The sequence below is a fragment of the Amycolatopsis sp. lyj-84 genome (assembly GCF_046549075.1).
Classification (GTDB): Bacteria; Actinomycetota; Actinomycetes; order Mycobacteriales; family Pseudonocardiaceae; genus Amycolatopsis.
Map to the genome: position 1 here is coordinate 342,842 of NZ_JAJPWO010000006.1, position 57,671 is coordinate 400,512.

The following is a 57,671-nucleotide window of genomic DNA, read 5'->3' on the forward strand; positions in this document are numbered from 1 at the left end:
AGCAGCGGTTGCTGCTGGAGGTGGTGTGGGAGGCGTTGGAGCGCTCCGGGATCGACCCGGCCTCGCTGCGGGGATCCGCGACGGGTGTGTTCGCCGGCGCGTCCGGTTCGGGCTACGGCTGGCTTTCGGGCAAGCAGGGCGAGCACGACGGACAAGTGATGACCGGCAATGCCACGAGCATTCTGTCCGGCCGGATCTCCTACACGCTGGGACTGGAGGGGCCCGCGATCACGGTGGACACGGCGTGCTCCTCGTCGCTGGTTTCGCTGCACCTGGCCTGCCAGGCGTTGCGCTCGCGAGAGTGCTCGATGGCGTTGGTCGGCGGTGCCTTTGTCGCGGCCACTCCGGTGCTGTTCACCGACTTCAGCACGTCGCTCGGGCTTTCCCCGGACGGCCGGTGCAAGACGTTCGGCGCGGGCGCGGACGGCATGGGCGTCGCCGAGGGCGCGGGTGTCGTGGTGGTCGAGCGGCTGTCGGACGCGCGGCGGAACGGGCACCGGATTTTGGCGGTGGTGCGGGGTTCGGCGGTGAACCAGGACGGCGCTTCGAACGGGTTGACCGCGCCGAATGGTCCTTCGCAGCAGCGGGTGATCCGGGCGGCGTTGGCGAGTGCGCGTTTGTCCACTGAGGACGTTGACGTGGTGGAGGCGCACGGGACCGGTACGCCGCTGGGCGACCCCATTGAGGCGCAGGCGTTGCTGGCGACTTATGGTCAGGGCCGGCCGGAGGGGCGGCCGTTGTGGCTGGGTTCGGTGAAGTCGAACATCGGGCACACCCAGCAGGCCGCGGGCATGGCCGGGATCATCAAAACCGTGCTGTCGCTGCGCAATCAGGAACTGCCGCGCACCTTGCACGTGGAAGAACCGACCACGCACGTGGACTGGTCGGCCGGGGAGGTCCGGCTGCTGGCCGAGCCGGTGCCGTGGCCGGAGGGGGAGCGGGTGCGCCGGGCCGGGGTGTCGGCGTTCGGCATGAGCGGCACCAACGTGCACATCATCGTCGAGGAGGCTCCGGCCGCCGAAGAGACCGCGCCCGAGCCGGACGCTCCGGAAGAGGAAGTGCCGGAGGGCGCGGACGAGCGGGTTCCGGTACTGGAGTCGGGCGGGTTGACCGCGTGGCCGGTGTCGGGGCGTTCGGCGAGCGGGCTGGCGGCGCAGTGGGATCGGCTGGCGGCGTGGGTCGGGGCTCGTCCGGAGCTGGACCCGGCGGACGTGGGCTGGTCGCTGGCGGCGACGCGGTCTTCGTTCGAGCATCGTTCCGTGACGGTCGGCGGGGATTTGGGTTCTCTGTTGTCGGGTGCGGCGGTGCGTGGGGTGGCGCGTTCTGGCGCGCGTGCGGTGTTCGTGTTCGGTGGGCAGGGTGCGCAGTGGGTGGGGATGGGTCGCGCGTTGCTGGACGAGAGCCCGGTGTTCGCGGCGCGGTTCGCCGAGTGCGAGCGGGCGTTGGTGTCCTGTGTGGATTGGTCGCCGCGTGAAGTGTTGACCGAGGCTGCGGAGTTGGGGTCGGCGGCGGTGGTGCAACCGTTGTTGTGGGCGGTGATGGTGTCGTTGGCGGCGGTGTGGGAGGCCGCGGGGGTGGCGCCGGAGGCTGTGGTGGGGCATTCGCAGGGTGAGGTCGCAGCGGCGACGGTGGCGGGGATGTTGTCGTTGGAGGATGCGGCCCGGGTCGTGGTGGCCCGGTCCCGCGGCTTGTCCGGGCTGTCGGCGGAAGGGTCGATGGTGTCGGTGGTTGCGCCGGTTGGTTCGGTGCGCGAGTTGGTGGTGCGGTGGGGTGATCGGTTGTCGGTGGCGGCGGTGAACGGTCCTGCCGCGACGGTGGTGTCCGGCCATCCGGAGGCGCTGGCGGAGTTCGAGCGGGAGCTGGCTTCGCGGAAGATGCTTCGTTGGCGTGTCCCGGAGACGGACTTCGTGGCGCACTCCTCGGCGGTCGAACCGCTGGAAGGTGTGCTGGCCGACGAACTCGGCGGGATCGAGCCGCAGGCCGGTCGGGTGCCGATGATGTCGACCGTCACGGGCGGTTGGGTGTCCGGTCAGGAGCTGGATGCCGGTTACTGGTACCGGAATCTGCGGCAGACGGTGCAGTTCGAGAGTGCGGCTCGGGCGTTGCTGGCGGACGGCTTCGATTCCTTTGTGGAGGTTTCCCCGCATCCGGTGTTGACGGCCTCGGTCACCGAGACCGCGGAAGACGCCGGGGTCGCGGGTGTGGTGACGGTCGGGACCGTCGAGCGGGACAACGCGGGCGCCGCGCGGTTGCTGACCGCGTTCGCGGAAGGCTTCGTGCACGGTCTGCCGGTGGACTGGTCCGCCGTGCTGCCGGTGGGCGAGCCGGTGGAGCTGCCCACTTACGCGTTCCAGCACCAGCGCTACTGGATGGAGGCCGCTTCGGGCGGTGACGGCGCGGGAACGGTCGCGGAGACGCGGTTCTGGGCGGCGGTCGAGGGCGGCGATCTCGCGCACCTGACCGAGGTGCTGGAGCTGGAGGACGAGCGTCCGGTCGGCCAGGTGCTGGAGGCGCTGACCTCGTGGCGGCACCGGGAACTGGGCCGGGCAGCGACCGAGAACTGGCGCTACCGCACCATCTGGACCCCGGTGGCCGATCCGGCCCCGGTTTCCCTCGACGGCATTTGGACGGTGCTCACCGCAGACGCGGCCGACGATCTCACCGCGAGCTGTGTGCGGGCGCTCGAGGCCCGCGGCGCGGAGGTGCTGGTCGCCGAGCTGCCCGATGGGGTCGTCACGCGCGAAGAAGTCACCGAGTTCCTCGACGAGGCGCTGCCGGTGACGCAGCCCGCCGGGGTGCTGTCGCTGCTCGCGATCGACGAGACGCCGATGCCCGAACACCCCGTCCTGACACGAGGACTGGCGCGGACGCTTTCCGTGGCGCAGGTGCTGGTGGACCTGGAGGTCGAGGCGCAGCTGTGGGTGGCCACGCAGGGCGCGCTCGCCGCCGCGGCCGGCGACACCGTGCCGAATCCGGTGCAGGTGCAGGCGTGGGGGCTCGGCCGGGTGGTCGGCCTGGAGCATCCCGAAGCCTGGGGCGGTCTGCTCGATCTGCCCGCAGAACTCGACGATGCGGCCGGCGACCGGCTCGCCGCGGTGCTCGCCGGCTGCGGCGAGGACCAGGTCGCGATCCGCGCCTGCGGCCTCCTCGGGCGGCGGCTGGCCAGGGCGGACCGGCCGAAGACGACGGACCGGACGTGGACCCCGCGCGGGACGGCGCTGGTCACCGGCGGCACCGGCGCGATCGGCGGGCACGCGGCCCGCTGGCTGACCCGCCGCGACGCCGAACGCGTTGTGCTGACCAGCCGTTCCGGACCGGCCGCCGGGCACATGCCCGCCCTCGCCGCGGAGTTGGCCGCGGCGGGCACCCGGGTGGACGTCGTCGCCTGCGACGCGGGCAACCGGGCGGAGCTGGCCGGGCTGCTGGACTGGACCGCGCGGACCGGACCCGCGGTGTCCTCGGTGCTGCACACCGCGGGCATCGGGCAGGCCACCACGGTCGCGGAGACCGATCTCGCCGAGACGGCCGCCGTGCTCGCGGCGAAGGTCGCGGGCGCGGTGCATCTCGACGCGCTGACCCGGGATTTCGACCTGGACGCGTTCGTGCTGTTCTCCTCGATCTCCGCGACCTGGGGCAGCGGCCTGCAACCCGCATACGGCGCCGCGAACACCTTCCTGGACTCCCTCGCCGAACAGCGCCGGGCCGCGGGCCTGCCCGCCACCTCCGTGGCGTGGGGTTCGTGGGGCGGCGGTGGCATGACCGACTCCGACGGTGCCGCGCAAGGCATCCGACGCGGTCTGCTGGTGATGGACCAGAACCGCGCCATCGAAGCTCTCGGCCAGATCCTCGACGGCGACGATGGCCGGCTGACCGTCGCCGACATCGACTGGGCGCGGTTCGCTCCGCCCTTCACACTGCGCCGCCCGAGCCCGCTGATCGAGAGCCTCCCGGAGGTCCGCGAGGCGCTTGACGGGCCGGAGGGCGCCGCCGCTGCGGACGACGCGACGCTGCGGCAGGAACTCGCCGGGCTGTCGAAGTCCGAGCGGAACCGGCTGCTGGTCGGGCTCGTCCAGGCGAAGGCCGCCGACGTGCTCGGCTACGCCTCGCCCGACGAGGTGGAGGCCGCCCGTGCGTTCAGCGACCTCGGTTTCGACTCGCTGACCTCGGTGGAACTGCGCAACCGGCTCAGCGCCGCCACCGGGCTCGCTCTCCCGGCGACGCTGCTGTTCGACGCGCCCACCCCGAACGCCGCCGCCGCGTTCCTGCTGGCGAAGGTGTCCGGCGCGGACGAGACCGCCGCGCAGGCGCCGGTCGCGGCGGCGGTCACCGACGAACCGCTGGCGATCGTCGGGATGAGCTGCCGGTACCCGGGCGGCGTCACCGGCCCCGAGGACCTGTGGAACCTGGTGGCCGCCGGGACCGACGCCATTTCGGTACTGCCCGGCGACCGCAACTGGGTGGTCGAGGACCTGCCGACCAGCGGCGACGGCTACTCCGGGAAACCGGTCCGGTCCGGCGGATTCGTGTACGACGCCACCGGTTTCGACGCCGGGTTCTTCGGGATCAGCCCGCGCGAGGCGGTCTCGATGGACCCGCAGCAGCGGTTGCTGCTGGAGGTGGCGTGGGAATCGCTGGAGCGCGCCGGGATCGACCCGGCGTCGCTACGGGGTTCCGCGACCGGCGTGTTCGCCGGTGCGTCCGCCTCTGGCTACGGCTGGAGCTCCGGGCTGCAGGGAGAACTGGACGGGCACCTGGTCACCGGCATCTCCACCAGCGTGGTGTCCGGCCGGGTCGCCTACGTGATGGGGCTGGAAGGCCCCGCGGTCACCGTGGACACCGCGTGCTCGTCGTCGTTGGTGGCGCTGCACCTGGCCTGCCAGGCGGTGCGCTCCGGGGAATGCTCCCTGGCGCTGGCCGGCGGTGTGATGGTGGCGGCGAGCCCGCTGCTGTTCAACCAGTTCAGCCGGCAGATGGGGCTCGCGCCGGACGGACGGTGCAAGCCGTTCGGCTCCGGCGCGGACGGCATGGGCCTCAGCGAGGGCGCGGGCATGCTGGTGGTGGAACGGCTTTCCGACGCCGAACGCAACGGGCACCGGATTCTGGCCGTGGTGCGGGGTTCGGCGGTGAACCAGGACGGCGCTTCGAACGGGTTGACCGCGCCGAATGGTCCTTCGCAGCAGCGGGTGATCCGGGCGGCGTTGGCGAGCGCTCGTTTGACCACTGAGGACGTTGACGTCGTGGAGGCGCACGGAACCGGTACGCCGCTGGGCGACCCGATCGAGGCGCAGGCGTTGCTCGCCACCTATGGCCAGGGCCGGCCGGAGGGGCGGCCGTTGTGGCTGGGTTCGGTGAAGTCGAACATCGGGCACTCGCAGGCCGCGGCTGGCGTGGCGGGCGTGATCAAGATGGTGCAGGCGTTGCAGAACCGGGAGCTGCCGCGCACCCTCCACGCCGACGAGCGTTCGCCGCATGTGGACTGGGCGTCCGGCGAGGTGCGGCTGCTGACCGAGAACAAGCCGTGGGCCGCGGAGGACCGGCCGCGCCGGGCGGGGGTGTCCTCGTTCGGGATGAGCGGGACCAACGCGCACCTCATTCTCGAGGAGGCGCCGGAGCCGGTCGCGGCGGAGATCGTCGACGAGCGGGTTCCCGTCGTCACGGGCGGGCTGACCGCGTGGCCGGTGTCGGGCCGTTCGGCGAACGGCCTGGCAGCACAGGGGAATCGGCTCGCGGCGTGGATCGATGCCCGCGCGGAGCTGGACCCGGTCGACGTGGGCTGGTCGCTGGCGGCGACGCGGTCGGCGTTCGAGCACCGGTCCGTGACGGTCGGCGGCGACCTGGCGTCGCTGCGGTCGGGTGTGCCGGTGCACGGTGTCGCGCGATCTGGCGTGCGTCCGGTGTTCGTGTTCGGTGGGCAGGGTGCGCAGTGGGTGGGGATGGGCCGTGCGTTGCTGGACGAGAGCCCTGTTTTCGCGGCGCGGTTCGCCGAGTGCGAGCGGGCGTTGGCGTCCTGTGTGGACTGGTCCGCGCGGGAAGTGCTGCTGGACCCGGCGAAACTCGCGTCGGCGGAAGTCGTGCAGCCGGTCCTGTGGGCGGTGATGGTTTCCCTGGCCGCCGTGTGGGAAGCGGCGGGTGTCGAACCCGAGGCCGTGGTGGGGCATTCGCAGGGTGAGGTTGCGGCGGCGACGGTGGCGGGGATGTTGTCGCTGGACGACGCGGCGCGAGTGGTGACTGCGCGGTCCCGTGGCTTGTCCGGGCTGTCGGTCGAGGGGTCGATGGTGTCGGTGGTCGCGCCGGTCGGTTCGGTGGCCGAACTGATGGTGCGGTGGGAGGACCGGCTGTCGGTGGCGGCGGTGAACGGTCCTGCCGCGACGGTGGTGTCCGGCGATCCGGAGGCGCTGGCGGAGTTCGAGCGGGAGCTGGCGTCGCGGAAGATGCTTCGTTGGCGTGTCCCGGAGACGGACTTCGTGGCGCACTCCTCGGCGGTCGAACCGCTGGAGGCCGTGCTGGCCGACGAACTCGGCGGGATCGAGCCGCAGGCCGGTCGGGTGCCGATGATGTCGACGGTGACCGGCGAGTGGGTGTCCAGTGAGGAGCTGGGCGCCGGCTATTGGTACCGGAATCTGCGGCAGACGGTGCAGTTCGAGAGTGCGACTCGGGCGTTGCTGGCGGCGGACTTCGATTCCTTTGTGGAGGTGTCCCCGCATCCGGTGCTGGTCGCGTCGGTGACCGAAACTGCTGAGGACGCCGGGGTTTCCGGTGTCATCGCGGTCGGCACGGTCGAGCGGGACAACGCCGGTGCGGAGCGGTTGCTGACGGCGTTCGCGGAGGCGTTCGTGCACGGCCTTTCGGTGGACTGGGCCAAGATCCTGCCGGTCGGGAAGCCGGTGGAGCTGCCCACCTACGCGTTCCAGCACCAGCACTACTGGCTGGAGCCCGCGCCGGGCGGCGAGGCCGTGGGCACGGTGGCCGAGGCCCGGTTCTGGGCCGCGGTCGAGGGCGGCGACCTCGCGCAGCTGACCGAGGTGCTGGAACTGGACGACCAGCGCCCGGTCGGCGAGGTGCTGGAGGCGCTGACCTCGTGGCGGCACCGCGAACTGGGCCGGGCCGCGACAGGCAACTGGCGCTACCGCACCGTCTGGGCGCCGATCACCGACCCCGACCCCGTCACTCTCGACGGGACCTGGGCGATCGTCGCGCCGAGCGGCCGGCAGCTCGCCAGCGACTGCGAAGCCGCTCTGCGGGCTCGCGGCGCCGAGGTGCTGCTGCTCTCGCCCGAAGACCCGATCCCCGGCAGCGAACTCAGCGGAATCCTCTCGCTGCTGGCACTCGACGAGACCCCGACGCCGGGCAATCCCGCGCTGAACAAGGGATTGGCCGCGACCATCGACCTGGTGCGGGCACTGGGCGACGCGCAGCCGGACACGCCACTGTGGACGGTCACCTCGGGTGCGGTCGCCACCGCGCCGGGCACGCCGCTGACGAACCCGGTGCAGGCGCAGGTCTGGGGCTTCGGCCGGGTCGCCGCGCTGGAACACCCCCACCGGTGGGGCGGTCTGCTCGACCTGCCCAACACCCTCGACGACCGCACGGCGGGCCTGCTGGCCGCGGTGCTGGCCGACACTGGGGAAGACCAGGTCGCGATCCGCACCGCGGGGATCCACGGCCGTCGGCTCGAACGCGCCCCGCGCACGGGGGACGCGGCGGCGCCGTGGATGTCGCTGGGCACCGCGTTGATCACCGGCGGCACCGGCGCGATCGGCGGCCGGGTGGCCGGCCTGCTGGCCGCCCGCGGCGCCGAACGGCTGGTGCTGGCCAGCCGCACCGGCCCCAGTGAGGGCGTCGTCGCGCTGGCCGCCGGGCTCGCCGCGCAGGGAGCCGACGTGGAGGTGGTGGCCTGCGACGCGGGCAACCGGCCCGACCTGGCCGGGCTGCTGGACCGGATCGCCGCGACCGGGCCCGCGCTCTCCAGCGTGGTGCACGCCGCGGGTATCGGGCAGTTCGGCGCCATCGCCGACACCGACCCGGCCGAGGCGGCCTCGGTGCTGGCAGCGAAGGTCGAGGGCGCGCGGCATCTGGACGAGCTGACCCGCGACGCCGATCTCGACGCGTTCGTGCTCTTCTCCTCGATCTCGGCGACCTGGGGCAGCGCCATGCAGTCGGTGTACGCGGCGGCCAACGCCTACCTGGACGCGCTCGCGGAAAACCGCGCGGCCCGCGGCGAACCCGCGACCTCGGTGGCGTGGGGTCCGTGGGGCGGTGGCGGTCTGACCAGCGAGGAAGGCATCGCGCAGCTGGCGCGCGGCGGGTTCTCCATCCTGGAACCCGGACAGGCGATCCAGGTGCTCGCGCAGCTCGTCGACGAGGGCGCGGCCCAGACGACGGTGGTCGACGTGGACTGGGCGACCTTCGCTCCGACGTTCACGCTGCGCAGGCGCAGCCCGCTGGTCGAAAACCTGCCGGAAGTGCGGCAGGCGCTGGACGACTCCGCGGACGGCCCGGCCGGGGCCGGCGCGACGGACCTCGCCGAACGGCTGGCCGGACTGTCCCGCGCCGAACAGGTGCGGGTGCTGGTCTCGCTGGTCCAGGCGGAGGCGGCGGCCGTGCTTTCCTACGCCTCGGCCGACGACGTGGAAGCCACCCGCGCGTTCAGCGACCTCGGTTTCGACTCGCTGACCTCGGTGGAGCTGCGCAACCGGCTCGGCGAGGCGACCGGGCTGCGGCTGCCCGCGACCCTGCTGTTCGACTGCCCGACCCCGGCCGCGGTGGCCGGCCACCTGTGGTCCGAGCAGTTCCAGGAGGAGGCTCGGCCTGCCTCGCTGGTGGAGGAGGTCGACCGGCTCGGCTCGCTGCTGACCGAGGCGGCGCCGGACGAGAAGACCCACGAACTGATCGCCGAGCGTCTCCAGAGCCTGCTTTCCCGCTGGACCGACGCGGGAGCCCGCGACGGACGGGCGAACGCCGCGGAGAAGCTCAACTCCGCCTCCGACGAGGAAATCTTCGACTTCATCCACACCGAACTCGGCCGGTGATCCCGCGCTTTCGCGCATCCGCGCTGGTGTATTTACGACTGGAATGGTGAGAACCGATGGCAGACGAGGCGAAGCTCCGGGATTACCTGAAATGGGTGACGACGAATCTGCACGAGACGCGTCAGCGCCTTCGTGACGTCGAGGACCGCTACGGCGAGCCGATCGCGATCGTCGGCATCGGGTGCCGCTATCCCGGCGGGGTGACGTCTCCGAAGGAGTTCTGGCGGCTGCTCTCCACCGGGGCCGATGGCGTCGCCGGGTTCCCGGAGGACCGCGGCTGGGACGCCGAGGCGCTGTTCGGCCGCGAGCCGGACGGCACGGTGCCCAAGCCCGAGGCCGGGTTCATCGACGACGCCAGCGGATTCGACGCCGGATTCTTCGGGGTCAGCCCGCGCGAGGCGGTCGCGATGGACCCGCAGCAGCGGGTGCTGCTGGAGGTCTGCTGGGAAGCGCTGGAGCGGGCGGGGCTCGACCCGACTTCGCTGCGCGGCTCGCAGACCGGCGTGTTCGCGGGCGCCGCGCTGTCCGGCTACGGCTTCGCCGCCGAAGAGGACTTGGACGTCCACCTGATGACCGGGACCTCGACCTCGGTCATCTCCGGCCGGGTGTCCTACTCGCTGGGCCTGGAAGGACCCGCGGTCACCGTCGACACCGCGTGTTCGTCCTCGCTGGTGGCACTGCACCTTGCCTGCCAGTCGATCCGCACCGGCGAATGCGACCTCGCCCTCGCCGGCGGGGTCACCGTCACCGCGATCCCGATCATGTTCACCCAGTTCGCGCGTCAGTTAGGCCTGGCCTCGGACGGACGCTGCAAGGCGTTCTCCGCCGACGCCGACGGCATGGGCGTCGCCGAGGGCGCGGGCATGCTCGTGCTGGAACGGCTGTCGGTCGCCCGGCGCAACGGGCATCCGGTGCTGGCGGTGGTGCGGGGTTCCGCGGTCAACCAGGACGGCGCCTCCAACGGCCTCGCCGCGCCGAACGGCCCCTCGCAGCAGCGAGTGATCCGCGCGGCGCTCTCCAACGCCCGGCTGTCCCCACAGGACGTCGACATGGTGGAGGCGCACGGCACGGGGACGACGCTGGGTGACCCGATCGAGGCGCAGGCGGTGATCGCCACCTACGGCCAGGACCGGGCGGAAGGCCGTCCGACGTGGCTGGGCTCGGTGAAGTCGAACTTCGGGCACACCCAGGCCGCGGCCGGGGTCGCGGGCGTGATCAAGACAGTGCTCGCGCTGCAGCACGAGCGCATGCCGCAGACCTTGCACGCCGACGAGCCGTCGCCGCACATCGACTGGTCGGCCGGGGACGTCCGGCTGCTGTCGGAAGCGCGGCCGTGGCCGTCCGGCGAACGGACCCGCCGGGGCAGCGTGTCCTCGTTCGGGGTGAGCGGCACGAACGCGCACTTCATCATCGAAGAAGCTCCGGCCCTGGAAGAAACCGAGGCCGAGGACAGCACCGAAGACCAGCCGCAGGACACCGTCGAAGTCGCCGAAGTCCGGACCCCGGTGGTGTCGGGTGGCCTCGCCTGGTCGGTCTCCGGCCGGTCGGCGGACGGTCTGCACGCGCAGGCCGCACGGCTGCTCGACTGGACGAGCAGCCGCCCCGGACTGTCCACAGCGGACATTGCCTGGTCGCTCGCCGACACCCGCTCCGTCTTCGAGCACCGCGCCGTGGTGATCGGCGCCGAACGCTCGGAGCTGGTCGGCGGTCTGCGCGAGCTGACCGCCGGGGAGACGGTCTCCTCGGTCGTGACCGGCGTCGCGCACGGACAGGCGCGCACGGTGTTCGTGTTTCCCGGCCAGGGTTCGCAGTGGCTGGGCATGGGTCGTGAGCTGGCACAGGTCAGTCCCGTTTTCGCGGCACGCCTCGCCGAATGCGAGCGAGCGCTGGAGCCCTTCGCGGACTGGAAACTGTCCGAAGTGCTCCAGGACGAGCTGGAGTCGGCGGACCTGGTGCAGCCCGCGCTCTGGGCGGTGATGGTGTCGCTGGCCGCGGTGTGGGAGGCGGCCGGGGTCAACCCCGAAGCCGTCGTCGGCCACTCGCAGGGCGAGATCGCGGCTGCCACGGTGGCGGGCATACTGTCCCTTGAGGACGGTGCGAAGGTGGTGGCGCTGCGTTCGCGGGCGCTACGGGCGATCACCGGCATCGGCGGCATGCTGTCGGTCACCGAACCGGCCGAACGCGTCGAAGAGCGGCTGCAGGCGTGGGACGGGCGGCTGTCGATCGCCGTGATCAACGGTCCTTCGACGGTGGTGGTCTCCGGCGAGATCGAAGCGCTGGGCGAACTGCGTGCGCAGCTTCAGGCGGACGGGATCCGCGAGCGCCTGGTGAAGGTGGACTACGCCTCGCACTGTGCGCAGGTCGAACAGCTCGAAGACGAGATCAAGTCCCTGCTCGCCGAGGTGCGCCCGCAGACCGGACGGGTGCCGCTCGTCTCGGCCGTCACCGGCGAACTGCTCGACGGCACCGCGCTCGACGCCGGGTACTGGTACGACAGCTTGCGCGCCACGGTCCGCTTCGAAAAGGCGGTCCGCACTCTCGCGGGCACGGGCCACCAACTGTTCGTCGAGGTCACGCCGCACCCGGTGCTGCTGGCCTCCATGACCGACACCCTCGACGCGGCCGCCGCCGAAGCGGGTCCGGGCACCCAGCCCGCCGCCGTGTGCGCCACGTTGCGCCGTGACGATGGCGGTGCGACCCGGCTGCTGACCTCGCTGGCCGAGGCTTTCGTCGCCGGGGCCACTGTGGACTGGACGGCCGTGCTCCCCGCCGGAGAGCGGGTGGAACTGCCCACTTACGCGTTCCGCCATGAGCGTTACTGGCCGAAGGGCACCCTCGGGTTGCCCGGCACCAAGACCGTCGGTGGCGGCGACCCGGCGTCGCTGGGCCTCGGCGCCGCCGGGCACCCGCTGCTGGGCGCGGTGGTGGAACTGGCCGACGGCGGCATGCTCGCCTGCACGGGCCGGCTTTCGCTGCGTTCGCACCCGTGGCTGGTCGACCACGCCGTGGGCGGCGTCGTTCTGCTGCCCGGCACCGGATTCGCCGAACTGGTCGCGCAGGCCGGCCGGCAGGTCGGCTGCGCGCTGATCGAAGAACTGACCTTGCAGGCGCCGCTGGTGCTGCCCGCGGACAACACCGGCGTGCAGGTGCAGGTGGTGGTGTCCGCGGCCGACAGCACCGGCCGCCGCGACGTGAACGTCTTCTCCCGGCTCGACCGGCCGGACGAGGACCACGAGTGGGAGAAGAACGCGGCCGCGGTGATCGCCGCCGCCTCCGACAGCCCCGTCCAGACCGCGGATCTCGCGGTGTGGCCGCCGCGGGACGCCACCGCGATCGACATCTCCGACCTGTACACGGTGCATCTCGCCGACGTGTACGGCCCGGCTTTCCAAGGGCTGCAGGCGGTTTGGCTGCGCGGTGAGGACATCTTCGCCGAGGTCGCGCTGCCTGAGCAGGTGGCCGCGGACGCGGAAGCGTACGGGCTGCACCCGGTGCTGCTGGACTCGGCGTTGCTGGCCGGAGTCGTCGCGGACGCGGCGAAGCCGGAGGCGGACGGCGACGGCGATCAGGGCCAGATCCGGATGCCGTTCGCCTGGACGGGCGTGCAGCTGCACTCCCGGGGCGCCGCGACGCTGCGGGTCCGGCTGCGCCGGGACGCACAGGGCAACCTGAGCATGTCCGGTGTGGACGCCGACGGCCGCGCGGTGGTCTCCGTGGGTTCGCTGGTGACCCGGCCGGTCTCGCCGGAGCAGTTGCAGGCCGGGGACGAATGGCTGAAGGAAGCGTTCTTTACCGTCGAGTGGACGCCGTTGGCGGACAAGAACATCCCCGGCGGCGACTGGGCGCTCGTCGGCGCTGACCTGTTCGGCGTGGCCGAGGAACTCGGCGTGGCCGGGATTCCGGTGCAGGCCTACGAAGACGTCGCGCAGCTTGTCGCCGCCGAGACCGTTCCGGCGCTCGTGCTGTCCTGCGTGCAGGGCGACACCGACGACGTGCCGGCCGCGACCCAGCAGGTCACCGCGCACGCCCTCGAAGTGACGCAGGCCGTGCTCGCCGAGCGGAGGCTCGAACCGGCGCGCCTGGTCGTGCTCACCCGGGGCGCGGTCGCCGTGCGGGCCGGGGAAGACCTGTCGGACGTGGCCTCCGGCGCGGTCTGGGGTCTGCTGCGGTCCGCGCAGCTGGAGAACCCGGAGCGGATCGTGCTGGCCGACCTCGCCGTCGCCGGGGAGGTCGCCGCGCTGGCCGCCGCGCTGGGCAGCGGGGAACCGGAACTGGCCGTCCGCGACGGACAGGCCCACGGCCGACGGCTGACCCGCCCGGCCGGTCAGCTGGCGGTGCTCGACCCGGCCGACATCGCACCCGCGCCGGATTCGCGCACCGCGCTGATCACCGGCGGCACCGGAACGCTGGGCGGGGTCGTGGCCCGGCACCTGGTGACCACCCGCCGGGCAGACGGCGTGCTCCTGCTCAGCCGCTCCGGCGCGGGCGCGGACGGAGCGGCCGCCACCGCGGCCGACCTGGCCGAGCGCGGCGCTTCCGTGCGGATCGTCGCGTGCGACGTGGCGGACCGCGACGCGCTGGCCGCGGTGGTGGATGCCGTTCCGGCGAACTGTCCGCTCGGCTCGGTGTTCCACGCCGCGGGCGTCATCGACGACAGCATGGTCGAATCGCTGACCCCGGAGCGCCTCGCCTCGGTCATGCGCCCCAAGGTCGACGCCGGGTGGCATCTGCACGAGCTGACCCGCGACCTCGACCTGACCGACTTCGTGGTCTTCTCCTCGGTCGCCGCCGCCTTCGGTGGCGCCGGGCAGGCGAACTACGCCGCGGGCAACGCTTTCCTCGACGCGCTGGCCGCGCACCGCCGCGCGGCCGGACTCGCGGGCACCTCGCTCGCCTGGGGGCCGTGGATGCCCGAGGCGGGCATCGGCCGCGACCTCGACGAGGTCATGCTGCGCCGGATGACCGGGTCCGGTCTGATGGCGCTGGACGAGCAGGAAGGCCTCGTCCTGCTCGACCTCGCGCTCGGCCGCGCCGACGCGAACCTTGTCACCGCGCGGCTGGACAAGACGGCGCTGCGCGCGCAGGCCGCCGCGACCGGTATCCCGGCGCTGTGGAAGGTGCTGGCCGACGATTTCCTCCCGCGCCGTGCGGTCGCCGCCGCGGACACCGGGGGTGCCGGCGCTTCCGACGGGCTGCGCCGCGAACTCGCCGGGCTGGCCGGGGCGGAACGCGACCGGGTGCTGGTCGACCTGGTCCGCACGCACGCGGCCGCGGTGCTCGGGCACTCCTCCGGCGACGCGATCGAGCCGGGCAAGCCGTTCACCGACCTCGGGTTCGACTCGCTGATCGCGGTCGAGTTCCGGAACCGGCTGAACCCGGCGACCGGGCTGCGGCTGCCCGCCACGCTGGTCTTCGACTACCCGAACCCGGTGGCACTGGCCGGTTTCCTGTGGGAGCAGCTCGCCGACGACCTGGAGGACCTCGCCGGCGTCGAAGCGCCCGCCGCCGCACCGGCGCCGCAGGCGGTGGTGGACGGCGAGCCGATCGCGATCGTCGGCATGGCCTGCCGGTTCCCCGGCGGCGCGACCAGCCCCGAGACGCTGTGGGAGATGCTCTCCACCGGCGGCGAAGGGCTCTCCACCTTCCCGACCGACCGCGGGTGGGATCTGGAGGCGCTCTACGACCCGGATTCCGAACGCACGGGGACTTCCTACACGCAGGTCGGCGGTTTCCTCCGGGAGGCCAGTGCGTTCGACCCCGGGTTCTTCGGGATCAGCCCGCGCGAGGCGCTCGCGATGGACCCGCAGCAGCGGTTGCTGCTGGAGACCTCGTGGGAGGCGTTCGAACGCGCCGGGATCGACCCAGCGACGCTGCGCGGCTCCCAGACCGGCGCGTTCGTCGGCGGCTACGGCTCTTCCTACCTGGCGCTCAGCATGGAGGACGAGGAGGAGCTGGAGAACCTCGGCCCGCACCTGATGACCGGCAACGCGGCCAGCGTGCTGTCCGGCCGGGTTTCCTATGCGCTCGGCCTGGAAGGCCCGGCCGTCACCGTCGACACCGCGTGCTCGTCCTCGCTGGTCGCGCTGCATCTGGCGACTCAGGCGCTGCGCGGCGGCGAATGCTCGCTGGCGCTGGCCGGCGGGGCCACGGTCATGGCCAGCCCGGACGGGTTCCTGGCCTTCTCCCACGCTCGCGGTCTCGCGGCGGACGGCCGGTCGAAGGCGTTCGCGGACGCCGCGGACGGCATGGGCATGGCCGAGGGCGCGGGCATGCTCGTGCTGGAGCGGCTGTCGGATGCCCGGCGCAACGGGCACCCGGTGCTGGCCGTGGTGCGGGGTTCGGCGATCAACCAGGACGGTGCGTCGAACGGGTTGACGGCGCCGAATGGACCTTCGCAGCAGCGGGTCATCCGGGCGGCGCTGGCGAATGCCGGGTTGTCGGCGTCCGATGTGGACGTGGTGGAAGCGCACGGCACTGGGACGACGCTGGGCGACCCGATCGAGGCGCAGGCGTTGCTGGCGGCTTACGGACGTGATCGGGACCGTCCGCTGTGGCTGGGCTCGGTCAAGTCCAACATCGGGCACACCCAGGCCGCGGCCGGGGTGGCGGGGCTGATCAAGATGGTGCTCGCGTTGCGGCACGAAGAGCTTCCGCAGACGCTCCACGTGGACACGCCTTCGTCGCATGTGGACTGGGAGGCCGGAGATGTCCGGCTGCTGACCGAAAAGCGGCCGTGGACGCCCGGTGACCGGGTCCGCCGCGCCGGGGTTTCGGCGTTCGGTGTCAGCGGCACCAACGCGCACGTGATCATGGAAGAAGCCCCCGCTTTCGAGGGCACCGCGGAGGTCGCGGCTCCGGAGCCGGTGCTGTCCGGCGCGGGCGCGTGGGTGCTGTCCGGCCGGTCCGGCGCCGCGCTGGCGGCGCAGGCGGACCGGTTGCGGGAATGGGCGCTGGCGAACCCGGACGCGGACCCGGTCGACGTGGGCTGGTCGCTGGCCACCACCCGGTCGGTGTTCGAACACCGCGCGGTGGTCGTCGGCGAGCCGTCCGGCGGGCTCGAAAGCCTGTCCGCCGGGGTGACCTCCTCCGAGCTGGTCTCGGGGGTGTCGGAGTCCGGCACCCGAGTGGCGTTCGTGTTCGCGGGCCAGGGTTCGCAGTGGGTCGGCATGGGCCGGGAGCTCGCGCAGGTGAGCCCTGTGTTCGCGGCGCGGCTGGCGGAGTGCGAGGCGGCTTTGGAGTCTTTTGTGGACTGGAAGCTGTCCGATGTGCTCGAAGGCGAGCTGGAGTCGGCGGATGTCGTGCAGCCTGCCTTGTGGGCGGTGATGGTGTCTCTCGCCGCGATGTGGGAGGCGGCTGGCGTCCGTCCGGATGCCGTGATCGGGCACTCGCAGGGCGAGATCGCGGCGGCGACTGTTGCGGGCATGTTGTCCCTTACGGACGGTGCGAAGGTCGTTGCGCTGCGGTCGAAGTCTCTGAAGGCCCTGGCAGGCCTGGGCGGCATGTTGTCGGTGAGCGCGGCTGCCGCCGAAGTGGAAGAGCGGCTGGGCCGGTGGGGCGAGCGGCTGTCGCTCGCCGCGGTGAACGGTCCGTCCGCGGTGGTGGTTTCCGGCGCGCCGGAGGCGTTGGCGGAGCTGAAGTCCGAACTGGACACCGAAGGCGTGCGGGCGCGGACGGTCGCGGTGGATTACGCGTCGCACTGTGCGCAGGTGGAAAGCCTGGAAGAGGAGATCCGCGCGGTGCTGGCGGGGATCGAGCCGCGGCGTGGCCGGGTGCCGATGGTGTCGGCGATGACCGGGGAGAACCTCACCGGCGAAGAACTCGACGCCGGCTACTGGTACGAAAGCCTGCGCGCGCCGGTGTACTACGAGCGCGCCGTGCGCATCCTTGCCGACCGCGGCTACCAGCTGTTCATCGAGGTGACGCCGCATCCGGTGCTTCTCGGCGCGACGAACGACACCGTCGAGGACGCCGCGGCCGCCGCGGGTCCCGGCGCGGTGGTGGCCGCGGTGTGCGGCACCCTGCGGCGCGACGACGACAGCGCCGCCCGAGTGGTCCGGTCGATGGCCGAAGCCTTCGTGCGCGGTGCCTCGGTGGACTGGACCTTGCTGCTGCCTGCCGGGCGGCGCATCGAACTGCCCACCTACGCGTTCCAGCACCAGCGGTACTGGCCCGCCGGTGCGCTTCCCCTGCCGACAGCCAAATCCTCTGGCGACGGCCGGCTCGTCAGCTCCGCGGCGGACGCCGAATTCTGGTCGGCCGTGGAGAAGGGCGACCTGGCTTCGCTCGGCGAAACGCTGTCGCGGGAAGGGGCGCGTCCGTTCAACGAGGTGCTGCCCGCGCTGGCGTCCTGGCACCGCGGGGAACAGGACCGTTCGACCGCCGCGAACTGGCGGTACCGGGTCGGCTGGGCCGCGGTCGCGGAACCCGGGACCGGGTCGCTGACCGGTGCCTGGCTGCTGGTGGTCCCCGAGGGCGTCGAGCCGGTGTGCGCGGCCGCGTTGTCCGCGCGTGGTGCCGAGGTCGTCGTGGCCGAGGTCCCGGCCGGTGTCGTGGACCGGGCTGAAATCCTGGCGGGCGCCGAATTCGGCGAGCTGTCCGGGGTGGTGTCGCTGCTGGCGCTGGACGAGTCGCCGGTGGCCGGGCATTCCTCGGTGCCGGTGGGCTTGGCGGCGACGCTCGGCCTGGTGCAAGCGCTCGGCGACGCCGGGCAGAACGTGCCGCTGTGGGTGCTCACCCGCGGCGCCGTGGCGGCCGGGCTGGGCGAGACTCTCGCGAGCCCGGTGCAGGCGCAGGTCTGGGGCCTGGGCCGAGTGGTCGGCCTGGAGCACCCGGAGCGTTGGGGCGGGCTGATCGACCTGCCGGAGACCTTCGACGAGCGTGCGGGTGCGCGGCTCGTGTCGGTGCTCGCCGGGGCGGGGGAGCCCGAGGTGGCCCTGCGCCCGGCCGGGATTCTCGGCCGCCGTCTGTCGCGGGTGCCTCGCCCGCGTGCGGGCCGGACCTGGTCGCCGCGAGGCACGGCGCTGGTCACCGGCGGCACCGGCGCGATCGCCGGTCATGTGTCGCGTTGGCTGGCTGAGCAGGGTGCGCCGCGCGTGGTGCTGACCGGACGTTCCGGGCCCGCTGCGGCCGGCGTCGCCGAGACGGCGGCGTGGCTGGCGGAGCAGGGCACCGCGGTGGACGTGGTTTCCTGCGATGTCACCGATCGGTCGGCGTTGGCCGGGCTGATCGCCCGGTGCGGTCCGGAGTTGTCTTCGGTGCTGCACACCGCCGCGGTGCTGGATGACGGCGTGGTGGACCGGTTGTCGGTGCCGCGCCTGGAGACGGTGCTGGCGGCGAAGGCGGCGGCCGCCGCTCACCTGGACGAGTTGACCGCGGATCTCGATCTGGATGCGTTCGTGCTGTTCTCGTCGGCGGCTTCGACGTTGGGCGGTCCGGGGCAGGGCAACTACGCGGCGGCGAATGCGTACCTGGACGCGCTGGCGGAGCATCGCCAGGCGCGCGGACTGGCCGGTCTGTCGGTCGCCTGGGGGCTGTGGGCCGGGATCGGGCTGGCCGACTCGAACGAGGCCATCCGGTCGCGGATGCGCCGCATCCCGATGCCCGCGATGGAGCCGAAGCTCGCCGTGCGCGCGCTGGCCGATTCGCTGGCGGGCACCGACCCTGTGGTCACCGTGATGGACGTGGACTGGGAGCAGCTCGGGTCCGCCGCGGGCACCGCCGAAGTGCACCAGATGCCGCTGGTGCGGGACATGCCGGAGATCCGCCGGCTGGCCGCCGCCACCGCGGCGAACCGGACCGCGGCCCCGGCGGCGGGCGAGCTGGCGCAGCAGCTCGCCGGGCTCAGCCACGCCGAACAGGAACGCGTGCTGACCGATGTGGTCCGCGCGCAGGCCGCGGTGGTCCTCGGGCACGCGTCGGCCGAGATGGTGCAGGCCCGGCAGGCGTTCCGGGACCTCGGGTTCGACTCGCTGACCTCGGTGGAATTGCGCAACCAGCTCAACGCGGCCACCAAGCTGCGGCTGCCCGCCACGCTGGTCTTCGACTACCCGACGCCGCTCGCGCTGGCCGGTTTCCTGCGCGGCGAGCTGATGGGCGACCAGGAACAGGTCGCGGCGCCGGTGGCCCCCGTGGCGGCGCTGCCGGTGGACGAGCCGTTGGCGATCGTGGGGATGGCGTGCCGGTTCCCGGGTGGTGCGGCGAGTCCGGACGAGTTCTGGGAGATGTTGCGTTCGGGTACGGATGCGGTGGGTGCGTTCCCGACCGATCGCGGTTGGGATCTGGAAGGGTTCTACGACCCGGACCGGGAGAGCGAAGGCACCACCTACACCCGTTCCGGTGCTTTCCTGCGGGACGCCACCGGTTTCGACGCCGGGTTCTTCGGGATCAGCCCGCGCGAGGCGTTGGCGATGGACCCGCAGCAGCGGTTGCTGCTGGAAACCGCCTGGCAGGCCGTGGAAGGCGCCGGGATCGACCCGACCACGCTCAAGGGCAGCGCCACCGGCGTGTTCGCGGGCGGTTTCGGCTCCGGCTATGCCATCGGCATGGCGCTGACCGGTCAGGACGGCGCCGGGGTCGAAGGGCACCTGATGACGGGCAACTCGACGAGTGTGCTGTCGGGGCGGCTGTCCTATGTGCTCGGTCTGGAAGGGCCCGCGGTCACGATCGACACGGCGTGTTCGTCGTCGCTGGTGGCACTGCATCTCGCGGTTCAGGCGGTGCGCTCGGGCGAGTGTTCGCTGGCGCTGGCCGGTGGTGTCACGGTGATGGCGACTCCGTTCTCCTTCGTCGAGTTCTCGCGCCAGCAGGGCTTGTCCGTGGACGGGCGATGCCGGGCGTTCGCGGACGACGCCGATGGCACCGGCTGGGCCGAGGGCGTGGGCATGCTGGTCGTCGAAAGGCTCTCCGATGCTCGGCGCAAGGGCCACGAAGTCCTCGCCTTGGTGCGGGGAAGCGCGATCAACCAGGACGGTGCGTCCAACGGTCTGTCCGCGCCGAACGGTCCTTCGCAGCAGCGGGTCATCCGGGCGGCGCTGGCGAACGCCGGGTTGTCGGCGTCCGAAGTGGACGTGGTGGAGGCACACGGCACGGGGACGACGCTGGGTGACCCGATCGAGGCGCAGGCGTTGCTGGCGACCTACGGCCAGGAACGGGCTGGGGATCGTCCACTGTGGCTGGGTTCGGTGAAGTCGAACATCGGGCACACGCAGGCCGCGGCCGGTGTCGCTGGCGTGATCAAGATGGTGCTGGCGTTGCGGAACAAGGAACTTCCGCGGACGCTGCACGCCGAGACGCCGTCGTCGCATGTGGACTGGACGGCCGGCCGGGTCGAATTGCTGACGGAGAACGTGGCTTGGGAATCCGAGGGACGGGTTCGCCGGGCGGGCGTGTCGGCGTTCGGGATCAGCGGTACGAACGCGCATGTGATCGTGGAGGAAGCGCCTGCCGTCGAAGAGGTTCCAGCGGTGGAGCCGGCTCCGGTGGTGTCGGGCGTGCGGCCTTGGGTGTTGTCGGGTCGCAGCGCGGACGGGTTGCTCGCGCAGGCGGGTCGGCTTCGCGAGTGGGTGGTCGGCCGTGGGCTGGACCCGGTGGATGTCGGGTGGTCGTTGGCGACTACGCGGTCGGTGTTCGAGCACCGGGCCGTGGTGGTCGGGGACGATGTGCTGAGCGGTTTGTCGGATTTGGCGGCTGGGGTGTCGTCGGGTTCGGTGGTGTCCGGGGTTGCCGATCTGAGTGCTCGAGTGGGTTTGGTGTTCGCGGGTCAGGGTTCGCAGTGGGCTGGTATGGGCCGGGCACTGTATGAGTCGAGTCCGGTGTTCGCCCAGGCATTCGACCGGGTTTCGGGTCTGTTGGAGCTGGAGCTGGGTGTTTCGGTTCGGGACGTCGTGCTGGATTCGGAGACACCGGGCAGCGATCAGACCCTTTACGCACAGGCTGGGTTGTTCGCCTTCGAGGTGGCGTTGTTCGAGGTGCTGCGCGCCGCCGGGGTTCGGGCGGATGCGGTGGTGGGGCATTCGGTGGGTGAGATTGCGGCGGCGTATGCGGCGGGGGTTCTTTCCCTGTCGGATGCGTGTCGTCTGGTCGCTACTCGTGCTCGGTTGATGCAGGCGTTGCCGGTGGGTGGTGCGATGGCGGCGATCAACGCGCCGGAGGCCGAGGTGCTGGAGTCGCTGGAGCCGGGGGTGTCGATCGCGGCGGTGAACGGGGCGGAGTCCGTGGTGGTCTCTGGCGAGGCCGACGCGGTCGAGCGCATCGTGGCGCGGTGGAAGGAGCAGGGCCGTCGTGCTCGGCGGCTGCGGGTGAGCCATGCGTTCCATTCCGCCGCCATGGATCCGGTGCTGGACGAGCTGGGCGAAGTGGCCGCGGGGTTGGCGTACGAGCGTCCGGAGCTGTTGTGGGCAGGTGCGTTGACCGGTGAGCTGGTCGCTGACTGCGAGGCCGAGTACTGGCCCGCGCAGACGCGGGGAGCGGTGCGGTTCGCGGATGCGGTGGCTGCGCTGGTGGAGCAGGGGATTTCGGTGTTCCTGGAGGTCGGCCCGGACGGTTCGCTGTCCGCGCTCGGCACCGCGGACGCCGCGTTCGTCCCCTTGCAGCGCAAGGACGGCACTGGCCTGATCGCCGGGCTGGCGCAGGCGTTCGTGCAGGGCGTGGGCGTGGACTGGAGCACGCTGATTCCCCAGGGGAACCGCGCGCAGCTGCCGACGTATGCCTTCCAGCACCAGCGTTACTGGCCGGACGGCATCCTGGCGATGCCGAAGGCCGGTGCGGACGACAGCCCCACCTCCGCCGCCGACGCCGAATTCTGGGCGGCGGTGGAGAACGGCGACCTCACCGAACTCGCCGATCGACTGTCCATCGAGGACCACACGAAGCTCGGCGAGGTGCTGCCCGCGTTGGCTTCCTGGCGGCGGCGCGAGCAGAACCGTTCGGCCACCGCGGACTGGCGCTACCGGATCAACTGGACGCCGGTCGAGGGACTCGACCCGCGGCCGCTGACCGGCACCTGGCTGCTCGTCGCCCCGGCGGACCACGACGTCACCGGCTACGCCGAGGCGTTGTCCTCGCGCGGCGCGGAGACCCGGGTGGTCCGGCTCCCGGCCGGCACGGCGGACCGCCTCGAGATCGCGGCCGAGTTCGACGACGTCGATCCCGCCGAAGTGCGCGGCGTGCTGTCGCTGCTGGCCTTGGACGAGACCTCAACGCCGGGACATCCCGTGGTGGCCGGGGGATTGGCGGCCACGCTCGGCCTGGTGCAGGCACTCGGCGACGTGATCATCGACGCCCCGCTGTGGCTGGCTACGCGCGGTGCGGTGGCGGCCGGCGCCGGGGAGACACTGGCGAGCCCGGTGCAGGCGCAGGTCTGGGGCTTCGGCCGCGTCGCCGGTCTCGAACACCCCGACCGCTGGGGCGGGCTGATCGACCTGCCGGAGACCTTCGACGAGCGTGCGGGTGCGCGGCTGGTTTCGGTGCTCGCCGGGGCCGGGGAGCCCGAGGTCGCCATCCGGCCGGCGGGCGTGCTCGGCCGTCGGCTGGGCCGCGCCGCGCGGGGCCGGGACGCCGAGGGCTGGTCGCCCCGGGGCGCGGTGCTGATCACCGGCGGGACCGGCGCGATCGCGGGCCACGTGTCGCACTGGCTGGCCGAGCGCGGTGCGCCGCGCGTGGTGCTGACCAGCCGTTCCGGCGCCGGTGCGCGTGACGTCGCGGGGACGGCGGCGCTGCTCGCCGAGCGGGGAACCTCCGTCGACGTGGTGGCGTGCGACGTCACCGATCGGTCGGCGTTGGCGGGCCTGGTCGAGTGGTGCGGTTCGCAGTTGTCTTCGGTGCTGCACACCGCGGGCGTGCTGGACGACGGCGTGGTGGACCGGTTGTCGGTGCCACGCCTGGAATCGGTGCTGGCCGCGAAAGCCGCGTCGGCGGGTTACCTGGACGAGCTGACCGCGGATCTCGATTTGGATGCGTTCGTGCTGTTTTCGTCGGCGGCTTCGACGTTGGGTGGTCCTGGGCAGGGCAATTATGCGGCGGCGAATGCGTATCTGGACGCGCTGGCGGAGCATCGCCGGGCGCGCGGGCTGGCCGGGCTGACGGTGGCCTGGGGTGTCTGGGCGGGCGGCGGTTTCGCCGAATCGAGCGAGGTGGTGCGGGAACGGGTCAAGCGCGGCCTGATGCCCGCGATGGACCCACAGCTCGCCGCGCGGGCGCTCGGCGAAGCCCTCGACGGACCGGACGCCGCGGTCACCGTGATGGACGTCGACTGGGCACAGCTGGAGTCCTCCGCCGAACTGCGGAACGCGCCGTTGGTGCAGGAGCTGCCGGAAGTGCGGCGGCTCGGCTCCGCCAAGGCCGCCGCGGACACTACGCGCGGCGAGGGCGACCTCGCCCGCACGCTGGCCGGGCTGAACCCGACGGAGCAGGAGCGGGTGCTCACCGAACTGGTGCGCACCGAGGTGGCGATCGTGCTCGGGCACGCCTCGGCGGAGGCGATCGAGGACCGGAAGGCGTTCAAGGACCTCGGGTTCGACTCGCTGACCTCGGTGGAACTGCGCAACCGGCTGGGTGCGGCGACCGGCGAGCGGCTGCCCGCGACGGTGGTGTTCGACTACCCGACGCCGGTGGCGCTGGCCGCGTTCCTCCGCGAGGAACTGACCGGCGACCTGACCGCCCCCGTGGTCGCGGCTCCCGTGGCGGCGGTGCCGGTGGACGAGCCGTTGGCGATCGTGGGGATGGCGTGCCGGTTCCCGGGTGGTGCGGCGAGTCCTGATGAGTTCTGGGAGATGTTGCGTTCGGGTACGGATGCGGTGGGTGCGTTCCCGACCGATCGCGGTTGGGATCTGGAAGGGTTCTACGACCCCGACCGGGGCAGCGCCGGCACCTCCTACACGCAGTCGGGCGCGTTCCTGCGCGACGCCACGGAGTTCGACGCGGCGTTCTTCGGGATCAGCCCGCGCGAGGCGCTGGCGATGGACCCGCAGCAGCGACTGCTCCTGCAGACCTCGTGGGAAGCGTTGGAGCGCTCCGGAATCGACCCCGCCGCGCTCAAGGGCACCGCTACCGGCGTGTTCGCCGGTGGCTTCGCTTCCGGCTACGGGTTCGGCGTCACCCTGTCCGGCCAAGCCGGTTCCGGTGCCGAAGGGCACCTGATGACGGGCAACTCGACGAGTGTGCTGTCGGGGCGGCTGTCCTATGTGCTCGGTCTGGAAGGGCCTGCGGTCACGATCGACACGGCTTGTTCGTCGTCGTTGGTGGCACTGCATCTCGCGGTTCAGGCGGTGCGGTCGGGCGAGTGTTCGCTGGCGCTGGCCGGCGGGGTCACCGTGATGGCCAACCCCGGCACTTTCGTCGACTTCTCGCGCCAGCAGGGGCTTTCCACCGACGGGCGGTGCCGGGCATTCTCTGACGACGCGGATGGCACCGGCTGGGGCGAAGGCGTGGGCATGCTGGTCGTCGAACGGCTCTCCGACGCCGAGCGCAACGGCCATCGCGTGCTGGCTGTGGTGCGGGGTTCGGCGGTGAATCAGGATGGTGCGTCGAATGGTTTGACGGCGCCGAATGGTCCTTCGCAGCAGCGGGTGATTCGGGCGGCGTTGGCGAATGCCGGGTTGTCGGGGTCCGATGTGGACGTGGTGGAGGCGCACGGCACCGGGACGAAGCTCGGGGACCCGATCGAGGCGCAGGCGTTGCTGGCCACGTACGGGCGGGACCGGGACCGTCCGCTGTGGCTGGGTTCGGTGAAGTCGAACATCGGGCACACACAGGCCGCGGCCGGTGTGGCTGGCGTGATCAAGATGGTGCTGGCGTTGCAGCATCAGGAGATTCCGCGCACGCTGCACGCCGAGCACCCGTCGTCGCATGTGGACTGGACGGCCGGCCGGGTCGAGCTGCTGACCGAGAACACGCCGTGGCCGGCCGCCGGAAGTCCGCGCCGCGCCGGTGTCTCCGCGTTCGGGATGAGCGGCACCAACGCGCACGTCATCGTCGAGGAGGCTCCCGCGCCGGAGCCCGCGGCCACCGTGCCGGCCGACGATCCCACGGCCTGGGTGTTGTCGGGCCGCAGCGCTGACGGGCTGGCCGCGCAGGCGGGTCGGCTTCGTGAGTGGGTGGCCGGGCGTGGGCTGGATCCGGTGGATGTCGGCTGGGCGTTGGCCACCACGCGGTCGGTGTTCGAGCACCGGGCCGTGGTGCTGGGCGACGATCTCCTGAGCGGGCTGGACAGCCTGATCGGGGAAGTGTCGTCGGGTTCGGTGGTTTCGGGCGTCGCGGATCCGGGTGCTCGGGTCGGTTTGGTGTTCGCGGGCCAGGGTTCGCAATGGGCTGGTATGGGTTGGGACCTCTACGAGGCGAACCCGGTGTTCGCCCAGGCCTTCGACCGGGTTTCGGGTCTGTTGGAGCTGGAGCTGGGCGTTGCGGTCCGGGATGTGGTGCTGGATCCGGGAACCCGGGACGGCGATCAGACCTTGTTCGCACAGGCGGGATTGTTCGCCTTCGAGGTGGCGTTGTTCGAGGTGTTGCGCGCCGCGGGTGTTCGGGCGGATGCGGTGGTCGGGCATTCGGTGGGTGAGGTCGCCGCGGCGTATGCGGCTGGCGTGCTTTCTCTGCCTGACGCGTGTCGTCTGGTCGCTACTCGTGCGCGGTTGATGCAGGCGTTGCCGGTGGGTGGTGCGATGGCGGCGATCAACGCGCCGGAGGCCGAGGTGGCCGAGACGCTGGTCGACGGCATGTCGATCGCGGCGGTGAACGGTCCGGAGTCGGTGGTGGTTTCCGGTGAGACCGAGGAGGTCGACCAGCTTGTCGCGCTCTGGAAGGAGCGCGGGAACCGGGTTCGGCGGCTGCGGGTGAGCCACGCCTTCCACTCGGCGGCGATGGATCCGGTGCTGGATGAGCTGCGTCAGGTGGCTGAAGGGCTCACGTACGAGCGTCCGGAGCTGTTGTGGGCGGGTGCGTTGACCGGTGAGCTGGTCGCTGACTGCGAGGCCGAGTACTGGCCCGCGCAGACGCGTCGCCCGGTCCGGTTCGGGGACGCGGTGGAGTCCCTTGTGGCGCAGGGGATTTCGGTGTTCCTGGAGGTCGGGCCGGACGGTTCGTTGTCCGCGCTCAGCCCGGCCGATGCGGCGTTCGTGCCGTTGCAGCGCAAGGACGGCACCGGCCTGATGGCCGGGCTGGCGCAGGCTTTCGTGCGCGGCGTGCACGTGGACTGGCGTGCCGTGCTGCCCGCCGGCCAGCGGCTGGACCTGCCGACCTACGCCTTCCGCACGGAACGGTTCTGGCCGGAAGGCATCCTGAAGCTGCCGAAGGCCGGCGCGACGGAGGTCCAGGACAGCGCGGCCGACGCCGAGTTCTGGGCGGCGGTCGAAGGGGGCGACCTGAGCGGTCTCGCCGACTCGCTGTCGGTGGACAGCACGCGGCCGTTCCACGAGGTGCTGCCCGCGCTGGCCTCCTGGCGGCGACGCGAACAGGACCGGTCGACCACCGCGAACTGGCGTTACCGCATCACCTGGGCTCCGGTCTCGGAGCCGGACGCCCGCGTGTTGTCCGGGACCTGGCTCGTCGTCGCGCCGAACGCCGACACTGCCCGGGATTGCTTGGCAGCGCTGGAAACCCGGGGCGCGGACGTGACCGTGGTCGAATGCCCGGCCGGGACGGTGGACCGTGCCGAGTTCACCGCGCTGCTGTCTGACATTGACCGCGATGCGGTGTCCGGGGTGGTTTCGCTGCTGGCCCTGGACGAGACGCCGGTCGCCGGGCACGCTTCGGTGCCGGCGGGCTTGGCGGCGACGCTCGGCCTGGTGCAGGCGCTCGGCGACGCCGGGGTGACCGCCCCGCTGTGGCTGGCGACCCGGGGCGCGGTGGCGGCCGGGCCGGGGGAGACCCTGGTCAGCCCGGTGCAGGCGCAGGTGTGGGGTCTGGGCCGGGTGGTCGGCTTGGAACACCCGGAGCGTTGGGGCGGGCTGCTCGACCTGCCGGAGACGCTCGACGAGCGTGCGGGTGCGCGGCTGGTTTCGGTGCTCGCCGGGTGCGGCGAGTCCGAGGTCGCGCTCCGTTCGGCCGGGCTGCTCGGCCGTCGGCTCGTGCACGCCGGACGACCGGCGTCGCAGCCGTGGACGCCGCGAGGTACGGCGCTGCTCACCGGCGGCACCGGCGCGATCGCCGGGCATGTCGCGAGGTGGCTCGCCGAACAGGGCGCGCCTCGGGTCGTGCTGACCAGCCGTTCCGGTCCCTCGGCACGCGGGGTCGCCGCGACCGTCGCGGAACTGGCCGCGCTGGGCACCTCGGTCGAGGTGGTGGCGTGCGACGTCACGGAGCGGTCGGCGTTGGCGGGCTTGGTCGAGTGGTGCGGTCCGGAGCTGTCCTCCGTGCTGCACACCGCGGGCGTGCTGGACGACGGCGTGCTGGACCGGCTTTCGGTGCCGCGTTTGGAGTCGGTGCTGGCCGCGAAAGCCGCGTCGGCGGGTTACCTGGACGAGCTGACCGCGGATCTCGATTTGGATGCGTTCGTGCTGTTTTCGTCGGCGGCTTCGACGTTGGGTGGTCCTGGGCAGGGCAATTATGCGGCGGCGAATGCGTACCTGGACGCGCTTGCGGAGCATCGCCGGGCGCGCGGACTGGCCGGGCTGACGGTGGCCTGGGGTGTCTGGGCCGGTGGCGGGCTCGCCGAGTCCACCGAGGCGGCGCGCAAACGGCTCGAACGCGGCGCGATGCCCGCGATGGACCCGAGGCTGGCCGCGCGGGCGCTGGGCGAGGCCCTGCGCGGACCGGACCCGGTGCTCACCGTGATGGACGTCGACTGGACCGAACTCGCCTCGGGGCCGGGCACGGCGGGGCTGCGCGCCGCGCCGCTGATGCGGGACCTGCCGGAGATCCGCCGGATGGCGAGCACCGCGGCCGAGCCGTCGGCCCGCCCCGAAGGGGACCTGGCCAGCCGGCTGGCCGGACTGGGCCGCGCGGAGCAGGAGCGGGTGCTCACCGAACTGGTGCGCACCGAGGTGGCGATCGTGCTCGGGCACGCCTCGGCGGAGGCGATCGAGGACCGGAAGGCGTTCAAGGACCTCGGGTTCGACTCGCTGACCTCGGTGGAACTGCGCAACCGGCTCGGTGCCGCGACCGGGCGGCAACTGCCCGCGACGCTCGTGTTCGACTACCCGACCCCGAGCGAACTCGCCGCGTGGCTGCGGACCGAACTGCTGCCGGACGGCCCGGACGACGCCGCGGAGCCGGTGCTGGCCGAGATCGGCCGGCTGGAAGCCGCGCTGCGGGACGGGGCTGGCGACGAACCGGTGTGGGCCGAAGCAGGCGAACGGCTGCGCAGGCTGCTGGAGGTCATCGGCGACCAGACCACCGCAAAGACCAAGAAACGGCGCGAGGAAGACCTCGAGACCGCCTCCGACGACGAGCTGTTCGCACTCGTCGACGGACTCGAGTGAATCCGCGCCGCCGATCGTGAACCATCGAACATCCTGGCTAGGGGCTGACCGTGTCTGACGACAAACTGCGGAGTTACCTGAAGCGGGCCATCGCGGACGCGCAAGACGCACGGGCGCGGCTGCGCGAGGTCCGGGAACGAGCCGACGAACCGCTCGCCGTCGTCGGCATGGCCTGCCGCTTCCCCGGCGGGGTGACCACGCCGGAGGAGTTCTGGGAGCTGCTGTCGGCCGGGACCGACGCGGTCGGCGGCTTCCCGACCGACCGCGGCTGGGACCTCGACAGCGTCTACGACCCGGACCCGGCGCACGAGGGCACCTCCTACGTCGCGCAGGGCGCGTTCCTGAGCGACGCCACGGAGTTCGACCCGGCGTTCTTCGGGATCAGCCCGCGCGAGGCGCTGGCGATGGACCCGCAGCAGCGGCTGCTGCTGGAGACCTCGTGGGAGGCCCTGGAGCGGGCCGGGATCGACCCGGCGAAACTCAAGGGCACCGCCACGGGTGTCTTCGCGGGCGCCTTCGCCTCCGGGTACGGCATCGGTGTTTCGATGTCGGGCCAGGCGGATTCGGGTGTCGAAAGCCACCTGATGACCGGCAACTCGACCAGCGTGCTGTCCGGGCGGGTGTCCTATGTGCTCGGCCTGGAAGGGCCCGCGGTCACCATCGACACCGCGTGTTCGTCGTCGCTGGTCGCGCTGCACTTGGCCGCGTATGCGGTCCGGTCGGGAGAGTGCTCGCTGGCGTTGGCCGGTGGTGTCACGGTGATGCCGTCGCCGGGGACGTTCGTCGAGTTCTCCCGGCAGCAAGGACTGTCCGCGGACGGGCGGTGCCGGGCGTTCTCCGAGGACGCGGACGGCACCGGCTGGGCCGAGGGCGCCGGGGTGCTGGTGGTGGAGCGGCTGTCGGAGGCGCAGCGGCTCGGCCATCGCGTGCTGGCTGTGGTGCGGGGTTCGGCGGTGAATCAGGATGGTGCGTCGAATGGTTTGACGGCGCCGAATGGTCCTTCGCAGCAGCGCGTCATTCGCGCGGCATTGGCGAATGCCGGGTTGTCGGCGTCCGATGTGGACGTGGTGGAGGCGCACGGCACCGGGACGAAGCTGGGTGACCCGATCGAGGCGCAGGCGTTGTTGGCGACGTATGGGCGGGACCGGGATCGTCCCTTGTGGCTGGGTTCGGTGAAGTCGAACATCGGGCACACGCAGGCCGCGGCGGGGGTGGCGGGGCTGATCAAGGCGGTGCTCGCCCTTCAGCACGGCGAGCTTCCGCGGACGTTGCACGCTGAGACGCCGTCGTCCCATGTGGACTGGACGGCGGGCGAGGTCCGGTTGTTGACGGAGAACGTGGCGTGGGAACGGGGTGAGCGGGTCCGGCGGGCGGGGGTGTCGGCGTTCGGTATCAGCGGGACCAATGCGCACATCATCGTCGAGGAGGCTCCGGCGGAGGAGCCCGTCGAAGTGGTCGTGACAGATGAGCCGACCGTGTGGGTGTTGTCGGGTCGCAGCGCGGACGGGCTGGCCGCGCAGGCTCGGCGGTTGCGCGGGTGGGTGGCCGGGCGTGGGCTGGATCCGGTGGATGTCGGGTGGTCGTTGGCGACTACGCGGTCGGTGTTCGAGCACCGGGCCGTGGTGCTGGGCGAGGATTTGGCGGGCGGGCTGGACAGCCTGATCGGGGAAGTGTCGTCGGGTTCAGTGGTGTCCGGGGTTGCGGATCCGGGTGTTCGGGTCGGTTTGGTGTTCGCGGGCCAGGGTTCGCAGTGGGCGGGCATGGGCCGGGAACTGCATGAGTCGAACCCGGTGTTCGCCCAGGCCTTTGACCGGGTTTCGGGTTTGTTGGAGCTGGAGCTGGGTGTTTCGGTTCGGGATGTGGTGCTTGATCCGGGGACGCCGGGCAGTGATCAGACCCTTTACGCGCAGGCTGGGTTGTTCGCCTTTGAGGTGGCGTTGTTCGAGGTGTTGCGCGCCGCGGGGGTTCGGGCGGATGCGGTGGTGGGGCATTCGGTGGGTGAGGTCGCCGCGGCACACGCGGCTGGCGTGTTGTCTCTGTCGGATGCGTGCCGTCTGGTGGCGGCGCGTGCTCGGTTGATGCAGGCGTTGCCGGTGGGTGGTGCGATGGCGGCGATCAACGCGCCGGAGGCCGAGGTGGCCGAGACGCTGGTCGATGGGGTGTCGATAGCGGCGGTGAATGGGCCGGAGTCGGTGGTGGTTTCCGGTGAGACTGAGGCGGTCGACCAGCTTGTCGCGCTCTGGAAGGAGCGCGGGAACCGGGTTCGGCGGCTGCGGGTGAGTCATGCGTTCCACTCGGCGGCGATGGATCCGGTGCTGGATGAGCTGCGCGAAGTGGCTGAAGGGCTCACGTATGCGCGTCCGGAGCTGTTGTGGGCGGGTGCGTTGACGGGTGAAGTGCTGACGGAGTGCGAGGCGGGCTATTGGCCCGCGCAGACGCGGGGTGCGGTGCGGTATGGGGAGGCGGTGGAGTCCCTTGTGGCGCAGGGGATTTCGGTGTTCCTGGAGGTCGGGCCGGACGGTTCGTTGTCCGCGCTCAGCCCGGCCGATGCGGCGTTCGTGCCGTTGCAGCGCAAGGACGGCACCGGCCTGATCGCCGGGCTGGCGCGGGCCTTCGTACAGGGGGTGAGTGTCGACTGGAGCACGCTGATTCCCCAGGGGAACCGCGCGCAGCTGCCCACCTACGCCTTCCAGCACCAGCGTTACTGGCCCGACGGCATCATCTCGCTGACGCCGTCGGCTGCCGCTGACACCGAGTTCTGGACCGCGGTGGACGAGGGCGATCTGGACTGGCTCGCCGGGGAACTCGACCTTGACGACCGGCTTGACGACCAGCAGCACCTCGACGTGCTCCTGCCCGCGCTGGCGTCCTGGCGCCGCCGGAAACAGGACCGCTCGACCATCGCCGACTGGCGTTACCGCACCGAGTGGACCGCGCTGCCCGAGCCCGCTCCGGCGGCTCTTTCCGGACGCTGGCTGCTTGTCGCGCCGGAGAGCGTCGGCACGCGGCCGTATGCCGACGCGCTGTCGGCCGCGGGAGCCGAGGTCGAGGTGATCGAGGTCCCCGCCGGTGTCGTGGCGCGGGACGCGCTCGGCGCGCTGCTGGACTCCGCGCCGGCGGGCGTGCTGTCGTTGCTCGCGCTGGACGAGAACCCGCTGCCCGAACTGCCCTCCGTCGCCGGCGGACTGGCCGCGACCCTCGGGCTCGTCCAGGCGTTGGCTGAGGTCAGCGCGCCGCTGTGGGTGGCCACGCGCGGCGCGGTGGCGGACGGTGCTGCGAATCCGGTGCAGGCGCAGGCTTGGGGCCTGGGCCGGGTTGTCGGCCTGGAGCACCCGGAACGCTGGGGCGGGCTGCTCGACCTGCCGGAGACGCTGGACGAGCGCGCGGCCGCGCGACTGGTCTCGGTGCTCGCCGGGGGCGTTGAGCGCGAAGTCGCGCTCCGAGACGGCGGGGTGCTGGGCCGCCGTCTCGTGCACGCCGGACGGGTTTCGCGCGAGCCGTGGACGCCGCGTGGCGACGTGTGGCTCACCGGCGGCACCGGCGCGCTCGCCGGGCACGTGTCCCGCTGGCTGGCCGAAAACGGCGCGCGTCGGCTGGTGCTCACCAGCCGTTCCGGCCCGGCCGCCGGAGTCGCGGCGCTGGTCGCCGAGCTGGCCGAGCAGGGCACGCGGGTGGACGTGCTGGCCTGCGACGTGACCGACCGCGCGGCGCTGACCGCGCAGGCCGCCTGGATCGGCCCCGAGCTGAGCACCGTGCTGCACACCGCCGGGGCGCTCGACGACGGCGTGCTCGAACACCTGTCGCCCGCGCGACTGGCCGCCGTGCTGGATGTGAAAGCCCGCGGCGCGGCGTTGCTGGACGAGGTCACCGCCGGACTGGAACTGGACGAGTTCGTGCTGTTCTCCTCGGCCGCCTCGACCCTCGGCGCGGCGGGACAGGGCAACTACGCGGCCGCGAACGCGTACCTGGACGCGCTGGCGGAGCACCGTCGGGCGCGGGGACTGCCCGCGCTGGCCGTGGCGTGGGGCGCGTGGGCGGGCGGCGGCTTCGCCGACTCCAGCGCGGCCGCGCGCACCCGGACCAGCCGAGGCGGCATGCGGCCGATGGAGCCGCAGCTCGCGGTCCGCGCCCTCGGCGAGGCGCTGCGCGGGGTCGAACCGGTGCAGACCGTGCTGGACATCGACGTGGCCGAGCTCCCGGCGGAGCTGCGGACCGCGCCGTTGCTGCGGGACCTGCCGGCGATCCGACGTCTTCCCGCCGTCGCCGCGCAGCCGCCCGCCACCGGCGAACTCGTGCGGCGGCTGACCGGGCTGAGCCCCGCCGACCAGGACGAACTGCTCACCGACCTGGTCCGCACCGAAGCGGCGATCGTGCTCGGGCACGCCTCGGCGGACCCGATCGAGCAGCGGCGGGCGTTCAAGGACCTCGGTTTCGACTCGCTGACTTCCGTCGAGCTGCGCAACCGGCTGGGGGCGGCGACCGGCGAGCGGCTGCCCGCGACGGTGGTGTTCGACCACCCGACCCCGGAAGCGCTGGCCGCGTTCCTGCGGACCGAACTGCTCGGCGAGCACCCGGAAATCGGTGCCGCCGCGCCCGCCGCCGTGTCGTCTGCCGACGAGCCGATGGCGATCGTCGGCATGGCGTGCCGGTTCCCCGGCGGTTCCAGCACTCCGGAGCAGTTCTGGGAGATGCTGGCCTCCGGCACTGACACGGTGGGGGACTTCCCCGCCGACCGCGGCTGGGACCTCGACAGCGTGTACGACGCCGACCGGGAAAATGCGGGCACTTCCTATGTGGCGCAGGGCGCGTTCGTCGCCGACGCCGCCGGGTTCGACGCCGACTTCTTCGGGATCAGCCCGCGCGAGGCGCTGGCGATGGACCCGCAGCAGCGGCTGCTGCTGGAGACCTCGTGGGAGGCGCTGGAGCGGGCCGGGATCGACCCGGCGAAGCTCAAGGGCAGCGCCACCGGCGTCTTCGCGGGCGGCTACATCTCCGGCTACGGCCTCAACCTGGCCACCGAAAGCGGGGTCGAAGCGCACAGCCTGACCGGCAACGCCACCAGCGTGCTGTCCGGCCGGATCTCCTACGTCCTCGGCTTGGAAGGCCCCGCGGTCACCATCGACACCGCGTGCTCGTCGTCGCTGGTCGCCCTGCACCTGGCCGCGCAAGCGGTGCGCTCCGGCGAATGCTCGCTGGCGCTGGCCGGTGGCGTCACGGTGATGGCGACCCCGGGCATGTTCATCGACTTCTCGCGCCAGCAGGGCCTTTCCGCCGACGGGCGGTGCCGGGCGTTCTCCGACGACGCGGACGGCACCGGCTGGGCCGAAGGCGCGGGCGTGCTGGTGGTGGAGCGGCTTTCCGACGCACAGCGCAACGGGCACCCGATTCTGGCTGTAGTGGCCGGTTCCGCGGTGAACCAGGACGGTGCGTCGAACGGGTTGACGGCGCCGAACGGTCCTTCGCAGCAGCGAGTGATTCGGGCGGCGTTGGCCGATGCCGGGCTGACGGTGTCCGATGTGGACGTCGTGGAGGCGCACGGCACGGGCACGACGCTGGGCGACCCGATCGAGGCGCAGGCCGTGCTCGCGACGTACGGCCAGGACCGGGATCGTCCACTGTGGCTGGGTTCGGTCAAGTCCAACATCGGCCACACCCAAGCGGCGGCCGGTGTGGCCGGGGTGATCAAGATGGTGTTGGCGTTGCGGAACAACGAGATTCCGCGCACGCTGCACGCCGAGACGCCTTCGTCGCATGTGGACTGGGCGGCGGGCGACGTTCGCCTGCTGACCGAGAACGCGCCGTGGCCGGTCAACGGTCATCCGCGCCGCGCGGGCGTGTCGTCGTTCGGGATGAGCGGCACCAACGCACACATCATCCTGGAGGACGCGCCGGCCGCGGTGCCGGCCGAACCGGAGGAAGCGACGGCTCCGGTGGTGTCCGGCGCGGGTGCGCTGGTGCTGTCCGGCCGGACCGAGCCGGGACTCGCCGCACAGGCGCGTCGCCTGGACGACTGGCTGACCGGGCGGGAGACGCGTCCGGAGGACGTGGCCTGGTCGTTGGCGACGACGCGGTCGGTGTTCGAACGCCGGGCCGTGGTGATCGGCGACGGCACCGGTTTGACGGATCTGGCGGCGGGTTCGCCCTCGGGTGCGGTGGTGACCGGGTCGGCGCGGACCGGTGTCCGGCCGGTGTTCGTGTTCGCCGGGCAGGGTTCGCAGTGGCTCGGCATGGGCCGGGAGCTCGCGCGGGTGAGTCCGGTGTTCGCGGCGCGGTTGGCGGAGTGTGAGGCGGTTTTGGAGTCTTTTGTGGACTGGAAGCTGTCCGAGGTGTTGGCCGAAGAGTTGACGACGGCGGATGTGGTGCAGCCTGCGTTGTGGGCGGTGATGGTGTCTCTGGCTGCGGTGTGGGAGGCGGCTGGGGTGCGCCCGGAGGCGGTGGTCGGTCATTCGCAGGGCGAGATCGCGGCGGCGACTGTTGCGGGGATGCTGTCTCTTGAGGACGGTGCGCGGGTTGTTGCGCTGCGCTCGAAGTCGTTGAAGGTGTTGGCGGGTCTAGGCGGCATGCTGTCGGTCAGCGCGGCGGCCGGTGTGGTGGAGGAGCGGCTGGGCCGGTGGGGTGATCGACTGTCGCTCGCGGCCGTGAACGGTCCGGCCGCGGTGGTCGTTTCGGGTGAGCCGCAGGCGTTGGCCGAACTGAAGTCCGAACTGGATGCCGAGGGCATCCGGGCACGGATGGTGGCGGTGGATTACGCGTCGCATGGTGTGCAGGTGGAGAGCCTGGAAGCGGAGATCCGTGCGGTGCTGGCGGGGATCGAGCCGCGGCGTGGCCGGGTGCCGATGGTGTCGGCGATGACGGGGGAGACCCTGACCGGCGAGGAACTGGACGCCGGCTACTGGTACGAGAGCCTGCGTGCGCCGGTGATGTTCGACCGCGCGATCCGGACGGTGGCGGGCAGCGGGAACCGGATGTTCGTCGAGGTGACCCCGCACCCGGTCCTGCTCGGCGCGATGAACGACACCTTGGACGAACTGGCCGCCGACGCCGAGTCGGGAACCGCCCCGGTCTGCGGCACGTTGCAGCGCGACGACGGCGGCGCGGTCCGGCTGCTCACCTCGTTCGCCGAGGCTTTCGTGCACGGCGTGACCGTCGACTGGACGAAGGTGCTGCCCGTCGGGAACCGGGTCGAGTTGCCTACCTACGCCTTCCAGCACGAGCGGTTTTGGCCGCAGGGCATGCTTTCGCTCTCGCCCCACGGCGGCACGGACCCGGCCGCGCTGGGATTGTCCGCGGTCGGGCACCCGCTGCTCGGCGCGGCGATGGAACTCGCCGACGGCGCGACGGTGTGCTCCGGCCGGCTCTCCACACGTACTCAGCCGTGGCTGGCCGACCACGCCGTCGGCGGCGTGATCCTGTTCCCCGGCACCGGATTCGTGGAGCTGGCGGTGCGCGCGGGCGACCAGGTGGGCCGCGACAAGGTGGAAGAACTGACCTTGCAGGCCCCGCTGGTGCTGCCCGCCGACGGCGGTGCGGTGCGGATCCAGGTCGTCGTCGCCGCGGACCGCGAGAACCTGGAGATCTTCTCCCGCCCGGACGGTTCCGCGGGGGAGTGGACCCGCCATGCCACCGGCGTGCTGGCGGCCGCGTCCGCCCCGCCCGCGGTGTCGGAGGACTTCGGCGTCTGGCCGCCTTCGGACGCGACCGCGTTGGCCGTCGACGGTTTTTACGCCGCGAAACTGTCCGATGTGTACGGTCCGGCGTTCCACGGCCTGCGCGCGGCATGGCGGCGCGGCGAGGACGTGTTCGCCGAGATCGAGCTGCCGGAGTCGGTGGCGGGCCGAGCGGATCAGTTCGGCCTGCACCCGGCGCTGCTCGACGCCGCCCTGCACGCCGCGCTGCTGGAGGACTCCGGCGACGAGGTCCGGATGCCGTTCGCGTGGACCGGCGTCGAACTCCACGCCGAGGGCGCTTCGGTGCTGCGCGCCAAAGTCGGGCGCGGTCGGCGCGGCGATCTTTCGCTGGTCGCCGTCGACCCCGCCGGTGCTCCGGTGGTCACGGTGGATTCGTTGACCAGTCGTCCGGTGTCCGCGCCCGCGGTCGCCGAACCGGCTTCGTCCGGCCTGTTGTTCGCCGAACAGTGGACCCCGGCCGCCGAAGCCGCGATCCCGGCCGGTGCCTGGGCGGTGCTCGGCGACGACCCCTTCGGCCTGGCCGAAGAGCCGACCGTCGCGGGCCTCCCGATGCAGACCTACCCGGACCTCGCCGGACTGGCGGCCGCGGACCCCGTTCCCTCGATCGTGCTCACCAGCGTCGCCGGGACCGGCTCGATGCCCGAAGCCGCGCACACCGCCGCCGCGGCGGCGCTCGGACTGGTCAAGGACTGGCTGGAGGAACCGCGCCTGGACGCGGCGCGGCTGGTGGTGGTCACCCGGTCCGGCGCCGCGGTCGCCCCGGGCGAGGCCGTGGCCGATCTCGCCGCGGCCGCCGTCCGTGGGCTGCTGCGTTCGGCACAGGCGGAGAACCCCGGCCGGTTCGTCCTCGTGGATCTGCCCACCGAAAACGCCGGAATCGCCGCGCTCCCCGCCGTGCTCGGCGGGGAGGAACCGGAGCTGGCGTTGCGGGAGAACGGCGTCTTCGGACGCCGCGTGGTCCGTTCGTCTGGCAACGCGATGGCGGTTGAACGACCCGACGCGGGCCCCGGCGGCCCCCGTTCGCTGCTGGTCACCGGCGGCACCGGCACCCTCGGCGGCCTGGTCGCCCAGCATCTGGTGCGCACCGGCCGAGCCCAGGAAGTGCTGCTGACCAGCCGGTCCGGCCCGGCCGCCGCCGGAGCGGCCGCGCGCGCCGCGCAGCTGGCGGAACTGGGCGCCGCGGTCCGGATCGTCGCGTGCGACGCGGCCGACCGCGACGCGCTGGCCGCGCTGCTGGACACCGTCGGAGAGGACTGCCCGCTCGGCGAGGTCTTCCACGCCGCCGGGATCATCGACGACGGCCTGGTCGCCGGGCTCACCGCCGACCGCCTGTCCGCGGTCCTGCGCCCGAAGGCCGACGCCGCCTGGCACCTGCACGAACTCACCCGGCACCTGGACCTGCGGCAGTTCGTGCTGTTCTCCTCGGCCGCGGCGACCTTCGGCGCGCCGGGACAGGGCAGCTACGTCGCCGCCAACACCTTCCTCGACGCGCTCGCCGGACACCGCCGGGCAGCGGGCCTGACCGGCACTTCGCTGGCCTGGGGCCCGTGGGTGCACGAGGCGGGCATCGGCCGCGACCTCGGCGAACAGTCGTTGTCGCGGATCAGCCGCTCCGGCGTCACCGCGCTCGGCGCCGACGAGGGTCTCGCGGTGATGGACGCGGCGCTGGCCACCGAAGACGCCGTGCTCATCCCGGTCCGCCTGGACGTGGCGGCCCTGCGCGGCGCCGACGTCCCGCCGCTGTGGCGGGCGCTGGCCGGTGCTCCCGCGCGGCGCACCGCTGCTTCGGCCCCGGCTGCTGACAGCGACTCCCTTCGCAAGCGGCTGGCCGCGGCCACTCGCCAGGAACGCGACCGGATGCTGCGGCAGCTGGTGCTGGCGCACGTGGCCGCGGTGCTCGGGCACGCCTCGGCGGCTTCGATCGGCGCCGACCGCGCGTTCACCGATCTGGGCTTCGACTCGCTGACCGCGGTGGAACTGCGGAACCGGCTGCGGGCCGAAACCGGGCTGCGGCTGCCCGCCACGCTGATCTTCGACCACCCCACGCCTGCCGCGCTGGCCGTTTCGCTGCGCGGCGAGCTGATCGGCGACCTGTCCGCACCGCACCCGGCCCCGGCCGCGCGGCGGGCCGGAACGGACGAGCCGATCGCGATCGTCGGCATGGCCTGCCGGTTCCCCGGCGGCGCTGCCAGCCCGGAGGAGCTGTGGGAGCTGCTGTCCTCCGGCGGCGACGCGATCGAATCCTTCCCGGCCGACCGAGGCTGGCCGGTGGACGAGCTCTACGACCCGGAGTCCGAGCAGGCCGGGACCACCTACACCAAGGAAGGCGGTTTCGTCCGCGACGTCATCGGTTTCGACGCCGGGTTCTTCGGGATCAGCCCGCGCGAGGCACTGGCGATGGACCCGCAGCAGCGGCTGCTGCTGGAGGTGTCCTGGGAGGCGTTCGAACGCTCCGGCATCGACCCGGCGAGCCTGTCGGGCAGCCAGACCGGCGCCTTCATCGGCGGCTACGGCTCGGGTTACGCGGCGGCGGGTCTGGACGGCAGCGCGGAGTTCGAGGGTGCCGAAAGCCACCTGATGACCGGCAACGCGACCAGCGTCCTTTCGGGCCGCCTGTCGTACTTCTTCGGGCTGGAAGGCCCGGCGGTCACGATGGACACCGCGTGTTCCTCGTCGCTGGTCGCGCTGCATCTGGCGGCGAAGGCGCTGAGCGCGGGGGAGTGCTCCCTCGCGCTGGCCGGCGGAGCCACGATCATGGCCAGCCCGGACGGGTTCGTCGCCTTCTCGCAGGCACGCGGTCTGGCGGCGGACGGCCGGTCGAAGGCGTTCGCCGAGTCGGCCGACGGCATGGGCATGGCCGAGGGTGTCGGCATGCTGGTGGTGGAGCGGCTCTCCGACGCGCGGCGCAACGGGCATCCGGTGCTGGGGCTGGTCCGGGGTTCCGCGGTGAACCAAGACGGGGCCTCGAACGGCTTGACGGCGCCGAACGGTCCGTCGCAGCAGCGGGTCATCCGCGCGGCGCTGGCGAGCGCCGGCCTTTCGCCGTCCGAAGTGGACGCGGTGGAGGCACACGGCACCGGCACGAAACTCGGCGACCCGATCGAAGCGCAGGCGTTGCTGGCCACCTACGGTCAAGACCGCGACCGCCCGTTGTGGCTGGGTTCGGTGAAGTCGAACATCGGCCACACACAGGCGGCGGCCGGCGTGGCGGGCGTGATGAAGATGCTGCTGGCGCTGGGACACGAGCAGCTGCCGAAAACCCTGCACGCGGCCGAGCCGTCCTCGCAGATCGACTGGACGGCCGGGCAGGTCGAACTGCTCGCCGAACCGATGGCCTGGCCTTCCGGCGGACGGCCGCGCCGGGCCGGGATTTCCTCGTTCGGCATCAGCGGCACCAACGCGCACATCATCCTCGAGGAGGCCCCGCCGGAGGACGCCGAACCGCGTCCGGACGCCGAGCCCCTGCTGCGCGGACCCGGTGCCTGGCTGGTGTCCGGCCGCTCCGCGGAGGGCCTCGTCGGACAGGCTGGCCGGCTGCGCGAATGGGCGGCCGCGCAGCCGGAGACCGACCCCGCCGACGTGGCGTGGTCGCTGGCGACAACCCGCTCGGCGTTCGCGCACCGTGCCGTCGTCCTCGGCGAGGACCGGACGAAACTGCTGGCCGGACTGCACGAGCTGGCGACCGGAGGCACCACCGGCACGGTGGTGGCCGGAACGGCCAGCCCCGGCGGCGCGGTGACGTTCGTCTTCCCTGGCCAGGGCTCCCAGTGGGCGGGCATGGGCCGGGAACTGGCGGAGGCCAGCCCGGTCTTCGCGGCCCGGCTCGCCGAATGCGAGCGGGCACTGGCGCCGTTCGCCGACTGGAACTTGACGGAGGTGCTCTCCGGCGAACTGCGCACCGCGGACCTGGTGCAGCCCGCGCTGTGGGCGGTGATGGTCTCGCTGGCCGCGGTGTGGGAAGCGGCCGGAGTAGCGCCGGATGCGGTGGTGGGGCACTCGCAGGGCGAGATCGCGGCCGCCACCGTCGCCGGGATGCTGTCCCTGCGGGACGGCGCGCGGGTTGTCGCGCTGCGCTCGAAGTCGCTGAAAGTGCTTGCGGGCGCGGGCGGGATGCTGTCGGTGACGCTGCCCGCCGCGGCGGTTGAACAGCGGATCTCCCGCTGGGGAGAGCAGCTCGCGCTGGCCGCGGTCAACGGCCCGGCCGCCGTGGTCGTCTCCGGCACTCCCGAAGCGCTCGCGGAGCTCAAGGACGAACTCGACGCCGAGGGCGTGCGCGCCAAGATGGTCGACGTCGATTACGCCTCGCACTCCGCGCAGGTGGCGCGGCTGGAAGACGAGATCCGTGCGGTGCTGGCCGGGATCGAGCCGCGTCGTGGCCGGGTCCCGATGGTGTCGGCGATGACCGGCGAAACCCTTACCGGCGAAGAACTCGACGCCGGGTATTGGTACGCGAGCCTCCGCGCCACCGTGCGTTTCGACCGTGCGGTGCGGACGCTGGCCGACGAGGGACACCAGCTGTTCGTCGAGGTCAGCCCGCATCCGGTGCTGCTCGGCGCGACGACCGACACGCTGGAGGAGGCCGCCGCGGACGCCGCCCCCGGCACGGAACCGGCCGCGGTGTGCGCGACGCTGCGCCGCGACGACGGCGGCGCGACCAGGATGCTCACCTCGTTGGCGCAGGCGTATGTCACGGGAGCCGGGGTGGACTGGACCGCGGTGCTCCCGGTCGCCGAGCGGATCGCCTTGCCCACCTACGCCTTCCGGCACGACCGCTACTGGCCGACCGGGGCGGCTGCCGCCGGCGCGGTGCGCGGCGGCGATGGTTCGCAGGCCGAAGCCGAATTCTGGGCGGCGGTGGAGAGCGGCGACCTGGCCCAGATCGCCGACACCCTGGCGCTGGAGGACCAGGAGCAGTTCAGCGCGGTGCTGCCCGCGCTGGCGTCCTGGCGGCGTCGGGACCAGGAGAAGTCGGTGACCGCGAGCTGGCGCTACCGCATGTCGTGGGCGCCCCTGCCGGAACCCGATTCCGTGCTGCTGAACGGAACTTGGCTGCTCGTCGTCCCCGAAGGCGGCTTCGCCGAGACGCTGCGGAGGGACTGCGCCGCAGCGCTGACCGTACGGGGCGCCGAGGTCGTGGTCGCGGAGATCCCCGCCGGGCACGCCGCCCGGCACGAGCTTTCGCCGGTGCTCGACCAGGCCGTCGACGGCGCGCCGATCGCCGGGGTGCTCTCGCTGCTGGCGCTCGACGAAGCTCCGCTGCCGGACCATCCGGTGGTGGCCGCCGGACTCGCCGCCACGCTGGGCCTGGTGCAGGCGTTGGGCGACGCCGGGGTGCTCGCGCCGCTGTGGCTGGCGACCAGCCAGGCGGTCGCGGCCGCGCCCGGCGAGGTGCCCTCGAGCGTCGTGCAGGCGCAGGTGTGGGGGCTGGGCCGGGTCGTCGGACTCGAACACCCGGACCGCTGGGGCGGGCTGCTCGACCTGCCCGCCGAGATCGACGAGCGGGCGGGCGCGCGGCTGGCCGCGGTGCTGGCCGACGGCGACGAGGACCAGGTCGCCCTCCGCCGGTCCGGGGTGCTGGGCCGCCGGATGGCGCGGGCAGGACGCCCGCGGCGAGGCGGGTCCTCGTGGCGGCCGCGCGGCAGCGTGCTGATCACCGGCGGCACCGGCGCGATCGCCGGGCACGTCTCGCAGTGGCTGGCCGAACGCGACACCGAGCGGCTCGTGCTCACCAGCCGGTCCGGCTCCTCGGCCGCGGGCATCGCGGCGCAGGCGGCGGGGCTGGCCGAACAGGGCAGCCGGGTGGACGTGCTGACCTGCGACGTCGGCGAGCGGGCCGAGGTCGCCGGGGTGCTCGACTGGATCGGGCGCACCGGACCTGAGCTGTCCTCGGTGATGCACACCGCCGGCGTACTCGACGACGGCGTGATCGACCGGCTCTCCACCTCGCGCTTCGAGAAGGTCCTCTCGGCCAAGGCCACCAGCGCGGGCCACCTGGACGAGCTGACCGCCGAGCTGGATCTGGATGCGTTCGTGCTGTTCTCCTCAGCGGCTTCGACGCTGGGCTCGGCCGGGCAGGGCAACTACGCGGCGGCGAACGCCTACCTGGACGCGGTGGCGGAGAACCGGCGCGCGCGGGGCCTCAGCGGTCTGTCGGTGGCGTGGGGCCTGTGGGGCGGCGGCGGTCTCGCCGAGTCCAAGGACGCGATCAAGAGCCGGATGAAGCGGCTGCCGATGCCCGCGATGGATCCGCGCCTGGCGGTGCGGGCGCTGGGCGAATCGCTCGACGGGTCCGATGCCGTGGTGACGGTGATGGACGTGGACTGGAGCCGGCTGGCCAACCTGGCGCAGCGCCCGCTGGTGCGGGACCTGCCCGAGATGCGGCAGCTGGCCGCGGCTCCGGCCGCGGCCGCGCCGGAAGCGGGCGACCTCGCCCGGCGGCTGGCGGGGCTCGAACGGGCCGACCAGGAACGGCTGCTCACCGATCTGGTGCGCGCGGAGGCCGCGGTGGTGCTCGGCCACCCGTCGGCGGACGCGGTGCGGGCGAGCCAGGCGTTCAAGGAACTCGGCTTCGATTCGCTGACCGCGGTGGAGATCCGGAACAGGTTGAACACCGCCACCGGGCTGCGGGTCCCGACTACGTTGATTTTCGACTACCCCACCCCGGTGGCGGTGGCCGCCTGGCTGCGGTCCGGGCTCGTCGGCGACGACGCGGCCGGGGTCCCGGTGCTGGACGAGCTGGACCGGCTGGAGGCGGCGCTGACGAAACCGGCGGCCGGGCAGGAGATGGAGGACCGGATCACGCGTCGGCTGCAGACGATCCTGTCAGCGTGGATCACGAAGCAGGGCGGAGCGGAAGCCGAGGGCGGCGAGGTCGAACTCGGCTCGGCGACGCCCGACGAGGTGTTCGAGTTTCTCGACAAGGAACTGGGCCTGTCCGACTAGGTGCTGCGGGCTTGTTTGACGTCACGGTGTTGCTAAGGGGCCAGAGTGGTTAACCAAGAGAAGCTCTTCGACTACCTCAAGAAGACGGCGGCCGAACTCCAGGAGACCCGCAAGCGGCTGCACAGGCTGGAGGCGGGCGAGGACGAGCCGATCGCCATCGTCGGCATGGCGTGCCGGTATCCGGGTGGGGTGGAAACCCCGGAGGACTTCTGGGAGCTGCTCTCCGACGGACGCGACGCGGTCGGCCCGTTCCCCGAAGACCGCGGCTGGGACCTCGGCGACTTCTACGACCCGGACCCGGAAAAGGCGGGCAAGTCCTACACCCGGTCCGGTGCCTTCATCAAGGACGCCAGCGGCTTCGACGCCGGGTTCTTCGGGATCAGCCCGCGCGAGGCGCTGGCGATGGACCCGCAGCAGCGGCTGCTGCTGGAGGTGTCCTGGGAAGCGCTGGAGCGCGCCCGGATCGACGTCACCACGTTGAAGGGCAGCAAAACCGGCGTGTTCGTCGGCGGGTTCACCTCGAACTACGCGATGAGCCTGGAACTGCTGCAGGGCGGCTCGGGCGAGCTCGAAGGCCATATGATGACCGGCAACCTGACTGCCGTGCTCTCCGGCCGCATCGCCTACCTGATGGGGCTCGAAGGCCCCGCGGTGACCGTCGACACCGCGTGCTCCTCGTCGCTGGTGGCCCTGCACCTGGCCTGTCAGGCGATCCGCGCCGGCGAATGCACCATGGCGCTGGCCGGCGGCGTGACCGTGCTCGTGACGCCCGGCATGTTCGTGGAATTCTCGAAGCAGCAAGGGCTTTCGGTGGACGGGCGGTGCCGCGCGTTCTCCTCCGACGCCAACGGCACCGGCTGGGCCGAGGGCACCGGCATGATCGTGGTGGAGCGGCTGTCCGACGCGCGCCGCCACGGACACCACGTGCTCGCGGTGATCCGCGGCTCCGCGATCAACCAGGACGGCGCGTCCAACGGGCTGACCGCGCCGAACGGCCCGTCGCAGCAACGGGTCGTGCGCGCCGCGCTGGACAGCGCCCGGCTGACCCCCGCCGACGTGGACGCGGTCGAGGCGCACGGCACCGCCACCACCCTCGGCGACCCGATCGAAGCGCAGGCGCTGCTGGCCACCTACGGCCAGGAACGCGACGGCGGCAAACCGTTGTGGCTGGGTTCGGTGAAGTCGAACATCGGGCACACACAGGCCGCTGCCGGCGTGGCCGGGGTCATCAAGATGGTTCTGGCGCTGCGCAACGAAAAGCTGCCGAAAACGCTGCACGTCACCGAACCAACGCCGCACGTGGACTGGTCCGCCGGCGAAGTGGAACTGCTGACCGAATCGGTCGCCTGGCCCGCCGGCGAGCGCATCCGCCGCGCCGGGGTTTCCTCTTTCGGCGGCAGCGGCACCAACGCGCACTTCATCCTCGAAGAAGCCCCGGCGGAGGAAACGCCGGACGAAGCCGCCGAGCCCGAAGCTCCGGTCGTCGCCGGCGCCAACGCCTGGCTGGTCACCGGTCGGTCCGCCGAAGGGCTCGCCGCGCAGGCGGCCCGGATCCGGGACTGGGCGGCCGCCCGTCCGAAGCTGGACGCAGACCGGATCGCCTGGTCGCTGGCCACCACCCGGTCGGTGTTCGAGCACCGCGCCGTGGTGCTGGGCGAGGATCCGCTGGCCGGGCTGGACAGCCTGGTCGCGGAGGCCCCCAGCGGCGCGGTGGTCTCCGGGGTGGGGCGCGACGACGTGCGCCCGGTGTTCGTCTTCCCCGGGCAGGGTTCGCAGTGGCTCGGCATGGGCCGGGAACTCGCGCGGGTGAGTCCGGTGTTCGCGGCGCGGCTGGCGGAGTGCGAGCAGGCGTTGGAGTCCTTTGTGGACTGGAAGCTGTCCGAGGTGTTGGCCAAAGAGCTGACCACGACGGATCTGGTGCAGCCCGCCTTGTGGGCGGTGATGGTTTCCCTTGCCGCGGTATGGGAAGCGGCGGGGGTGCGCCCGGAGGCGGTCGTCGGCCATTCGCAGGGCGAGATCGCCGCGGCGACGGTTGCCGGAATGTTGTCCGTTGAGGACGGTGCGCGGGTTGTTGCGCTGCGCTCCAAGTCTTTGAAGGCGTTGGCGGGTCTAGGCGGCATGCTGTCGGTTAACGCGGCGGCCGATGCGGTGGAGGAGCGTCTGAGCCGATGGGGCGACCGGTTGGCGTTGGCTGCGGTGAATGGTCCGGCTGCGGTGGTGGTTTCGGGTGAGCCGGAGGCGTTGGCCGGGCTGAAGTCCGAACTGGATGCCGAGGGTGTCCGGGCGCGGATGGTGGCGGTGGATTACGCGTCGCATGGTGTGCAGGTGGAGCGGCTGGAGGACGAGATCCGCGCGGTGCTGGCGGGGGTCGAGCCGCGCAAGGGCCGGGTGCCGATGGTGTCGGCGATGACGGGGGAGACCCTCACTGGTGAGGAACTGGACGCCGGGTATTGGTACGAGAGCCTGCGCTCGACTGTCCACTTCGAACGCGCGATCGCCACGCTTTCCGGACAGGGACACCAGATGTTCGTCGAGGTGTCCCCGCACCCGGTCCTGCTCGGTGCGATGAACGACACCCTGGAGGAGGTCGCGCGCGAGGCGGGCGCCGGTGCGGTGGCCGGGGTGGTCTGCGCGACTCTTCGCCGGGACGAGGGCGGCGCGGACCGGCTGGTCGCTTCGTTCGCCGAGGCCTTCGTGCACGGCGCGTCCGTGGACTGGACCAAACTGCTTCCCGTCGCGGCGCACGTCGAAATGCCGACGTATGCCTTCCAGCGCCGGCGTTACTGGCCGCAGGGCGTGCTGTCCGGCTTCCACGGGAAGTCCGGCAACGGGGACCTGTCGACGCTGGGGCTCGGGGTGCTCGGGCACCCGCTGCTCGGCGCGGCCGTGGACCTGGCGGGCGGCGCGGGCCTGGTGTGCACCGGGCACCTCTCGCCGAAGGCCCAGCCGTGGCTGGCCGACCACGCGGTGGACGGCACGATGCTGTTGCCCGGCACCGGATTCGTCGAGCTGGCCGTCCGCGCCGGGGACCAGCTCGGCTGCGGCGCGCTGGACGAGCTGACGCTGCAGGCGCCGCTGATCGTGCCCGCCGAGGGCGAGGGCTTGCAGCTCCAGGTCGTGGTGGCCGAGGCCGGCCGGGACGGCCGTCGGCCGGTGGAGATCTTCTCCCGCCCCGAACAGGCCGGTCCCGGCCAGGAATGGGTCCGGCACGCGGTCGGGACGGTCGCGCCCGCGGGCCCGGTCGGTTCCGCCGACGAGGACCTGCTGATGTGGCCGCCGCGCGACGCCACGCCGGTCGATGTCTCAGAGCTGTACCCGACTTACCTTGCCGACGTTTACGGTCCTTCGTTCCACGCGCTGCGCGCCGCCTGGCGCCGCGACGGGGACGTCTTCGCCGAGATCGTGCTTCCCGACGACGTCGCCGAGAAGGCCGGTTCCTACGGCCTGCACCCGGTCCTGCTGGACGCGGCGCTGCACGCCTCGGTCATCGCCGAGGCCGAGGCGGGCGTGCCGGAGGAGCCCGGCACGGTGCCGATGCCGTTCGCCTGGAACTCCGTCGAACTGCACGCCGCGGGCGCGTCCACGCTGCGGGTGCGGTTGCGGCTGGACGGGCAGGGCTCGGTTTCGCTGACCGCCGCCGACGCCACCGGAGCCCCGGTCGTTTCGGTGGGCTCGCTGGTGAAACGCCGCGTGCCGACCGGCCGGCTGCGGCCCGCCGACGGCGCGCTGGCCGACTCGCTGTTCGTCCAGGACTGGGCCACGCTGCCGGACGCCGCCGCTCCGGCGGGGGAGTGGGCGCTGCTCGGCACCGACCGGTTCGGCCTGCTCGACGGGCTGGGGCTGCCGGTGCGGGCGTACGCGGATCTCGCCGAACTGGCCGCGGCCGTCGAAGCCGGTGAGATCGACCCGAGCGTGGTGCTGCGGTGCGCCGGTGTGGAAGACACTGGCGCGGACATGCCGGAGACAGTGCGCCGCGTCAGCGCCGCGCACCTGGAATTGCTGCACGAATGGCTGGCAGAGACCCGGTTGGCCGGTGCGCGGCTGGTGGTCGTCACCCAAGGCGCGGTCGGCGCCGAGGTGACCGACCTCGCCGGTGCCGCGGTATGGGGCCTGACCCGCTCGGCGCAGTCCGAAGAACCCGATCGCCTGGTGCTCGCGGACCTGGGCGCCGAGCGGCTCGCGCTGCTTCCGGCGGCGCTGGGCGGCGACGAACCCGAACTGCTGCTGCGCGACGGCCGCGCCCACGGCAGGCGGCTGGTCCGGCCGGAGGGCCGGTTGTCCGCGGTCGAATGGCCGGACGGCCCCCGCGCCGATCCCGCCGCCCGCACGCTGCTGGTCACCGGCGGCACCGGCACTCTGGGCGGCCTGACCGCCCGGCATCTGGCGGCCACCGGCCGCGCCGGGGGAGTCGTGCTGCTCAGCCGTTCCGGCGCGTCCGCGGGTGTGGCCGCGCTGGTGGCCGAGCTGGCCGAAATGGGCGTGTGGGTGCGAGTTGTCGCCTGCGACGCCGCCGATCGCGCCGCGCTGGCGACCGTGCTGGCGCAGCTGCCCGAAGAGCATCCGCTCGGCTCTGTCGTGCATTCCGCCGGTGTGGTGGACGACGGCGTGATCAGCGCGCTGACGCCGGAGCGGCTGGCCGCCGTGCTGCGGCCGAAGGCGGACGCCGCCTGGCATCTGCACGAGCTGACCGCCGGGATGGATCTCGACCTGTTCGTGCTGTACTCCTCGGCGGCGGCCATGTTCGGCGCGGCCGGGCAGGGCAGCTATGTCGCCGCGAACTCCTTCCTGGACGCGCTCGCCGCCTGGCGGCGCGGCACCGGGCTCGCCGGGATGTCCCTGCAACTCGGGCCGTGGGCGCACGAGGAGGGCATCGGCCGACACCTGGACCAGCAGTCGTTGTCCCGGATCGACCGCAGCTTCATCCCTTTGAGCGGAGAAGAAGGCCTCGTCGTCCTCGACGTGGCGCTGGGCCGCGACGAGCCGGTTCTGATGCCCGCGCACCTGGACCTGCCCGCGCTGCGGGCGCTGGCCGCGGGCAGCACCGAGGTCCCGCCGATCTGGCGTTCGCTCGTCGGTGCCACCGGGCGGCGGACCGCGGTCTCGCGCGTCGCGGACGGCGCGGGCGAAGGCGAGTCCCTGCGGCGGCAGCTGGCGTCGGTCTCCGGCGCGGAACGCGGCCGGGTCCTGCTGGACCTGGTGTGCGCGCACGTCGCCGCGGTGCTCGGGCACGCCTCCGTGGAAGCGATCGACGCGAACCGGGCGTTCACCGACGTCGGCTTCGACTCGCTGACCGCGGTGGAACTGCGGAACCGGATGAACGCGGCCACCGGCCTGCGCCTGCCCGCCACGCTGATCTTCGACTACCCCACGCCGATCGCGCTGGCCGGACTGCTGCGCACCGAGCTGTCCGGCGACCTGCCCGCCGTCGCGCCGCCCCCGGCGCCGGCCGTGCGGCGGGCCGGAACGGACGAGCCGATCGCGATCGTCGGCATGGCCTGCCGGTTCCCCGGCGGCGCGGCCAGCCCCGAGGAGCTGTGGCAGCTGCTGGCGGCGGGCGCGGACGCCATCGGCCCGTTCCCGCAGGACCGCGGCTGGGACCTCGACCTGCTGAACGACCCGCTGCTGGGCTCCTTCGACCAGGCAGGCGGTTTCGTCCGCGACGCCAGCGCGTTCGACGCCGGATTCTTCGGCATCAGCCCGCGCGAGGCGCTGGCGATGGACCCGCAGCAGCGGCTGCTGCTGGAGGTGTCCTGGGAGGCTGTCGAGCGGGCCGGGATCGACCCCGCTTCGCTGCGCGGCACGCAGACCGGCGCGTTCGTCGGCGGCTACAGCTCCCGGTACGCGACGGATATCGACCTGGAAACTTCCGGCGTCGCCGAAGCGCAGTTGGTGACCGGCAACGCCACCAGTGTGCTTTCCGGCCGGTTGTCCTACACACTCGGGCTGGAAGGCCCGGCCGTCACGATGGACACCGCGTGTTCGTCCTCGCTGGTCGCTCTGCACCTGGCCAGCCAGGCGTTGCGCGGCGGCGAGTGCGGGCTCGCGCTCGCTGGTGGCGTCACCGTCACCGCGACGCCCGGCGTGTTCAGCGCCTTCGCGAAGGCAGGCGGCATCTCGGTGGACGGGCGATGCAAGTCTTTCGCCGCCGCCGCGGAGGGTTCCGGTTTCGCCGAGGGCGCGGGCATGCTCGTGCTGGAGCGGCTTTCCGACGCCCAGCGCAACGGGCATCCGGTGCTGGCGCTGATCCGGGGTTCCGCGGTGAACCAGGACGGCGCGTCGAACGGCTTGACGGCGCCGAACGGTCCGTCGCAGCAACGGGTAATCCGCGCGGCGCTGGCCAGTGCCCAGCTCTCCGAGTCCGATGTGGACGTCGTCGAGGCGCACGGATCGGCCACCACACTGGGCGACCCGATCGAGGCGCAGGCGTTGCTGGCGACCTACGGACAGGGCCGGGAACGACCGTTGTGGCTGGGCTCGGTGAAGTCGAACATCGGGCACACGCAAGCCGCGGCGGGCGTGGCCGGCGTGATGAAGATGGTGCTCGCGCTGGGACACGAGCAGCTGCCGAAGACCCTGCACGTGGACGACCCGACCCCGCACGTGGACTGGACGGCGGGCGAGGTGCGGCTGCTGACCGAGCCGGTGTCGTGGACGCCGGGGGAGCGGGTGCGCCGGGCCGGGGTGTCGGCGTTCGGCATGAGCGGCACCAACGTGCACGTCATCGTCGAAGAAGCGCCCCAGACCGACGCGGCCGAGCCGGAGCCGGACGAAACCGGGGTGCCGGTGCTGACCGGCGGTCCGTCGGCACTGCTGGTGGGCGGGCGGAGCGCGGAAGGCCTGGTGGCGCAGGCGGATCGGCTGGCCGACTGGCTGGCCGAGCGCCCGGAGCTGCCGCCGTCGGACGTGGCGTGGTCGCTGGCCACCACCCGGTCGGCGTTCGAGCATCGGGCCGTGGTGCTCGGCGACACCCACGAAGAGCTGGTTTCCGGTCTGCGCGCGGCGCCCGGCCCGCTGTCCGGGGTGGCACGGGCCGGTGGCCGGACTGCCTTCGTGTTCGCCGGACAGGGCACCCAATGGGCGGGCATGGGCCGGCAGATGCTGGCCGACAGCCCGGTCTTCGCGGCCCGGTTCGCCGAATGCGAGCGCGCCCTTTCGTCCTGTGTGGACTGGAACCTGACCGAGGCGCTCGCCGGTGAGCTGGAATCAGCGGAGATTGTCCAGCCGTTGCTGTGGGCGGTGATGGTGTCGCTGGCCGCGGTGTGGGAGGCGGCTGGCGTCGCTCCGGACGCGGTGGTCGGCCACTCGCAGGGCGAGATCGCGGCGGCGACGGTCGCGGGCATGCTGACCGTCGAGGACGCCGCGAAGGTCGTCGCCGTGCGGTCGCGGGAGCTGACCGGACTGTCCGCGCAAGGCTCGATGGTCTCGGTGGTCATGCCCGCCGAACCGGTGCGCGAACTGGTGGCGCGCTGGGGCGACCGGCTTTCCATCGCCGCGGTCAACGGCCCCGCCACCGTGGTGGTGTCCGGCGAACCCGAGGCGCTGACCGAATTCGAACGGGAACTGGCCTCGCGGCACGTGCTGCGCTGGCGGATCCCGGCGACCGACTTCGTCGCGCACTCCCCGGCGGTGGATTCGCTGGCCGAGGTGCTCGCGGCCGGGCTGGCGAGCATCGTGCCCCGCACCGGCCGGGTGCCGATGATGTCCACGGTCACCGGCGAATGGGTGTCCGGAGCCGAACTCGACGCGGACTACTGGTTCGCGAACCTGCGCCGGACCGTGCGGTTCGAGGACGCCACCCGTGCGCTGCTCGCCGCCGGTTATCTGTCCTTTGTGGAGGTTTCGCCGCATCCGGTGCTGACCGCGTCGGTGACCGAGACCGCGGAGGACGCCGGGACCGGCCCGGTGCTGACTGTCGGCACCCTGGAACGCGAAAACGCGGGCGCGCGCCGGATGCTCGCTTCGCTGGCCGAAGCGCACGCGGGCGGCCTCCCGGTGGACTGGACCGCGGTGCTGCCCGCGGGCAGCCGCGTCGATCTGCCCACCTATGCCTTCCAACACGAGCGTTACTGGCTGAGCGGCTCCGCCGCCGCAACGCCGCCCACCGGGGCGGAAACCGCCGAGGAAACCCGTTTCTGGGCCGCGGTCGAGGGCGGCGACCTGGCGGGGGTCGCGGACACGCTGTCGCTGCCCGACGAAGGCCACCTGGACGCGGTGCTGCCCGCGCTGGCCTCGTGGCGCAAGCGGGAACGGGACCGCTCGGCCACCGAGTCCTGGCGCTACCGCATCACCTGGGCGCCGGTGGCCGAACCGTCCGCCGCCCGGCTCGACGGGAGCTGGCTGGTCGTCGTGCCCGCCGCGCAGGCCGAGGACGAGCGGGTGCGGGCGTGCGTGGCCGCGCTTTCCCGCCGCGGCGCCGAGCCGGTGCTGATCGCGCTGGACGCCGCGGTGACCGACCGGGTCGCGATGTCGGCGGTGCTCGGACCGGTGCTGCGAGACACCGGCGAAGCGAGCGGCGTGCTGTCGCTGCTCGCGCTGGACGAGACTCCGCTGGCCGGGCACCCGGTGGTTTCGACCGGCCTCGCCACCACCACCGCATTGGTGCAGGGGCTGGACGACGCGTGCGTGGACGCCCCGCTGTGGCTGGCCACCTGCGGCGCGATCGCCGCCGGGGCGGGCGAGTCCCCGGCCAGTCCGGCACAGGCCCAGATCTGGGGCTTCGGCCGGGTGGTCGGACTCGAGTACCCGGACCGCTGGGGCGGGCTGGTCGACCTGCCCGCCGCGGTGGACAAGCGGACCGGCGCGCAGCTGGTCGCGGTCCTGTCCGGCTGCGACGAGAACCAGGTCGTGCTGCGACCCGCCGGGATACTGGGCCGCCGCCTGACCCACGCTCCCCGCCCGAAGAGCACGGGGACGTGGCAGACCCGCGGCGCCGCGCTGGTCACCGGCGGCACCGGCGCGCTCGGCGGCTACGTGGCCCGGTGGCTGGGCGAACACGGCGGCGACCGGCTCGTGCTCACCAGCCGGTCCGGTCCGGCCGTGGCGGGCATCGCCGCGCGGGCCGCCGAACTGGCCGAACAGGGCAGCCAGGTGGACGTGCTGGCCTGCGACGTGAGCGTGCGCGCCGAGGTCGCCGGGGTCCTCGACTGGATCGGCGACGACCTCTCCGCCGTGGTGCACACCGCGGCGGTGCTGGACGACGGCGTGATCGACGGCCTGAGCCCGGCCCGCCTGGAAACCGCGCTGTCGGCCAAGGGCGGTGGCGCCGCGCATCTGGACGAACTCACCGCCGGCCGCGAGTTGGACGCGTTCGTGCTGTTCTCGTCGGTGGTGGCCACCACGGGCGGGCCCGGACAGGCCAACTACGCCGCGGCCAACGCCTACCTCGACGCGCTCGCGGAGCACCGGCGAGGACGTGGTCTGCCCGCGTTGTCAGTGGCCTGGGGCCCCTGGGAAGCCGGGGTGGCGCAGGGCTCCGAAGCGGCGCGGCAACGGCTGGCCCGCAACCAGTGGGAAGGCATGATGGCACCGAAGCTCGCGGTGCGAGCGCTCGGCGAGGCTCTCGAGGGCGGCGACACCGTCCTCACGGTGACCAACATCGACTGGTCCATCATCCTGGACACCCCGCACTCGGCGGCGAGTCTGCTCCAAGTCCCGCTGATGCGGGATCTGCCGGAGATCCACCGGCTGGCCGCGCTCGTCGCGGACGCGCCCGCGGAAACGGCCGAGGGCGATCTGGCCGCTTCGCTGACCGGGCTCTCCGGCGCCGAGCGGACCCGTGTGGTGGCCGACCTGGTCCGAAGCATGGCCGCGCAGGTGCTCGGCTTCGGCTCGGGCGAGTCCGTCGACCCCGACCGCGCGTTCAGCGAGATGGGCTTCGACTCGCTGACCTCGGTGGAACTGCGCAACGACCTCGGCTCGGCCACCGACCTGCGGCTGCCCGCGACGCTCCTGTTCGACTACCCGACCGCCGGCGCGGTCACCGACTACCTGCTGGCCGAACTGCTCGGCGCGCTGCCCGAGCAGACCCGCGCCCCGGTCGCCGCATCGGCGGCGGCCGACGAGCCGATCGCCATCGTGGGCATGAGCTGCCGCTATCCCGGCGGAGTGGTCGATCCGGACGGGCTGTGGGCGTTGCTGGCCTCCGGCGACGACGCGATCTCCGGCTTCCCGCTCGACCGGGACTGGGACCTCGGCGCGCTGGACGAGTCCTCCTATGTCAGCTCCGGCGGTTTCGTCGAGGACATCTCCGGCTTCGACGCCGGGTTCTTCGGGATCAGCCCGCGTGAGGCGCTGGCGATGGACCCGCAGCAGCGGATGCTGCTCGAACTGTCCTGGGAAGCGCTGGAGCGGGCCGGGATCGCCCCGGATTCCCTGCGCGGCACCAGCACTGGCGTGTTCGCGGGCGGCTACTCGTCCGGCTACGGCTACGACGCGGACTTCGACGGCGCGGCGCACCTGATCACCGGCAACGCGACCAGCGTGCTGTCCGGCCGGGTGTCGTACTCGCTGGGCTTGGAAGGCCCGGCCGTCACCGTGGACACGGCGTGCTCTTCGTCGCTGATGGCCATGCACCTGGCTGCGCAGGCGTTGCGGTCCGGCGAATGCTCGATGGCGCTCGCCGGCGGCGTGACCGTGCTGGTCAGCCCGGCCGGGTTCGTCGGGTTCAGCGAGCAGAGCGGACTGGCGAAAGACGGCCGCTGCAAGGCTTTCTCCGACGACGCGGACGGCATGGGCTTCGCCGAGGGCGCGGGCCTGGTCGTGCTGGAGAAGCTCTCCGACGCGCAACGGCAGGGCCACCAGGTGCTCGCCGTGCTGCGGGGTTCCGCGGTGAACCAGGACGGCGCGTCGAACGGTCTGACCGCGCCGAACGGTCCTTCGCAGCAGCGCGTCATTCGCGCGGCACTGGCGAATGCCGGGTTGTCGCAGTCCGATGTGGACGTGGTGGAGGCGCACGGTACGGGCACCAAGCTCGGCGACCCGATCGAGGCACAGGCGTTGTTGGCGACGTATGGCCGGGATCGGGACCGTCCGCTGTGGCTGGGTTCGGTGAAGTCGAACATCGGGCACACGCAGGCGGCGGCCGGCGTGGCGGGCGTGATCAAGATGGTGCTGGCGCTGCGGGAGCGGCAGTTGCCGCGCACCCTGCACGCCGGGGTGCCGTCTTCCCAGGTGGACTGGACGGCCGGTCAGGTCGAATTGCTGACCGAGAGCACGCCGTGGCCGGCCAACGGGCGTCCGCGGCGCGCCGGGGTGTCGTCGTTCGGGCTGAGCGGCACCAACGCGCACGTCATCCTGGAGGAAGCGCCCGCCGAGGCACCCGCGGAGGTCGAGGAGCGCGAGCCGGTGCTCAGTGCCGGTGAGGCTGGGGCGTGGGTGCTGTCCGGCCGGACCGTCGAGGGCCTCGCGGGCCAGGCGGAGCGGCTGCACGACTGGGTGCTCGACCGGCCGGAGCTGTCGCCGGCGGACGTGGCCTGGTCGTTGGCGACGACGCGGTCGGTGTTCGAGCACCGGGCCGTGGTCACCGGCGATTTTCCCGCTGGGTTGCGAGATCTGGTCGCCGGGACGCCGTCGGGCTCGGTAGTTGCCGGATCGGCGCGGGCGGGAGTGCGTCCGGTGTTCGTGTTCGCCGGGCAGGGTTCGCAGTGGGTCGGCATGGGGCGTGAGCTGGCGGGGTCGAGTGCGGTGTTCGCGGCGCGGTTGGCGGAGTGCGAGGTGGCTTTGGGGTCTTTTGTGGACTGGAAGCTGTCCGATGTGCTCGAAGGCGAGCTGGAGTCGGCGGATGTGGTGCAGCCTGCGTTGTGGGCGGTGATGGTGTCTCTGGCCGCGGTGTGGGAGGCGGCTGGCGTCGCTCCGGACGCGGTGGTCGGGCACTCGCAGGGCGAGATCGCGGCGGCGACTGTTGCGGGCATGTTGTCTCTTGCGGACGGTGCGAAGGTTGTTGCGCTGCGGTCGAAGTCTCTCAAGGCGCTGGCGGGCTTGGGCGGGATGTTGTCGGTCAGCTCGGCGGCCGGTGTGGTGGAGGAGCGGATCGCCAGGTGGGGCGAGCGGTTGGCGTTGGCTGCGGTGAATGGTCCGTCCGCGGTGGTGGTTTCGGGTGAGCCGGAGGCGTTGGCTGAGCTGAAGTCCGAGTTGGATGCCGAGGGTATCCGGGCGCGGATGGTGGCGGTGGATTACGCGTCGCATTGTGCGCAGGTGGAAAGCCTGGAGGACGAGATCCGTGCGGTGCTGGCCGGGGTTTCTCCGCGGCGTGGCCGGGTGCCGATGGTGTCGGCGATGTCCGGTGAGATCCTCACTGGTGAGGAGCTGGACGCTGGTTACTGGTATGAGAGCCTGCGCTCGACTGTCCACTTCGAACGCGCGATCGCCACGCTTTCCGGACAGGGACAACAGATGTTCGTCGAGGTGACTCCGCATCCGGTCCTGTTCGGCGCGATCACCGACACTGTCGAGGACGCCGCTGCCGTGTGCGGCACGCTTCGCCGGGACGACGGCGGTGCGGCGCGGTTGCTGACCTCGTTCGCGGAAGCTTTCGTGCAGGGTGCGCCGGTGGACTGGGCGGCGGTGCTGCCGTCGGGGAACCGGGTCGAGCTTCCGACCTATGCGTTCGAACGTGAGCGTTACTGGCCGAAGGCCGCGACCGGCCGTGGCGGGGACGCGGTGTCCCTTGGCCTGGGCGCGGTGGACCACCCGTTGCTCGGCGCGGCGGTCGAATTGGCCGGCGGCACGGGTGTCCTCTGCACCGGTCGGTTGTCGGTGCGTACGCATCCGTGGCTGGCCGACCATGTGGTGGGTGGCGTGATCCTGTTGCCCGGCACCGGGTTCGTCGAGCTGGCGGTGCTGGCGGGCGACCAGGTGGGCTGCGGTCTGCTGGAAGAACTGACCTTGCAGGCGCCGCTGGTGATCCCGGCCGAGGGCGGCGTACAGGTCCAGGTGGTTCTCACCGACGCCACCGACGACGGTCGCCGCACGGTGGAGGTGTTCTCCCGCCGGGACGGAACCGGTGAAGAGTGGACCCGGCACGCCACCGGGGTGCTGGCCCCGGTCGCGGCCTCGCCGGTCGCGGACGAACTCTCGGTGTGGCCCCCGCAAGGCGCGGAAGCGATCGTCATCGACGGGATGTACACCGCCGAAGGCGCTTACGGCTACGGCCCGGCGTTCCAGACTCTCCGCGCGGCTTGGCGGCTCGACGACGAGATCTACGCCGAGGTCCGGCTTTCCGGGGACACCGCGGAGGAAGCGGACGCGTTCGGCCTGCACCCGGCGCTGCTCGACGGGGTGCTGCACGCCAGCGCACTGCTCGGCACGGCTGAACCGGGCGAGGCGCGGCTGCCGTTCGTGTGGAACGGCGTCCGGCTGCGGGCAGGCGGTGCGTCCGTGCTGCGCGCCCGGCTGCGTCGGGACGACGCGGGTGCTCTCGCCGTGCTGGCCGCCGACACCGCCGGGGCCACCGTGATCTCGGTGGACTCGCTGGTCACTCGGGCGGTTTCGCTGGAGCAGGTCCGCGCGGCCGGTGCGACGCAGCCTGACTCGCTGTTCACCGTGCAATGGCAGCCGATCGCGGAAACCGCCGCGAAGACCGGCGACTGGGCCCTCCTTGGCACTGATCGCTTCGGTGTCGCGGACGCGCTGCCGGTGACATCCTTCGCGGACCTCACGGCGCTGGCCGGGTCCGGCACGGTGCCGAGCGTGGTGGTGGTCTGCGCCGGTGGCGCCGACGAGACCGACACGGCCGAGGCCGCGCGGCGCGCCACCACCGAGACGCTGGAACTGATTCAGCACTGGCTGGCCGACGACCGCTTCGAGACGGCGCGGCTGGTGGTCCTGACCCGGCGCGGCCTGGCGACCGGCCCCGGCGAACCGGTGGCGGACCTGGCGTCCGCGGCGGTCTGGGGTCTGGTGCGCTCCGCGCAGTCGGAGAACCCGGACCAGGTCGTCCTGGCCGACTTCGCCGAGGGCAGGGACCTCGCCGTGTTGCCGTCCGCAGTGGACAGTGGTGAGCCGGAGGTGGCCGTTCGTGGTGGTGTCGCGTTGGGACGGCGGCTGACCCGTCCGTCCGGCGATCTCGTACTGCCGAAGGGCTTGTGGCGGCTGGACCCGGACACGGGCGGCTCGCTGGAGGGCCTCGCGCCGGTCTCGCTCGCCGACGCGGCGCTGGAGCCGGGCCAGGTCCGGGTGGGCGTGCGGGTCGCGGGCCTGAACTTCCGGGACGTGCTGATCGCGTTGGGGATGTATCCCGGCGGTGGCGTGATGGGCGGTGAGGTCGCGGGCCGGGTCCTGGAGGTCGGGCCCGGCGTGACCGGTTTCGCGGTGGGCGACCGGGTGCTGGGCATCGTGTCCGGCGGGTTCGGCCCGGAGGTGATCGCCGACGCGCGGCAGCTCGTGCCCATCCCCGAAGGCTGGACGGACGTCGAGGCCGGTGCTGTCCCGTCGGCCTTCCTGACCGCCTGGTACGCGCTGGTGGAGTTGGCGGGCGCGCGGTCCGGGCAGCGGGTGCTGGTGCACGCGGCCGCGGGCGGTGTCGGCATGGCCGCGGTGCGCATCGCGCGCTATCTGGGGCTGGAAGTCTTCGCGACCGCCAACCCGGCGAAGCACGGTGTGCT

3 protein-coding genes and 1 pseudogene (2 of these 4 running past the window's edge) are annotated in these 57,671 nt (G+C 72.5%); all 4 read left to right on the top strand.

The window, feature by feature from the left end; translation table 11 throughout:
- Positions 1–9,029, top strand: a pseudogene (locus tag ACLJRM_RS21055) (type I polyketide synthase); its annotated part reaches 328 nt to the left of the window's first position; the annotation flags it as partial.
- Positions 9,030–9,085: 56 nt separating this feature from the next.
- The gene (locus ACLJRM_RS21060; RefSeq protein ID WP_410664038.1) at positions 9,086–28,441 is read left to right on the top strand and encodes a type I polyketide synthase; all 19,356 of its coding nucleotides are present in this window, start codon (positions 9,086–9,088) and stop codon (positions 28,439–28,441) included.
- A 50-nt stretch (positions 28,442–28,491) separates the two neighbouring features.
- Positions 28,492–43,071 carry a type I polyketide synthase gene (locus tag ACLJRM_RS21065; RefSeq protein ID WP_410664039.1) on the top strand — a complete coding sequence of 4,860 codons (14,580 nt, stop codon included), beginning with the start codon at positions 28,492–28,494 and terminating at the stop codon, positions 43,069–43,071.
- 45 nt (positions 43,072–43,116) lie between these two features.
- A protein-coding gene (locus ACLJRM_RS21070) for a type I polyketide synthase (RefSeq protein ID WP_410664040.1) crosses the window boundary here: on the top strand, positions 43,117–57,671 show its 5' portion. It continues 1,732 nt past the right edge of the window; the window shows 14,555 of its 16,287 coding nt (coding positions 1–14,555); it begins with the start codon at positions 43,117–43,119; its stop codon lies beyond the right edge, outside the window.

Bases quoted from the DNA above. Each gene is read 5' to 3' on its own strand.
- ACLJRM_RS21060 (WP_410664038.1), top strand. From the start codon at position 9,086: ATGGCAGACGAGGCGAAGCTCCGGGATTACCTGAAATGGGTGACGACG.